At 67.3% G+C, this 54,950-nt stretch carries 61 protein-coding genes (1 of these 61 running past the window's edge); 22 read left to right on the forward strand and 39 right to left on the reverse strand.

The genetic code is table 11. The annotated features are described in order from the left end of the window. Nucleotides 1-276 precede the first annotated feature (276 nt). From A5646_RS15190 to A5646_RS15205, 4 genes are all read left to right on the forward strand, one after another. Nucleotides 277-918 (forward strand): TetR/AcrR family transcriptional regulator, encoded by a 642-nt coding sequence (locus tag A5646_RS15190; protein ID WP_066870086.1) that lies wholly within the window; start codon nucleotides 277-279, stop codon nucleotides 916-918. After that, complete coding sequence (locus tag A5646_RS15195; RefSeq protein WP_066870083.1) at nucleotides 915-2,126, forward strand: acyl-CoA dehydrogenase family protein; 1,212 nt, start codon at nucleotides 915-917, stop codon at nucleotides 2,124-2,126. The genes A5646_RS15190 and A5646_RS15195 overlap by 4 nt, the downstream gene beginning before the upstream one ends. Nucleotides 2,127-2,187: 61 nt before the next feature. Next, nucleotides 2,188-2,607: a hypothetical protein gene (locus A5646_RS15200; RefSeq protein WP_067022392.1), complete on the forward strand. Its 420-nt coding sequence runs from the start codon at nucleotides 2,188-2,190 to the stop codon at nucleotides 2,605-2,607. Between the two features lie 28 nt (nucleotides 2,608-2,635). Beyond that, nucleotides 2,636-3,853 carry a GNAT family N-acetyltransferase gene (locus tag A5646_RS15205; RefSeq protein WP_067022394.1) on the forward strand — a complete coding sequence of 406 codons (1,218 nt, stop codon included), beginning with the start codon at nucleotides 2,636-2,638 and terminating at the stop codon, nucleotides 3,851-3,853. Nucleotides 3,854-3,857: 4 nt separating this feature from the next. Here the strand turns inward: A5646_RS15205 and A5646_RS15210 are convergent, their stop codons facing one another. The 10 genes from A5646_RS15210 to A5646_RS15255 form a co-directional block, all read right to left on the reverse strand. Beyond that, nucleotides 3,858-4,817, reverse strand: coding sequence for an alpha/beta fold hydrolase (locus A5646_RS15210; protein WP_197505206.1), 960 nt, complete (start codon nucleotides 4,815-4,817; stop codon nucleotides 3,858-3,860). A 270-nt stretch (nucleotides 4,818-5,087) separates the two neighbouring features. Next, nucleotides 5,088-5,789, reverse strand: coding sequence for an ABC transporter permease (locus A5646_RS15215; RefSeq protein WP_067022510.1), 702 nt, complete (start codon nucleotides 5,787-5,789; stop codon nucleotides 5,088-5,090). Nucleotides 5,790-5,860: 71 nt separating this feature from the next. Then, nucleotides 5,861-6,829, reverse strand: a complete 969-nt coding sequence (locus tag A5646_RS15220) for an aliphatic sulfonate ABC transporter substrate-binding protein (protein WP_067022399.1) — start codon at nucleotides 6,827-6,829, stop codon at nucleotides 5,861-5,863. Next, nucleotides 6,826-7,611, reverse strand: coding sequence for an ABC transporter ATP-binding protein (locus A5646_RS15225; RefSeq protein WP_082984756.1), 786 nt, complete (start codon nucleotides 7,609-7,611; stop codon nucleotides 6,826-6,828). Before A5646_RS15225 ends, A5646_RS15220 begins: the two co-directional genes overlap by 4 nt. 95 nt (nucleotides 7,612-7,706) lie before the next feature. After that, complete coding sequence (locus tag A5646_RS15230) at nucleotides 7,707-8,783, reverse strand: ABC transporter substrate-binding protein (RefSeq protein ID WP_231998337.1); 1,077 nt, start codon at nucleotides 8,781-8,783, stop codon at nucleotides 7,707-7,709. 55 nt (nucleotides 8,784-8,838) lie between these two features. Next, nucleotides 8,839-9,627, reverse strand: coding sequence for an ABC transporter ATP-binding protein (locus tag A5646_RS15235; RefSeq protein WP_231998338.1), 789 nt, complete (start codon nucleotides 9,625-9,627; stop codon nucleotides 8,839-8,841). After that, complete coding sequence (locus A5646_RS15240; RefSeq protein ID WP_067022408.1) at nucleotides 9,624-10,448, reverse strand: ABC transporter permease; 825 nt, start codon at nucleotides 10,446-10,448, stop codon at nucleotides 9,624-9,626. The genes A5646_RS15235 and A5646_RS15240 overlap by 4 nt, the downstream gene beginning before the upstream one ends. Next, nucleotides 10,445-11,272, reverse strand: coding sequence for an ABC transporter ATP-binding protein (locus tag A5646_RS15245; protein ID WP_067022410.1), 828 nt, complete (start codon nucleotides 11,270-11,272; stop codon nucleotides 10,445-10,447). Before A5646_RS15245 ends, A5646_RS15240 begins: the two co-directional genes overlap by 4 nt. After that, the gene (locus A5646_RS15250) at nucleotides 11,269-12,138 is read right to left on the reverse strand and encodes an ABC transporter permease (RefSeq protein WP_082984757.1); all 870 of its coding nucleotides are present in this window, start codon (nucleotides 12,136-12,138) and stop codon (nucleotides 11,269-11,271) included. The genes A5646_RS15245 and A5646_RS15250 overlap by 4 nt, the downstream gene beginning before the upstream one ends. Before the next feature lie 244 nt (nucleotides 12,139-12,382). Then, complete coding sequence (locus A5646_RS15255; protein WP_066867409.1) at nucleotides 12,383-12,664, reverse strand: hypothetical protein; 282 nt, start codon at nucleotides 12,662-12,664, stop codon at nucleotides 12,383-12,385. Between the two features lie 235 nt (nucleotides 12,665-12,899). Here A5646_RS15255 and A5646_RS15260 point away from each other — a divergent pair, with 235 nt between their 5' ends. Next, complete coding sequence (locus A5646_RS15260; RefSeq protein ID WP_067022412.1) at nucleotides 12,900-14,126, forward strand: MFS transporter; 1,227 nt, start codon at nucleotides 12,900-12,902, stop codon at nucleotides 14,124-14,126. A gap of 23 nt (nucleotides 14,127-14,149) precedes the next feature. On the opposite strand, the gene A5646_RS15265 is transcribed toward A5646_RS15260, so the two are convergent. Then, nucleotides 14,150-15,187 (reverse strand): LLM class F420-dependent oxidoreductase, encoded by a 1,038-nt coding sequence (locus tag A5646_RS15265; RefSeq protein ID WP_067022513.1) that lies wholly within the window; start codon nucleotides 15,185-15,187, stop codon nucleotides 14,150-14,152. Between the two features lie 10 nt (nucleotides 15,188-15,197). Continuing rightward, nucleotides 15,198-15,620: a nuclear transport factor 2 family protein gene (locus A5646_RS15270; protein ID WP_067022414.1), complete on the reverse strand. Its 423-nt coding sequence runs from the start codon at nucleotides 15,618-15,620 to the stop codon at nucleotides 15,198-15,200. Nucleotides 15,621-15,743: 123 nt separating this feature from the next. Between A5646_RS15270 and A5646_RS15275 the strand changes: the two genes are divergently transcribed. Next, nucleotides 15,744-16,310, forward strand: coding sequence for a PadR family transcriptional regulator (locus A5646_RS15275; protein WP_067022415.1), 567 nt, complete (start codon nucleotides 15,744-15,746; stop codon nucleotides 16,308-16,310). A gap of 6 nt (nucleotides 16,311-16,316) precedes the next feature. Here A5646_RS15275 and A5646_RS15280 read toward each other — a convergent pair whose 3' ends face one another. Further along, nucleotides 16,317-17,207, reverse strand: a complete 891-nt coding sequence (locus A5646_RS15280) for an SAM-dependent methyltransferase (RefSeq protein ID WP_067022418.1) — start codon at nucleotides 17,205-17,207, stop codon at nucleotides 16,317-16,319. Nucleotides 17,208-17,302: 95 nt separating this feature from the next. Continuing rightward, the gene (locus tag A5646_RS15285; RefSeq protein WP_067022420.1) at nucleotides 17,303-18,349 is read right to left on the reverse strand and encodes a ketopantoate reductase family protein; all 1,047 of its coding nucleotides are present in this window, start codon (nucleotides 18,347-18,349) and stop codon (nucleotides 17,303-17,305) included. Nucleotides 18,350-18,440: 91 nt separating this feature from the next. Between A5646_RS15285 and A5646_RS15290 the strand changes: the two genes are divergently transcribed. Both A5646_RS15290 and A5646_RS15295 read left to right on the forward strand, forming a co-directional pair. Beyond that, on the forward strand, nucleotides 18,441-19,196 hold the full coding sequence (locus tag A5646_RS15290; RefSeq protein ID WP_067022422.1) for a haloacid dehalogenase type II: 756 nt from the start codon (nucleotides 18,441-18,443) through the stop codon (nucleotides 19,194-19,196). 234 nt (nucleotides 19,197-19,430) lie between these two features. Further along, a complete protein-coding gene (locus A5646_RS15295) occupies nucleotides 19,431-20,501 on the forward strand; it encodes an LLM class flavin-dependent oxidoreductase (RefSeq protein WP_067022424.1) in 1,071 nt (356 codons plus the stop codon). Here A5646_RS15295 and A5646_RS15300 read toward each other — a convergent pair whose 3' ends face one another. Beyond that, nucleotides 20,502-21,221, reverse strand: coding sequence for a CoA pyrophosphatase (locus A5646_RS15300; protein ID WP_066861239.1), 720 nt, complete (start codon nucleotides 21,219-21,221; stop codon nucleotides 20,502-20,504). It abuts the gene before it with no gap. Nucleotides 21,222-21,302: 81 nt separating this feature from the next. Here A5646_RS15300 and A5646_RS15305 point away from each other — a divergent pair, with 81 nt between their 5' ends. Both A5646_RS15305 and A5646_RS15310 read left to right on the forward strand, forming a co-directional pair. Continuing rightward, nucleotides 21,303-22,196, forward strand: coding sequence for a hypothetical protein (locus tag A5646_RS15305; RefSeq protein WP_066876459.1), 894 nt, complete (start codon nucleotides 21,303-21,305; stop codon nucleotides 22,194-22,196). Continuing rightward, entirely contained in the window at nucleotides 22,193-22,459 is a 267-nt protein-coding gene (locus A5646_RS15310; RefSeq protein WP_066861233.1) for a YdeI/OmpD-associated family protein, read from the forward strand. The genes A5646_RS15305 and A5646_RS15310 overlap by 4 nt, the downstream gene beginning before the upstream one ends. A 31-nt stretch (nucleotides 22,460-22,490) precedes the next feature. Here A5646_RS15310 and A5646_RS15315 read toward each other — a convergent pair whose 3' ends face one another. From A5646_RS15315 to A5646_RS15335, 5 genes are all read right to left on the reverse strand, one after another. Continuing rightward, complete coding sequence (locus tag A5646_RS15315) at nucleotides 22,491-22,844, reverse strand: VOC family protein (RefSeq protein ID WP_067022426.1); 354 nt, start codon at nucleotides 22,842-22,844, stop codon at nucleotides 22,491-22,493. Between the two features lie 47 nt (nucleotides 22,845-22,891). Continuing rightward, nucleotides 22,892-23,407 carry a hypothetical protein gene (locus A5646_RS15320; RefSeq protein ID WP_231998339.1) on the reverse strand — a complete coding sequence of 172 codons (516 nt, stop codon included), beginning with the start codon at nucleotides 23,405-23,407 and terminating at the stop codon, nucleotides 22,892-22,894. 120 nt (nucleotides 23,408-23,527) lie between these two features. Further along, nucleotides 23,528-24,574, reverse strand: coding sequence for a zinc-binding dehydrogenase (locus tag A5646_RS15325; protein WP_067022515.1), 1,047 nt, complete (start codon nucleotides 24,572-24,574; stop codon nucleotides 23,528-23,530). An 8-nt stretch (nucleotides 24,575-24,582) separates the two neighbouring features. Then, nucleotides 24,583-25,290, reverse strand: a complete 708-nt coding sequence (locus A5646_RS15330; protein WP_066861224.1) for a phosphonatase-like hydrolase — start codon at nucleotides 25,288-25,290, stop codon at nucleotides 24,583-24,585. After that, nucleotides 25,287-26,051: a GntR family transcriptional regulator gene (locus A5646_RS15335; protein ID WP_067022427.1), complete on the reverse strand. Its 765-nt coding sequence runs from the start codon at nucleotides 26,049-26,051 to the stop codon at nucleotides 25,287-25,289. Before A5646_RS15335 ends, A5646_RS15330 begins: the two co-directional genes overlap by 4 nt. A gap of 140 nt (nucleotides 26,052-26,191) precedes the next feature. On the opposite strand from A5646_RS15335, the gene A5646_RS15340 reads away from it, so the two are divergent. After that, nucleotides 26,192-27,646 (forward strand): MFS transporter, encoded by a 1,455-nt coding sequence (locus tag A5646_RS15340; RefSeq protein WP_067022428.1) that lies wholly within the window; start codon nucleotides 26,192-26,194, stop codon nucleotides 27,644-27,646. Nucleotides 27,647-27,661: 15 nt separating this feature from the next. On the opposite strand, the gene A5646_RS15345 is transcribed toward A5646_RS15340, so the two are convergent. Continuing rightward, entirely contained in the window at nucleotides 27,662-28,546 is an 885-nt protein-coding gene (locus A5646_RS15345; RefSeq protein ID WP_067022429.1) for a cyclopropane mycolic acid synthase family methyltransferase, read from the reverse strand. Between the two features lie 349 nt (nucleotides 28,547-28,895). On the opposite strand from A5646_RS15345, the gene A5646_RS15350 reads away from it, so the two are divergent. The 3 genes from A5646_RS15350 (at nucleotide 28,896) to phoU (ending at nucleotide 31,798) form a co-directional block, all read left to right on the forward strand. After that, nucleotides 28,896-29,471, forward strand: coding sequence for a hemerythrin domain-containing protein (locus A5646_RS15350; protein ID WP_066861212.1), 576 nt, complete (start codon nucleotides 28,896-28,898; stop codon nucleotides 29,469-29,471). A gap of 286 nt (nucleotides 29,472-29,757) precedes the next feature. Continuing rightward, complete coding sequence (locus A5646_RS15355; protein ID WP_067022430.1) at nucleotides 29,758-31,089, forward strand: MFS transporter; 1,332 nt, start codon at nucleotides 29,758-29,760, stop codon at nucleotides 31,087-31,089. A 73-nt stretch (nucleotides 31,090-31,162) separates the two neighbouring features. Continuing rightward, entirely contained in the window at nucleotides 31,163-31,798 is a 636-nt protein-coding gene (gene phoU, locus A5646_RS15360; RefSeq protein ID WP_067022517.1) for a phosphate signaling complex protein PhoU, read from the forward strand. A 52-nt stretch (nucleotides 31,799-31,850) separates the two neighbouring features. On the opposite strand, the gene A5646_RS15365 is transcribed toward phoU, so the two are convergent. Beyond that, nucleotides 31,851-32,606, reverse strand: a complete 756-nt coding sequence (locus tag A5646_RS15365) for a class I SAM-dependent methyltransferase (RefSeq protein ID WP_066861206.1) — start codon at nucleotides 32,604-32,606, stop codon at nucleotides 31,851-31,853. After that, complete coding sequence (locus A5646_RS15370; protein WP_067022520.1) at nucleotides 32,603-33,589, reverse strand: methylenetetrahydrofolate reductase; 987 nt, start codon at nucleotides 33,587-33,589, stop codon at nucleotides 32,603-32,605. The genes A5646_RS15365 and A5646_RS15370 overlap by 4 nt, the downstream gene beginning before the upstream one ends. A 162-nt stretch (nucleotides 33,590-33,751) precedes the next feature. On the opposite strand from A5646_RS15370, the gene A5646_RS15375 reads away from it, so the two are divergent. After that, nucleotides 33,752-35,110 (forward strand): wax ester/triacylglycerol synthase family O-acyltransferase, encoded by a 1,359-nt coding sequence (locus A5646_RS15375; RefSeq protein WP_067022431.1) that lies wholly within the window; start codon nucleotides 33,752-33,754, stop codon nucleotides 35,108-35,110. A 35-nt stretch (nucleotides 35,111-35,145) separates the two neighbouring features. Here A5646_RS15375 and A5646_RS15380 read toward each other — a convergent pair whose 3' ends face one another. Continuing rightward, nucleotides 35,146-35,973, reverse strand: coding sequence for a formate/nitrite transporter family protein (locus A5646_RS15380; RefSeq protein WP_066861200.1), 828 nt, complete (start codon nucleotides 35,971-35,973; stop codon nucleotides 35,146-35,148). A gap of 214 nt (nucleotides 35,974-36,187) precedes the next feature. Between A5646_RS15380 and A5646_RS15385 the strand changes: the two genes are divergently transcribed. Then, the gene (locus tag A5646_RS15385) at nucleotides 36,188-37,405 is read left to right on the forward strand and encodes a cytochrome P450 (RefSeq protein WP_067022432.1); all 1,218 of its coding nucleotides are present in this window, start codon (nucleotides 36,188-36,190) and stop codon (nucleotides 37,403-37,405) included. Nucleotides 37,406-37,426: 21 nt separating this feature from the next. On the opposite strand, the gene A5646_RS15390 is transcribed toward A5646_RS15385, so the two are convergent. Beyond that, nucleotides 37,427-37,849: an ATP-binding protein gene (locus A5646_RS15390; RefSeq protein WP_197505207.1), complete on the reverse strand. Its 423-nt coding sequence runs from the start codon at nucleotides 37,847-37,849 to the stop codon at nucleotides 37,427-37,429. Nucleotides 37,850-37,991: 142 nt separating this feature from the next. Next, entirely contained in the window at nucleotides 37,992-38,915 is a 924-nt protein-coding gene (locus A5646_RS15395; RefSeq protein ID WP_369806948.1) for a 2-hydroxyacid dehydrogenase, read from the reverse strand. A gap of 285 nt (nucleotides 38,916-39,200) precedes the next feature. Here A5646_RS15395 and A5646_RS15400 point away from each other — a divergent pair, with 285 nt between their 5' ends. Then, entirely contained in the window at nucleotides 39,201-40,058 is an 858-nt protein-coding gene (locus tag A5646_RS15400) for an LLM class F420-dependent oxidoreductase (RefSeq protein ID WP_067022436.1), read from the forward strand. Nucleotides 40,059-40,068: 10 nt separating this feature from the next. On the opposite strand, the gene A5646_RS15405 is transcribed toward A5646_RS15400, so the two are convergent. Further along, nucleotides 40,069-41,577 (reverse strand): SulP family inorganic anion transporter, encoded by a 1,509-nt coding sequence (locus A5646_RS15405; protein WP_067022525.1) that lies wholly within the window; start codon nucleotides 41,575-41,577, stop codon nucleotides 40,069-40,071. Between the two features lie 323 nt (nucleotides 41,578-41,900). Beyond that, entirely contained in the window at nucleotides 41,901-42,323 is a 423-nt protein-coding gene (locus tag A5646_RS15410; RefSeq protein WP_067022438.1) for a nitroreductase family deazaflavin-dependent oxidoreductase, read from the reverse strand. A 120-nt stretch (nucleotides 42,324-42,443) separates the two neighbouring features. On the opposite strand from A5646_RS15410, the gene A5646_RS15415 reads away from it, so the two are divergent. Continuing rightward, a complete protein-coding gene (locus tag A5646_RS15415; protein ID WP_067022528.1) occupies nucleotides 42,444-43,343 on the forward strand; it encodes a class I SAM-dependent methyltransferase in 900 nt (299 codons plus the stop codon). Nucleotides 43,344-43,489: 146 nt separating this feature from the next. Beyond that, entirely contained in the window at nucleotides 43,490-44,176 is a 687-nt protein-coding gene (locus A5646_RS15420; protein WP_067022440.1) for a class I SAM-dependent methyltransferase, read from the forward strand. A gap of 20 nt (nucleotides 44,177-44,196) precedes the next feature. Here the strand turns inward: A5646_RS15420 and A5646_RS15425 are convergent, their stop codons facing one another. The 3 genes from A5646_RS15425 to A5646_RS15435 are packed head-to-tail and all read right to left on the reverse strand — an operon-like array spanning nucleotide 44,197 to nucleotide 46,690. After that, the gene (locus A5646_RS15425) at nucleotides 44,197-45,810 is read right to left on the reverse strand and encodes a PPE family protein (protein ID WP_369806946.1); all 1,614 of its coding nucleotides are present in this window, start codon (nucleotides 45,808-45,810) and stop codon (nucleotides 44,197-44,199) included. Nucleotides 45,811-45,812: 2 nt separating this feature from the next. After that, entirely contained in the window at nucleotides 45,813-46,118 is a 306-nt protein-coding gene (locus A5646_RS15430) for a PE family protein (RefSeq protein WP_067022442.1), read from the reverse strand. Next, nucleotides 46,115-46,690, reverse strand: a complete 576-nt coding sequence (locus A5646_RS15435) for a hypothetical protein (protein WP_067022533.1) — start codon at nucleotides 46,688-46,690, stop codon at nucleotides 46,115-46,117. The genes A5646_RS15430 and A5646_RS15435 overlap by 4 nt, the downstream gene beginning before the upstream one ends. A gap of 71 nt (nucleotides 46,691-46,761) precedes the next feature. Between A5646_RS15435 and A5646_RS15440 the strand changes: the two genes are divergently transcribed. The 3 genes from A5646_RS15440 to A5646_RS29485 all read left to right on the forward strand — a co-directional run bounded on the left by A5646_RS15440 (nucleotide 46,762) and on the right by A5646_RS29485 (nucleotide 48,257). Then, the gene (locus A5646_RS15440; protein WP_067022444.1) at nucleotides 46,762-47,181 is read left to right on the forward strand and encodes a hypothetical protein; all 420 of its coding nucleotides are present in this window, start codon (nucleotides 46,762-46,764) and stop codon (nucleotides 47,179-47,181) included. Then, nucleotides 47,178-47,966 (forward strand): hypothetical protein, encoded by a 789-nt coding sequence (locus A5646_RS15445; protein WP_067022446.1) that lies wholly within the window; start codon nucleotides 47,178-47,180, stop codon nucleotides 47,964-47,966. The genes A5646_RS15440 and A5646_RS15445 overlap by 4 nt, the downstream gene beginning before the upstream one ends. Before the next feature lie 123 nt (nucleotides 47,967-48,089). Continuing rightward, nucleotides 48,090-48,257: a hypothetical protein gene (locus tag A5646_RS29485; protein ID WP_197499442.1), complete on the forward strand. Its 168-nt coding sequence runs from the start codon at nucleotides 48,090-48,092 to the stop codon at nucleotides 48,255-48,257. Nucleotides 48,258-48,287: 30 nt separating this feature from the next. Here A5646_RS29485 and A5646_RS15450 read toward each other — a convergent pair whose 3' ends face one another. The 8 genes from A5646_RS15450 to A5646_RS15485 form a co-directional block, all read right to left on the reverse strand. Further along, the gene (locus tag A5646_RS15450; RefSeq protein WP_067022448.1) at nucleotides 48,288-48,635 is read right to left on the reverse strand and encodes a hypothetical protein; all 348 of its coding nucleotides are present in this window, start codon (nucleotides 48,633-48,635) and stop codon (nucleotides 48,288-48,290) included. A gap of 9 nt (nucleotides 48,636-48,644) precedes the next feature. Continuing rightward, nucleotides 48,645-48,869, reverse strand: coding sequence for a hypothetical protein (locus A5646_RS15455; protein WP_066861264.1), 225 nt, complete (start codon nucleotides 48,867-48,869; stop codon nucleotides 48,645-48,647). Between the two features lie 283 nt (nucleotides 48,870-49,152). Next, nucleotides 49,153-50,415: a TetR/AcrR family transcriptional regulator gene (locus A5646_RS15460; RefSeq protein ID WP_067022450.1), complete on the reverse strand. Its 1,263-nt coding sequence runs from the start codon at nucleotides 50,413-50,415 to the stop codon at nucleotides 49,153-49,155. Between the two features lie 129 nt (nucleotides 50,416-50,544). Further along, the gene (locus A5646_RS15465) at nucleotides 50,545-51,330 is read right to left on the reverse strand and encodes a mannan-binding family protein (RefSeq protein ID WP_067022452.1); all 786 of its coding nucleotides are present in this window, start codon (nucleotides 51,328-51,330) and stop codon (nucleotides 50,545-50,547) included. Between the two features lie 12 nt (nucleotides 51,331-51,342). Continuing rightward, nucleotides 51,343-51,939, reverse strand: coding sequence for an Mce protein (locus A5646_RS15470; protein WP_067022454.1), 597 nt, complete (start codon nucleotides 51,937-51,939; stop codon nucleotides 51,343-51,345). A 37-nt stretch (nucleotides 51,940-51,976) separates the two neighbouring features. Beyond that, a complete protein-coding gene (locus A5646_RS15475; RefSeq protein ID WP_067022536.1) occupies nucleotides 51,977-53,227 on the reverse strand; it encodes an MlaD family protein in 1,251 nt (416 codons plus the stop codon). After that, entirely contained in the window at nucleotides 53,224-54,453 is a 1,230-nt protein-coding gene (locus tag A5646_RS15480) for an MlaD family protein (protein WP_066861157.1), read from the reverse strand. Before A5646_RS15480 ends, A5646_RS15475 begins: the two co-directional genes overlap by 4 nt. Before the next feature lie 2 nt (nucleotides 54,454-54,455). Then, on the reverse strand, nucleotides 54,456-54,950 hold the end of the coding sequence (locus A5646_RS15485; protein WP_066861154.1) for an MCE family protein. 621 nt of this gene lie beyond the right edge of the window; 495 of the gene's 1,116 nt are visible here — the last part of the coding sequence; its start codon lies off the right edge, out of view; its stop codon occupies nucleotides 54,456-54,458.

Below are 54,950 nucleotides of genomic sequence, written 5' to 3' on the forward strand. Positions count from 1 at the left end.
CCGATATGGCGGCGACGATGACGATGGTGCGCAGCGACAGCACCCGCATCGGCAGCTGTACACGCGGTAGGACGCGAATGTCAGGCTCCTTCGGTGGGTTCGCCAATCCTTCTCGACAAACCTTGAGTACAACCCTCACAGCAGTACCGGTTCGGCGCGATCAAGCGCAGTGGCGTTTCGCAAGAATTTAACGCTAACCGCATCGCGCGCTCCCTCGTCACGTGCCAAAACCGGGCGGATTTTGCCCTGACCAGGGTGAGTGAGTACTCTCTCACCATGCTCGCGTCCGGACGTGACCGGCTGCTGTCCGCGGCCCTGCGGCTTTTTGCCGCCAAGGGCTATGCGGCGACGTCGGTGGCCGACATTCAGCGGGAATCCGGCCTGGCGCCGGGGTCCGGGGCCCTCTACAAGCACTTCGGCTCCAAGCGCGAACTCCTCGAGGCCGCGGTCGCGCACCGGATCGACAGCATCGTGGCCGCGCGCGAGCAATACGACGCGGGGCAACCGGGCAGCGTCGAGCGGGCGGTGCGCATCGCCGGCCAGCTCATCTGGAGCAACCTCAAGCAGAGCGAGGACCTGCTCAAGGTCATGCTGCGCGAGCCCGACGAGCTCGGCGATCTCGATGAGAAGACGTGGCAGGTGATCACCGACAACGCCTACCAACGCTTCGCCGACGAGCTGGCCGCGTCGAATCGGTCCGGCCGCACCAGCATTCCCGACCCCGAAGCGGCCGCGGCCGTCGCCATCGGCTCGCTGTCCTACGCGGCGACGCTGCAAGCGCTGACCGGTCGCCTGCCGGGCAACACCGACGAAGAACGCTACTTCGAGGCGTGGGTCAACCAAACGGTCAGCGTCCTCGCCCAGTACACAAACCCCCGAAAACCCTTGAACACCAATGATTCAGGAGCACAGCTGTGACATTCTCCATGCAACTGTCCGACGACGTGATCGAAGTGCGCGACTGGGTGCACAAGTTCGCGGCCGACATCATCCGTCCGGCCGCGGCCGAATGGGACGAACGGGAGGAAACGCCGTGGCCGGTGATTCAGGAGGCCGCGAAGGTGGGGCTCTACTCCCCCGACTTCTTCGCGCAGCAGGCCGCCGAAGAGACCGGGCTGGGGATGCTGACCGCGTTCGAGGAGATGTTCTGGGGTGACGCCGGGATTGCGCTGTCCATCATGGGCACCGGGCTGGCCGCGGCGGCGCTGGCCGGCAACGGCACCCCCGAGCAGCTGGGCCGCTGGCTGCCCGAAATGTTCGGCACCGCGGACGAACCCAAGCTGGGAGCCTTCTGCTCGTCGGAGCCCGACGCGGGGTCCGACGTCGGCGGCATCCGCACCCGGGCGCGCTACGACGAGGCGGCCAATGAGTGGGTGCTCAACGGCACCAAGACCTGGGCCACCAACGGTGGCATCGCCAACGTGCACATCGTGGTGGCCTCGGTCTATCCCGAGCTCGGCACCCGCGGCCAGGCCAGCTTCGTAATCGGTCCGGACACCAAAGGTTTGGCGCAAGGCCAGAAGTTCAAAAAGCACGGGATCCGCGCATCGCACACCGCCGAGGTGGTCCTCGACAACGTCCGCCTGCCCGAGGACGCCATCCTGGGCGGCCGGGAGAAATTCGAGGCCCGGATCGCCCGGGTCAAGTCGGGTGCCTCCACGGGTGGCCAGGCGGCGATGAAGACCTTCGAGCGCACCCGGCCCACGGTCGGAGCGATGGCCGTCGGCGTAGCACGGGCCGCCTACGAGTATGCCCTCGAATACGCCAGTCAGCGCGAGCAATTCGGTCGCAAGATCGGCGAATTCCAGGCCGTGGCGTTCAAGCTCGCGGATATGAAGAGCCGCATCGACGCGGCCCGGCTGCTGGTGTGGCGGGCCGGCTGGATGGCGCGCAACAACCAGAACTTCGACTCGGCCGAGGGTTCGATGGCCAAGCTTGTCGCGAGCGAGGCCGCGGTCTACGTCACCGACGAGGCCATCCAGATCTTGGGCGGCAACGGATACACCCGCGACTACCCGGTGGAGCGGATGCACCGCGACGCGAAGATCTTCACCATCTTCGAAGGCACCAGCGAGATCCAGCGTCTGGTGATCTCGCGGGCGCTGACCGGGCTGCCTATCCGCTAGCGGCCCTGCGGCGCGGCGGCGTCTGATAGCTTCTGCGGCACACCAACCGTTAGGAGCTGACGTGAAGCGTGCGGTCATCGCGGCACTCGGGATCGTCCTGGTTGGCTGCTGTGTCGGCGCGCCCCGGGCGACCGCGGACAACCCCGCGTGCACGGCGTCGACGTGTGCGTTTTTGTCCCCGTCCCGCAACATCAGTTGCGAGATCGACTACCAGCGCGATCCCGGCATCCCCGACGAGGCCTACTGCCAAACGAACGAGCCGCCCGCGTCCGTGCGCCTGTCCACCACCGGCGCGGTGACGAACTGCACGGGCATGTCGTGTCTGGGCAACGCCGGCATCGGCACGCCGGTTCTGGCCTACGACCACACCGCCGGAGTGGGTCCGTTCAGTTGCACCTCCAAGCCCGACGGAGTCACCTGCACGGTGTCCTCGGGCCGCGGCTTCACGATCTCCAACGCGGGGATCGCACCCGTCGGGTGACCTTGTGCGCCATACACATGATGACCGAATGAGCACCGAGATCCGGGTTCTCGACACCGAGGACGACCTCGTCGCCGCGGCCAGATTGTTTCGCACCGCGATGGTGGGTCTGCCGCCGCTGTCGAACCTGCCGCCCGGCCAGATCACCAAGCTGCTCGACCCCGGCCGCACCATCGGCGCGTTCGTCGACGGACAACTCGTCGGGACCGCGGACGCCGTGACGAGCACGCTGACCCTTCCCGGCGGGGCCAGGGTGAACCACGCCGCCGTGACCCACATCGGCGTGCTGCCGTCCTTCACCCGGCGCGGCATCGCCACCGCATTGGTCGGCCACCAGCTGCACGACGTCGCCACGCGCGGCGAGGTGGTCGCATCGTTGCGGGCCTCGGAGGCCACCATCTATGGCCGGTACGGCTACGGGGTGGCCAGTTCCTTTCAGAGCGTGGAAATCACGACCGCGCGGGCGGCGTTTCGGCCCGAAGTCGGGTCGGGCGGTCCGGTGCGCCTGCTGGACGCCGCCGAGGTCTGGGAACTCCTGCCCCGCATCTACGACACCAATCGACCGTCGCGGCCCGGCACCATCGACCGTCCCGGCGTGTGGTGGGAAAGCGCCCGGCTTCGCACCGAATCGTCTTCGGGGGCCTGGTATGTCGCGGTGCACGGCGACCGGGGCGCCGAATCGGGTTTCGTCCGCTACCGGCCGATCAATACCGAGAATTGGTTCGTCAGCGAGCAGCGCACCGTGGTGGTCGAAGACTTCTTCGCACCCACCGCCGACGCGTATCTCGGGTTGCTGCGTTTCCTGCTAGGCCTGGATCTGGTTGACCGCGTGCTGTTTTGGATGCTTCCCCTCGACGACACGCTGCCCTGGCTGTTCCTCGACCGCCGGGCGGTGAAGGTCACCGCGGTGCACGACGAAACATGGCTGCGGGTCATCGACGCGCAGCGTGCGCTGGCGGCACGCTCCTATGTCGGCGACGGAATCGTGACGATCGCGGTGAATGACCCACTGCTGCCGGATAATTCGGCGAACTTCAGCATCACCGGTGACGGCGCCGAACCGACGACGCGCGGCGCCGACGTCCGCGTCGGGATCGAGGGACTGGGCGCCGCGCTGCTCGGTGGCACAACCTGGCGCAGCCTCGCCGAAGCCGGCCTGGCCCGCGCCGACGATCCGGTGGCGCTGGATGTGGCCGATCGGCTGTTCGCGGTCCCCGAGGCACCGCACGCCGGGACGTTCTTCTGACCGGTCAGCGGTTCGGGTCCGACCGCTGCACCGCCAGGCGTATCCCGGCCGCGACCACATCGGGCTGGTGAACCTGGATGAAGTGGTCACTGCCGGTGGCGATCAGGTGCGGGGTCTGGGGCCGCAGCGCGATCAGATCCGCGGAGGCGTCTCGCCACGCCTGTTCCAGCTTCGCGCCCTCCTCGGGTGCAACGGTGCCCGGGATCGCGAACGGCTCGGTCCTTGTCAGCACGACGGTCGGGACCGGCGGGAAAGCCGGGGCCGCGCCGACTTGTTCGACGCTCTTGTCGATGTCGATCTCCTCGAACGTCGGCGAATTCGCGAACTGGGGCAACGGCTGGTCCAACGCTTGGCGATACGTCGGCCAGTCCGGTCCGAGCAGACTCGGTATCTCGACCGGGAACGCGTCGACGAACGCCAGGGCCCGCACCTGAGCCGGGTACGTCTGGGCATACAACCGGATGAACAGCCCGCCGAGCGAGTGACCGACCAGAACGTACGGGCCCGGAAGGTGGGCGGCGGCCAGTAACGCATGCAGATCTTGGACCACGTCCCGCGCGGTGCGCGGCATCGGAACCGGTGAGCTGCGGTCGGTGATGCTGGGCGGATCGGGATAACGCAGCGTGCCGGGCCGGTCGTAGGCGCAGACTCGGTGATCAGCGGCCAGGGCCGTCAATACGGCCGGGCCGATGGCCGGTGCGGTGGCGTCGGAGTTACTCCACGGATCCGATGAGTTGTGATAGCCGGACTCCAAAATTATTGTCGGGCCGCCTTTTCCGCGGCACGTGAGATAGAGGTGCCGCCCATTGCCGATCTCGACCGGGCCCGCGAAATCACCGCCAGATCGGGGTGCGCCGCGCTCCGCCGCGTCGCCGCACCCCGCCAGCGCGATCAGCAACGCGAGGGTCAGCAGGCATCGGCGAACACCCGCATTGATTCTTCGGACCTCTCGCATCGCACGCATCGCGCTATTGTGCGGGTAAGCCGGCCCCACGTGAAGCATGGCCACCAGGATGCAACGAGCGAACGCGGCCGGCGCACCGGCTTCGAGCCCGGCTATAGCTACGCGCGCAACTACATCGGTCTATTCCCCGCGGGCTCACCTGATGCAGCGGGCGTTTCACTCGCCGGGCATCCTGATCCTCGCCGGAGGACCGCTGATGACGGGTGGGCTCGACAACGCAAGCGCCCGTACCCTTTTGGGTGTTGCCTTACTGCTCACTGCTGACGCGGACTACCCGCGTCGCCGCACGATCCGGGTCTCCACCGCGCCCAAGGCGCCGTCGGTGAGCTTGCCCAGGCCGGCCAACAGCACGATGGCCAGCAGCATGACGTCGGTGCGGCCGGTGTTCTGGCTGTCGATGAGCAGGAACCCGAGTCCCTTCGAGGACGCGATCAGTTCGGCTGCGACCACGAACAGCCACGCGTTGGCCAACCCCAGCCGCAGTCCGTTCACCAGCTCGGGGGCCGCGGCGGGCAGCATCACCGCCGTCAACAGCGAGGCACCGTGGCGCCCGTAGGCTCGCCCGACCTCCAGCAGGTGGGGGTCGATGTGGGCGAGCGCCGATGCCGTCGTCGTATACACCGGAAAGAATGCACCGATGGCGACCATCAGGATTTTCGGCGTCTCGTCGATGCCAAACCACAAGAGCAGCAACGGCACCCACGCCAAGGACGGCACGGTCCGGAAGGCGGCCAGCGTGGGCGCCAGCAGCCTGCGCACGGTGACCGACAACCCCACCAGTGAGCCCAACGCGAGCGCCACGCCGGCCCCGGCCAGGTAGCCGATCAGCACCCGCGAACCGCTGGCCTCCAGATGGGTCCATAGCTCGCCGTGCCGAAGCAACCCACCGAGTGCGGACACCACGTCGCCGGGAGGCGGCAGCTGGCTGGGAGCGAAGAACCCGGTGACCGCCGTGGCAAGCTGCCAGATCACCAGCAGCAATACCGGAACGATCAGGCCGACCAGCGCCACCGGCAATTTCGCCAGCCGCCCGGCCTTCGGCGTCAGTGCGCCTGCTGGGCGAACTTCGGCTCGAACAGTGTGTTCAGTGCGCTGCGGCCGGCGTCCTCGGATTTGATGTCGCCGTCCGCCACGGCCAGCGGCACCACCCTGGTCAGCACCGCGCGCAGCGAATCGTCCGGCACCGGCGAGATGTCCAACGCCGTTCGGCCCAGCTCCTCTTGCGCCACGCTCAGCGGTACTTTCGCCTGCGAGGCCAGCAATGCCGCCAGCTCGGCCGGGTGCTTCGTCGCCCACTTGCGGGCCTCCTCGTAGGTATTGACCACCAACTGGACGGAATCGGGATGCACCGAGACGAAGTCCTCACGCACGTTCAAGACACCGCCGGAGTTGAAATCGGGGTTGCGGTAGATGATGCGGGAACCCTGCTGCTGAATCGTCTCGGCCATGAACGGGTCCAATCCGGACCACGCGTCGACGTCGCCGCGCTCCAGAGCGGTTTTGCCGTCGGCATGCTGCAGGTTGACGACCTCGATGTCGGCGGGCGAAAGCCCCGCCGTGGCAAGCGATTGCAACAGGAAGAAGTACGGGTCGGTCCCCTTCGTGACCGCGACCTTCTTGCCCTTCAGGTCGGCCACGGAGTTGATGGGTGAGTTCTTGGCGACAACGAGCGCCGTCCACTCCCCTTTGGCGTACACGTCGACGGTCTTGATCGGTGTGCCATTGGCCCGCGCCAACAGGGCGGGCGAACCGCCGGTGGAGCCGAAGTCCAGGGCCTTCGACCGTAGCCCCTCGTTGGCCTTGTTACTGCCCTGCGACAACACCCAGGTGACGTTATAACCCTGCTTTTCGAGCAGGTGCTGATCGCGGATGACCAGGCTCAGCGGGTTGTAGTAGGCGTAGTCCAGGTGCAGGTCCTTCGCCGTCGCCGTGCCATTGCTCGAACCGCAGGCCGACGCCGCGGCAACTGTTACGGCCGCCATCGCCATCGTCGTCAGATACCGCCGTTTCACGACGTTTTCGCCTCCTCATCGATCGCGGACGACGCGGTTGCACCACTGCGTCGGGGCACGCCGAGTTCGTCCAGTAGCTGATCACGCAGCGCGGTGATGCGCGGGTAGCCGCGGTCGCGTGGTTTGGGAATCGGGATGTCGAATTCCGCGACGATCCCGGCGCCGCCGGTCGCATCGGCGCGCAGGATCAGAACCCGGTCGGCGAGAATCACCGCCTCGTCCACGTCGTGCGTCACCAGCACCGTGGTGGTGCCGGCCTCTTGTTGCACCGTGTCCAGGAGGTCCTGCATGCGCAGGCGGGTCAACGCATCGAGGGCGGCCAGCGGCTCGTCGAGCAGCAGGACGCTGGGGCGCCGGGCCAGAGCCCGGGCCAGGCCAGCGCGTTGCGCCATACCGCCGGACACCTGCCGCGGGTAGTGATCGCGAAACTTGGTCAGGCCGACGACGTCCAGCCAGTGCTGCACTGCGGCAAGGCCTTTCGACCGCCCAGCACCCGGCGTCAGGCCGAACTCGACGTTGGCCGACAGCGACCGCCAGGGCAGCAGGCGGGGTTCCTGGAACACCACGGCGCAGCGCGGGTCGATCCCCCGGACGGATTCGCCGTCGATCTCGATCCGTCCGGCGGTGGGCAGGTCCAGGCCGGCGATCAGTCGCAGCAGCGTCGATTTGCCGCTGCCCGACGCCCCCAGCAAGGCGACGACCTCGCCCGGTTCGATTTCGACGTCGACGTCGTGCAGCACGGTGTGCGTGCCGAACGTGCGGTTGACGCCGCGAAGTGACACACGCGCCGGTGCCGGATTGCTCGTCGTCACCCGGGCAGCCTAGGGACGTCCCCGGCCGGCCGCCAGGTTTGCATTGATCATGATTCGAATGTGGCCTATTGCGCCCGAACGAATCCCGCGCCGACGGCCGGATTGAGCCCGGCGTCGCGCAGCACCGCGGTGGCGGTATCCGGCTGGACCGCACCGTCGGGCAGCGTGGCCGCCGGTATCGCCTTGATGCGGTAGAGGAAGTCGGTAGCCGTCTTGATCAGGTCGGCGCTCTCACCGGTGGGCGCGAACGGAAGGCGCAGCCGGATGCCCTCGGTGCTGCCGCCTTGGTCGGCGGGCCATTTGCGGTAGAGCGAGTCGCGCAGGTCGGCCGCGGAATAGCCCTCCGTTTGGCTCTGGGCGAGGCGCACGATCTCGTCGGCATTGGCCGGATCGGCGAGGTAACGCTGGGCGTCGAGTTCCGCCTTCAGCCAGCTCTTGGCGATGTCGGGATGCCTGTCGGTGAACTCCTTGTCCATTACCAGGAATCCGCCGTCGTGCTGGCCGGTAAGCGCGCCGCTCGCAACGCGTTTGGCCAGTCCGGCGTTGATCAGTTTCGACGGCACCGGCTCCCAGACGATGGCGGCGTCGATGGTGTGGTTCTGGAAGCTCGACGTGATCACCTCGATGCTCTGGTTGAGATAGGCGGCCGGTTTGATGCCCAGGGCATCGAAGCTGGCCTGGGCGATACGGTCGGTGCAGCTGCCCTGTGGCGTGGCGACGGTCTTGCCGTTGAACCAGGCCAGCGCGTCGCGTTGGTTGGCGAAGTTGGGCGCGTCGGGCCGCACCAGGAACACGCCGCATTGGTCTTCTGAAAGCCCCAGTGTGGCAACGATTCGCAAGTCTCGGGTGCTGCGCTTGCTCACCCCGACGATGGACGGCATGTCGCCCACGTAGCCGATCTGCTGTTTGCCGGCCAGCAGCTGGCTCACCACGATCGAGCCCTGCAGGCCGACCTGGAAGTCCACCGTCGAGCCGCTCGGCAGGTACTTCTTCCAGAATTCCTTGCCCCGCATGACGACACCCGACCACGCCTCGGTGTAATACGGCTGGTAGCCGACGGTGAGGTGCACCGCCCCGCCGCCAGAGACGATGTCTTTGCCGCCGATATTGCCGACAGCCGCGCAGCCGACGGCGGTCTGCATCGTTATCAGGGCAACGGCGAGGGTGTGTTTCAGTCGCATCGGCGTCTTTCTGTCGTCAGCGGTGCGCAGCTGTCGGGGCTCGCAACAGCTCCATGGCACGGTGTTTGATGTCTTGCAGGCGGTCGTCGTTCAGTAGATCGATCCGCTGGCGGGGGCGGGCCAGCTCGATGGCGAACTCCTCGCGCACCCGGGCGGGACGCCCCGTCATCACCAGCAGCCGGTCCGCAAGCAGCAGCGCCTCGTCGAGATCCGTGGTGATGAACAGGACCGTCCGGCCTTGCTCGGCAAGGAGTTCGGCCGTGTACTCCTGCATCAGCTCGCGGGTCATCGCGTCGAGTCCCCGGAAGGGCTCGTCGAGGATCAGCACCGCGGGCTCGTTGATCAGCGCGCGAGCCAACTCGGCGCGGCGCCGCATGCCGCCGGAAAGCTCTGCGGGATAACGGTTGGCGAATTCGGCGAGTCCCACCCGAGCCAGGACGGCATCCGCGCGCTGCCGCGCCGCCACCCTGTCCGCGCCGCGCGCACGCGGTCCGAACATGACGTTTTCGGCGGTCGTCAGCCACGGCATCAGCGCGTTCTCTTGAAACAGCAGCAGGCGGTCGGCTGAGGGTCCGCGGGCCTCTTTGCCGTCGACGGCGATCAGGCCGCTGCTGGGCCGGTGATAACCAGCCAGCAGGTATCCGATGGTCGTCTTGCCACCGCCCGAGGGTCCGATCATCGCGACGATCTCGCCGGGTTCGATGCGCAGCGAGCAGTCGTCGACGACGTGGACGTCCTCCCGTCCCTTACGGACGTGGAAGGACACGCGATCGAAAAGGACCGCGCCGGTCCGGTTTCCGGTCATGCCGCCACGCGCCGCCATGGCATGAGGCGGTTTCCCAGCGCGCGCACGAGGCCGCTCGACAGGTAGCCCGCGATGCCCAGGCTGATCATCGCCACGACGACCCGCGGTAAGTTGTTGCCCTCGTAGGCGTTCCACACCAGAAAGCCCAGCCCGCCGTCACCGGACTGCTGGCCGCCGCCGGAAATGAGCTCGGCGGCCACCACCACCTCCCACGTGATGCCCATGCCGACGGCCGCCCCGGTGACCAATGACGGCAGCAGCGCGGGCAGCAGCACCCGTCGAAAGACGTATGAGCGGCTTGCGCCCATCGACCGCGCGGCCAGCACGTGCCTGCGGTCGATTTGTTCGGCACCGCCGACCGTGTTGAGCACGATCGGAAAGAGTGCACCCAGGAAGGTCACGAAGGTGATGGACAGCTCCTGAGTCGGCCAGAAGATGATCGCGATCGGCACCCACGCCAATGGCGGTACCGGCCGCAGCGATTCGAATACCGGGAACACCACGCGTTTGAACCAGGGACGGGTCGCCATCAGCAGGCCTAGCGTGCCGCCCACCAGTAGCGCCACGGCGAAGCCGGCCAGCACTCGCTGAAACGACAGCGACCAGCTGTTCCAATAGCCCGGCCTGGCAAGGAGTTTCAGGAAGTCGACGATCACCGCGGAGGGCGCCGGTAGCTGCCCCACCACGGGCACGCTGACACCGATCCAGTTGCCGAGCCGGGTGGCCAGCTCCCAGCCGGCGGCGAAGACGACGATGCCGATCGCGCCGCGCCTCAGCGCCGATGCGTCCGCGTGGTCGGCGCGCCGGAACAGCGTCGTCACTGCGCCATCTCCCGCTCGCCCGCGTCGAAGGCACGCTTGGCTTCGTCGCGAACCGCCTCGGAGACCTCGCCGACGAGTTCACGAAAGTAGGGTGCGGTGATCAGGTCGCGGTCGCGCGGGCGGTCGAGGTCGACCTCGATCGTGGTCTTGGCCCGGCCGGGCCGGGTCGTCATCACGGTGACACGACTGCCCAGGTAGACGGCTTCCTCGATGTCGTGGGTGATGAAAAGCACTGTGACGGCGGACTTGTCGTAGATCTGCAGCAGCGCATCGTGCATCGCGGAGCGCGAGATCGCGTCCATCCCCCGAAACGGCTCATCGAGCAGCAGCACGGTCGGCTCCATGACCAGCGCGCGCAGAATCTCGACGCGGCGTTGCACGCCGCTGGACAGTTCGCCCGGGTAACTGCGCGCCACCTCGCCCAGGCCGACGTTGTGCAGGCGCTCGACGGCGATCTCGGCCGCGTCCCGGCGGCTCAGTCGCCGCTGGGCCACCAGGCCGTAGCTCACGTTCTCGGCGACCGTGAACCACGGGAACAAGGTGCTGTCCTGGAAGACCACTACCCGGTCCGGGCCGATCGTCGCGGTGGGACGACCTGGGCCGCAGAGCAATTCGCCGTCCAGTTGGATTCGGCCCGAGGTGATGTCGGTGAATCCGGCGACGGCTCCCAGCAGCGTGCTCTTTCCGCATCCCGACGGTCCGACGATGACGTGCAGTTCGCCCGCGGCGATGTCGAGGCTGAAATCCTCCACCGCCACCACCGGGGTGCCCGTCGTCCGGTACGCCTTGCCGACACCGCTCAGGACGAGGTTTCCCCCGCTCATGACCCGATGCTCCGGGCCCGGTAGGCCATCAGCCGGTCACCGAGCAGTCGGATCAAAGCGCTGCTGGCGAAACCGATCACACCGAGGGTGATCATCGCGATCACGATCGTCGGGTAGCGGGTGGTCGTGTACGAGGCGTTGATCAGATAACCGAGGCCGAACTGGCCGGCGATCATCTCCCCCGCGACCAACGAGAACCATGCGACGCCCATGCCGATCTGCAGGCCGGTGAAGATGTAGGGCAGCGATCCCGGAATCACCACGGTGCGCAGCACCTCGCGCGGGCCGGCGCCCAGACACTGCGCCGCCCGAATCAGGTTCTGGTCGATCGACTGGACCCCGAGCAACGTGTTCAACGTGACCGCGTAGAACGCTGCCAGGTACGTCAGGAAAATGACCGAGCCCTCCCTGCTGTGAAACATCAGCATTGCCAAGGGAACCCACGCGAGGATGGGGATGGGTCGGATCAACTCGAAGATGGGAAAGGTGTACTGACGAAATCGCGATGACCACCCCAGCAGCAGGCCGAGCGGGATTCCGGTGACCAGCGCCGCCGCGAAGGCCAGGGCTACGCGCCGAACGCTCGCCCAGATGTGCTCGTAATACGACGCCGTGAAAATGGATGTGCCGTAGGCCGGGTTCGGGCTGAGCCACTCCCGGATCACCTCGGTCGGACCGGGAAGGCCGCGAAATCGCGGCAGCGCCAGCACGTCGACGCTCAGATACCAGCCGCCGAGGAACAGGACGAAGCCGAGCAATGCCAACGGCAATGTGGGCGACAGGATCCGGCGGCGGCCGGGCCGCGGCGCGGCCACGGTGCCGTGCGGGACCGTCAGGGGAATCGGCTCGGTAGAAAGGGCGCTCACGAGCTACCTTTCTAGGAGGACGGCGGCCCCGCGGCGCGAGTCGTCAGCGAGCGACTCGGTCAGGCCGCAGCGGCATGCTGGGACAAATCGGTGTCATCATTTCCGCACCGATGCCCTGGTGCAAGAATATGGATCGCCTTGACCCGAACTGCGTCGGCGCGGCGGCGGTGCCCGATGCCCCCGGAACGCAGACAGCCGGCTCCCGAGCGAGCGGGAACCGGCTGTGTGCCGTGGTCAGCTGGCGTCAGCCGTGCGGCGCCTCGGAGATCTTGGTGTCCGGCTTGCCGAGCGTCTGGCAGTAGGTCGTCACCGACAGGCGCGTGGCGGAAATCTCCACATTGGTCGGGTCGTTACCGCTCTTGTCTTTGAGCATCTTGCTCACTTCGTCGTTCTGCTTCTTCTCGTCCTGCGTGGTGAAGTCCTTGCACTTGGTGTCCCCGCCGGTGTTGATGACCTGAGAGGCCGAACACGCGCTGGACAGCAGGACGGAGATCGCGATCGCAGCTGCCGCAATATACTTCATCATTTGCCTTCCTGGGTGCGAGTAGTGGTATCAGTACACCAAATCGCCTGATTTCAAACCCCGAATGGCGGCCCGGACCGATGACCGCCGTGTTTGCAGGGACGGCGTGGCAGCGGCCACATCGCGGCGCCGCCGCGTCCGGTTGCGCGCAGTGGGAATAACCGCCCGGGTGACCTCGCGTTCTACCATCGGCGGTCGGCCGCGTATGCGCATCAGGTCTGAAAGGGGAGGAAGCTCAGTGACCTCGTCGAATGTGCGCAGCGGCCGCGGCGGCGTCACCGGAGCCGGGCGCGAGGCGGCGGGTACGGGGGCGCTGTTCGTCAGCGTGCTGGCGCTGCTGCTGGCAACGGGATGGGTCGCCAACCACTTCGTCGGGCTGATGCCGGTGATCAGCGACCGGGCCCACCTCAGCACGACCACCCTCGACGGGATCTTCGGCATCTACGCGCTGGGATTGCTTCCCGGGTTGCTCGTGGGCGGGCGCGCGTCGGACACGCTCGGGCGCCGGCCGGTGGCGCTGACCGGATCGGTGGCCGCGCTGACGGGAACGGCGGTCATGCTGCTGTCCCAGCACGCGGGCGCGCTGCTGCTGGGTCGCCTGATCGTCGGGATCGGTGTGGGCCTCGCGATCAGTTCGTGCACCGCGTGGGCCTCGGATCTGCGCGGCCCCGCCGGCGCCGCGACCGCCGGGGCGGTACTCACGGCGGGTTTCGCCGTCGGACCGTTCGTCGGTGGGTTCATCGCGTGGGCCGGACGATCCGGCATCCGGGTGTCGTTCGCCGTCGCCGCTGCCATCGTGGTGCTGGCAACGTGCGCCGTCATCGGTGCGGCCCGCCGCGCCGAGGAGGCGCGCCCGGCCGCCGGGTACGACTCGGGGCGGGTAGCCCCGGCCGCCCCGGCCGCGCGGGGAGTCAGCCGGGCCCTGAGTTGGGCCATACCGCTGGCGCCATGGGTGTACGCCTCGGCGACACTGGGATTCGTCACCATCCCCACCCGGCTGCACACCGCGCTCGCGGCTCCCCTGGCGGCCGGCACGGCCACCCTGATCGTCAACGGTGTCAGCGGCGTCGTACAGGTTCTGGCCCGCGCGCTTCGGTGGGGTCCGCAGTCTGGCACCGTCGGTGCGGTGCTGGCGGCGCTCGGCTACACGGTAGCCGCACTGGCGCCCCCGGCGCTGACCCCGACGTTGGGTCTCCCGCTGTTTGTGGTTCTCGGCTGCGCCTCGGGCCTGTGCCTGCGTGAAGGCCTGATCGACCTCGAGGCCGCCGCGCCGCCACGCCTGCGCGGGGCTCTGACCGGAGTGTTCTACGTCGTCACGTACGTCGGCTTTGCCCTGCCGCTGATCCTGGCCACCGTCGGCTCGGCGGTTTCGGTGGTGATCCTGTCCGTGATGGCCGTGCTGGCCACCGTAACGGCGGTCGCCCGGGCGGTGCGGTTACGCCGAGACAGCCACCGCCAGGACTGATTCCTCGCGGCCCGCGCCGGCGATCAAACCAGTTGGCGCAGCGTCTCGATCAGCTTGATTCGCTCCGCCGTGGTCGACGCGATGGGCGCCACGTTGAGGGTGGTGACCCCCGCCTCACGGAACGCCGCCAGCCGCTCCTTGACGAATTCGCGGGTGCCGATCAGGTTGACGTCGCGCACCAGATCGTCGGGCACCACCTTGGCGGCGCCGTCCTTGTCGCCGGCCAGGTAAAGCTCCTGGATCCGGTCGGCCTGCGGGCCGTAGCCGTATTTGGTGGCCAGGGCGTGATAGAAGTTCTTGCCCTTGGCTCCCATCCCGCCGATGTAGAGGGCCAGGTGCGGTTTGACGAATTCCCTTAGCGGCTCGACGTTTTCGCCGATGGCCAGGACGGGACCGGCGTAGATGTCGAGGTCACCAAGCTCGGGGTCGCGCTTGGCCCGGCCGGCGGCCAGGGAGTCCCCCCACACGTCCTGCGCCTTTTCGGGCAGATAGAAGATCGGTTGCCAGCCCTCGGCGATCTCGGCGGCCAGTTCGACGTTCTTGGGTCCCAGCGCGGCCACCAGTATCGGAATACGCTCCCGGACAGGGGAATTGATCAGCTTGAGCGGTTTGCCGAGGCCGGTGCCCTGGTCGGCGGGCAGCGGGATCGTGTAGTGCTTGCCCTGGTGTTGCACGGTCTCGCGTCGCCACACCTGCCGGCAGATCTCGATGACTTCGCGAGTCCGGCCGATCGGGGCGTCGTAGGGAACACCGTGAAATCCCTCGATGACCTGCGGACCGGAAGCGCCCAGGCCCAGGGTGAAACGCCCGTCGGAGACGTAGTCCAGGCCGGCGGCGGTCATCGCGGTGAGGGTCGGGGTTCGGGTGTAGAGCTGCAGGATGCCCGAGGCCAGCCCGACCCGTTCGGTGCTGGCGGCCAGGTAACCCAGCGCGCTCACCGCATCGAACGAATATGCCTCGGGCACAAAGACAATGTCCAGCCCGGCGCGTTCCAGGTCGGCCACCTCGGCGGCGACGTCCTTGAATCCGCCCGCATAGTTGATGCTCAGTCCAATCCGCATGGTCATACTTCTACGCGGTGCCGGATTGATTGGCCAATTCCAGCGCCTCCTGCTGGATGCGACCGAATTGGGCGCCCATCGCCTCGGACAAGGCCGTCGCGCCCGACAGCGGGCGCACCATCACCATGAAGTCGTCGATGCGTCCGTCGTCGTCGAAGTGCAGGAAGTCGCATCCGGTGATCTTCACCCCGGGAGCCCCGGCTATGCCGGTCTCGAACACGAAAGCGTGGTCGCGCCCGCCGGGGTCGTGAATCTCGCGGACGTAGCGGAAGTCCTCGAAGATCCGCAACACCCCGCGCAGGATGGCGGCGGTGATCGGCTTGCCGACGTAGGGCTTGAACGCCACCGGGCTGGTGAAGACCACGGTGTCGGCGAGCATCGCCCGGATGGCCTCCTCGCCGCGCTCTTCGACGGCTTTGCGGAACGGGTGCATGAGCGACCTCGCATAGTCAACTAGTTGAGTACGTGCGGGATCGACGCTAGGGCGCCCGCCGCGCGATGTCCAGAGTGCGATTAGTCACTTTGTTGAGTAGTCGCGTCGTTGTAGCATCGACCGATGTCGCTGCGTGACGCGGTGTTGGCCGCCCTTCTCGAGGGCGAATCGTCCGGATACGACCTGGCCAAAGACTTCGATGCTTCCGTCGCAAACTTCTGGCCGGCGACCCCGCAGCAGCTGTATCGCGAACTCGACCGGCTCGCTGAGCAAGGGCTCATCCAGGCCCGGCTCGTGCAGCAAGAACGCCGGCCCAACAAGCGCATGTTCTCCCTGACCGAAGCCGGCCGGGACGCGATCCGCCAGTTCACGACCAAGGCGCCGAAACCTTCGGTGATCCGTGACGAGCTACTGGTCAAGGTTCAAGCCGCCGACGCCGGTGACATCGAGGCCGTCCGCGAGTTCATCCGCGACCGGCTGCACTGGGCGAGCGCCAAAGTGCAACGTTACGAACGTTTGCGGGCGCGCATGCTGGACGGCCACAGCGAAGAGGAATACCTGGCCCGAACCGAACGAATTGGCCCCTATTTGACGCTGAGCCGGGGAATCTCGTTCGAACAGGAGAACATTCGGTGGGCCGAACGCGCGCTGAGCATTCTCGACCGCCGCGTGCCGGCCACTCGCCGGTGATGCGGCTCAGCGTTCGCGGACCGCGGTGAAGAACTTGGTGCGCAGCAACCGATCGAACACTACCGGCAGATCCTGGAAGGGCCGTCCGTATTCGGTGGCGGCCTTGTCGACCAGGTCCACGCCGGTGACCCGCCAATGATGTTGGGCAAGAAACGCTTTGGTGTCGGTGCGCGGATCGTCGTACCACAGCTCGGCGACCGGCGGGTGGTCGGTGTCCTGGCTGATGGTGGGGACGTTGTCGGCGAATTCCTGCACTTCGCCGGGGGCCGGCCCGAGCTCGGCGGCTAGGTGGCTACCGGCGGCCGACAACTCGTGCAGCTTGTCGAAGAGCGCGTCCTGCGCGGCCCCGGGCAGATAGGGCAGCAACCCCTCGAGCGCCCACGCCGTCGGTTGGCCGGGGTCGAAGCCGGCCGCAATCAGCTCACCCGCCCAATCGTCACGCAGATCGGTGGCGACGGTGACGCGCCGCGTCGACGGGACGGCCCCCCGCTGGTCGAGGACCCGCTGTTTGAATTCGAGCACCCGCGGCTGATCGACTTCGTACACCGTATGGCCGGCGGGCCACTGCAGCCGGTAGGCGCGAGAATCCAACCCGGCGGCCAGTATGACGGCCTGGCGGGTGCCGGACCGACTGGCCTCGGCGAAAAACTCGTCGAAGAATCGCGTGCGCACCCCCACCCACTGTGCATTGAAGGCCGCCGCGCTGGTCATGTCCGTCTTGTCCACTGCCGCAATAAGGTTCGGCTCACCGGCGGCGGCCACGAAGCCGGCGGCGAAGTCGTCGTTCGCCAGCGGCGGCCGCAGCCCGGCGTCGAGGGCACGCGCCGCGCACACGGCCAACGCGGTGAAGCCGACACTCGTCACGATGTCCCAGGTATCGCCGGCACTTCGGGCCACAACAGCCTCCCATCAAGTCATCAACCAGGCGCGGCACGATTCGTTCGCACAACTAACGATATCGTACGCCGGCCGGTTGAGTGCCCCGATCGGTCCTACGACGAGGCGCCCGCCGCTGCCCCGAGCAGTTCGCTCAACTGCGAGACGGAGTAGCACCCCGGACCCGCGCCATCGCGCACCGCCATGCGCACCGCGCGGGCTACGGCGGCATTCAGCGGGGCCCTGGTGCCGTGCCGGTGCGCGATCCGGGCGATCTCGCCGTTGAAGAAATCCGTCTCGACGTTGCCGGTGTTACGGCTGAACGACTGCCAGGTCGAGTTGCTCGGCCCACCGTCCCATCCGGGGACGGGGCGGATGACCGGACCGTCCGCTCGCACCGCCCGCGACGTTTCGAACGGCACGAATTCGATTCCCGCAGAGCACAAGACATTTTCACCCTCGGCCCGCAGCGCGTCGAGTATCTCGCCGGCGTCGGTCGCGCCGGCGGTCAGCGCCCCCACCCCGTTTCCGAGGTTGCTCAGCAACTTGTTGTACTTCCACGGGGCGACGTCGGGTGTGATTCGGGTGCGGATGCCCGCCTCGCTCCAGGCCTCGGCGAGGCCGGTCAGCAGGTCGGCATCGGCCGCCTCGCCCGCTCCCGCGGGCCACCGTGCGATGTGAAACTGGCCGGCCACCGGCCACGACCGCACGATCACCTCCCCGGGTTCGACGTGCACGGCAGGCAACCACACACAGACGCCGAACACGCGAGCAAAGTAGCGCAGCGCCTTCTCCTCGGCGGCAACACCGTTGAGCGCGGTCATCGCCGGCAGCAATTCGCCTGCGGTGCCCCGCGTTCCGCGCACCGGGCGGTCGACCCACTCCTGCAAGGCCGCGTCGAGTTGCTGGGTTTTCGTCGTGAAGACCAGCACGTCGCGCTCGGTCAGTTGCACCTGGTCGGGCCGCGACGCGACGGTGACCGGTGTGCGCCACGTGCCGTCCGGCGTCCGCAGCGTCAAGCCATCGGCCGCCAGCACCTCGGCATGCCGGCCGCGGGCAACCAAGACGGTGGAAGTTTCTGCCCTCGCCAGCAATCCGCCCAGCGTGCCGCCGATGGCTCCGGCACCGATGATCACGTATCGGCGATCGTCCCGCTCCGCCATCGCCCCGCCCCCTCCTGAAGTCGCCATCCTCCACGGCGAGATTACGTGCCGGTGCGCGGCTGCGCCGCCGGCCGCGGCGCTAGCCTGAGGAATGACCGAATACCGCTCGCCCTCGACCGGCCGGGCCGTACGCGCCGTTTTCTTCGATACCTTCGGAACAGTCGTCGATTGGCGATCCGGAATCACCGCCACGGTACGACAATTCGCCCGACGCCACGACGTCAGCCTCGACCCGGACGCGTTCGCAATCGACTGGCGGAGCCGATACCTGCCCTCGATGGCCGAAATCCGTTCGGGCCGCCGGGAATTCGTGTCACTGGATATCCTGCATCGAGAGAACCTCCTCGCATCGCTCGAGCAGTTCGGCGTCGCTGTCGGCGGGCTGCCCGGCGACGAGGTCGACGCACTCGCCCGCTCGTGGCGCTGGCTGCCGCCGTGGCCGGACAGCGTCGACGGTATCGCGGCCATGAAGCGACACGTGATCGTCGGGCCGCTGTCCAACGGCAACACCGGGCTGCTGGTCGAGATGGCCAAGTACGCCGGCCTGCCGTGGGACGTCGTGCTCGGTTCCGATGTCGAAAAGGCCTACAAGCCCGACCCGCGCGCCTACCACACTCCCGCACGTTTCCTTGGCCTGGAACCGGGTGAGGTGATGCTCATCGCGGCGCACCCCTCCGACCTGGACGCCGCCCAAAACGCCGGCCTGGCGACCGGTTACGTCGCGCGGCCCGACGAATACGGCCCGGGGCGGGAATCACCGGTCGAGTCCACCGGCGCGTGGGACGTCTCGGGCACGTCGCTGGGCGAATTGGCCGGCTCGCTGTTCGGTGCGCCGGATCCACGATAATGCGGCGCCGCCGCATGGTTTCGATCCGACTGCGCCGATGCGGCCGCTACCGCATCACACCCGAGGCCGTAGCGGGCGCAGGCGCCGGGCGGCGTAACGGGCCGCCGCTGCGTTCGGGAATGGGAGGCTCCGCGACGGCGTTTACCCCGTGGTGGCGAGACCCGCGCGCCGGCGCGGCCGGTCATCGGCCGAGTCGATCGCGGTTGGGCGCTGAGGATTCCGAGAGGGCCGGACGTGAGATTTCTGCTGATCACACTCATCACCCATGTTCCGGACCCGGTCTCCGGGCTGAAGTCGAGCCCGGCCGATCGGCTGCGTGATGTCCTCGACAAAGCCGTGCTCGCCGAGGAACTCGGGTTCGACGGCTTCGCTGTCGGTGAGCGTCACGAAGACCCGTTCATCTCGTCCTCCCCACCGGTGGTGCTCAGCAACATCGCGGCGCGCACCTCGAAGATCGCCTTGTTCACCGGGGTTACCACGCTGAGCCTGCTTGATCCGGTGCGCGCCTTCGAGGATTACTCGACGCTGGACAATCTGTCCGGTGGGCGGCTCGAACTGATCATCGGAAAGGGCAACGGAGCGGCGCAGGCCGAACTGTTCCACGTGACCCCCGAGGATCAGTGGGACCGCAATCGCGAAGGCTACGAGCTGTTTCGCCTGCTGTGGGACAGTGAGAACGTGACGTGGTCAGGGCGGTTCCGTCCGCCACTCGTCAACGCCAAGGCACTTCCCCGCCCGTTGCAGCGCCGCATCCGGATCTGGCACGGCAGCGCGACGAGCAAGGATTCCGTCGATCTCGCGGCGCGCCACGGCGATCCGATCTTCTCCGCCAATGTCAGCAATCCCATCGAGCCGTACGCCGAGCTGGTTCGTCACTACCGGCAGCGGTGGGAGTTCTACGGCCACCGGCCCGAGGACGCCCTCGTCGGCGCGGGAACCGCCGGGTTCTACATCACCCGGAACTCACAGGACGCCGTGGCGACCTACCGGCCGATGTTCGAGGCGCGTCTGGCGTTCGCGCGCCGCACCGGCCTTCCCGTGGTGTTCGAGTCGATCGAAGACTTCGTCGAGCGAAGCTCGGCGTTGGTGGGCAGTCCCGCGCAGGTGATCGACAAGGTCGGGCGCTACCACCGGGAACTCGGGCACGAGGTGATGCATCTGTCCGCCGATGCCGACGGGGTGACGCGCGACCAACAGCGCCGCAGCCTCGAGCTGTTCCAGTCCGAAGTGGCCCCCGTTCTCCGCGAGAGCATCCCGAGCCGGCCGCTCATCGCCCAGGCGCCTCTCGAAGAGGTTGCGCTGTAACTACTTCCACGCAAACACCGGTTGTTCCAACCCGTCGACCGGATCACCCCGCCCCTCCAGGCCCAGCCACCGCAGCTGCAGCAGCACGGCGCCCGTCGGTGCGTGGATGAGGTCGTTGCCCAGCGGGATCTGCACGACCGGCCGTGGGCTCTCCGGGATGGTGATGAACCGCGGCGAGTCGTCGCGCTGCAGTTGGTGCAACCCCACCCGGTAGACCGCCACCACCTCGTCGGGTGCGGGATGTAGCTCGAGCCGCCCGCCTCCCCAGAGCACCACCGGCGTGATCACGTATCCGGATCGGGTGGGGTAGTCGTCGAGCAGGCCCAGGACCGTCGAATCGGACAGCTCGACGCCGACCTCCTCGCGCAGTTCGCGCAGCGCCGCGTCGACCACGGTCTCGCCAGGGTCGAGGCGGCCGCCGGGCAGAGCCCACTGTGCCGCGTGCGTGCTGAGACGAGAGGCCCTGCGGCACAGCAGAAAAGCGGCGCCGCCGGAGACATCGACCATGCGGCCGTCCAGGTGGGCCGCGGGCAACGGGCGACCGGCATTCCAATCGTCCACCGCCACCGGGTCCACCCGGTCCTCCCCCACCTCGGAGTCGACGAGCACCACCGCGACGGCCGCGTGCCGCTTCGTCGGGTCGGTCACCGCGCGGCGGCTATGGCCGGCCAGATTGTTCCGGATCCGCTCGCGCAGGGGCCGGTCGTAGGGGATGGTCACGCCTCGAGCCTAGGCTGAGGCGTTTTCACGCCGCGCAGATCCGTGCTTGGTCGGGGCCGGCGCCAGTGGTTAACTGCGAGCATGCGGAGACAACCGGTGCTGGCCCGACGCTTCTTCGATCGCTACGAACCGGTGCACGCGGTGACGTATTTCGCGCCCGAAGCGCGGGCGGCGTTGGACGCGCTCGGTTATCGGGGTTTTTGGATGGGCTATTTCGCGGCCCGCTCGGCGCCGCTGGGCGCCGCGACCCGGGAGTTGGTCACGGCGATCTTCTACAATTTCGCCCCCGAACGGGTCGCCAAGGCACTGCCGGCGGCGTGGGAGATCGCGGGCCCGCAGGCCGCGTTGCAGGCCAGGCACGAATCCGCGGTGGCGGCGTTACGCCGCTACGGACTCGGCGCCGACGAAAAGGTCCGCGTCGCAGCCGAACTGGCGGGCAAGGCGGCCCGCCACGCGCCCCTGGATGGGCGTCCCCTGTTCGCGGCGAATCTGGCATTGCCCTGGCCGGACGATCCATTGTCGGCGCTGTGGCACGCCACCACGCTGTTGCGCGAGCACCGCGGCGACGCCCACGTGGCCGTGCTCGCCGCGGCCGGCATCTCCGGGCGCGAATCGAACGTCCTACATGCCGCGGCCGGCAACGTGTCTCGCGACTACCTCGCCCGCACCCGTGACTACGACGAGGCATCCTGGCGTCACCACGAGCAACGACTCGCCGAGCGGGGGCTGCTCGACGACGGCGGAGCGCTGACCCCGGCCGGGCGTCAACTGAAGGACCACATCGAATTGATGACCGACACGCTGGCCCTGTCCGCGCTCGACCCGCTCAGCGACGACGAGGTGGAGACGCTGTTCTCAGCGCTCACCCCGATCACCCGCGCCGTGGTCGCGGGCGGCGACGTTCCCGCCATCACCCCGATGACGTTGCGCCGCGACGAATTAAACGATGACAGCGCGCATTTGGCGGATCGATGAGCGGCCAGCGGGTGCCCGGCGGGGTGGTGCACAAATTGCCCGCGGATCTGCGCGACGCGTTGATCGGCAACGCCACCGCGCTTGGCGCCTGGCGCGACATCACGCCGTTGGCCCGAAACGAGTTCATCTGTTGGGTCGAGGATGCCAAGCAGCAGGCAACTCGGGAGCGCCGCATCCGCCGGACCCAGGAGGAGCTGGAGGAGGGCAAGCGCCGGCCGTGCTGCTGGCCGGGCTGCAAGCACCGCGAACGCACCGGAAAGTAGTGCCGCAGAGGCACTCTCGGCAAAAGCGCGGCTACTTGGTCAGTGGTTTGTAGAAGACCAGGCCGTTGCCCTTGTTGTCATAGACCACGGCCCGTCGTTCGTGGGCGTCGTCGTAGGGGCCGTGCACGATGCCGCCACCGCTGGCCTCGACGGCCTTGGCCGCGGCGTCGACGTCCGCGGTCTTGATGCCGACCACGACCTGCCCGGGGATGGGATGGTCCACCGCGGTCGCCAGCGCCAGCGTGACCGGGCCCGCGTCGAGGGCCGCGAAGTGCGCGCCGTCGCGAAACTTCAGCGGCATGCCAAGGGTTTCGCTGTAGAACCGAATCGACGCGTCGAGGTCGTCAGTCGACAAGATGATCATCTTCGCTTGGTGCCCGCTCACGGCGCCTCCTATGTCCGGGTCGCCACCAGACTAGCGCCGCGGTGTGATCAGGCGGCGCCGGACGGAAGCGCTTGGCCGTCACCGTAATCCATCGGCGGGGCCTCGCCATGCCCTGCACCGCGGTAGGCCACGGCGGTGGCCAGGGCCTTGCCTCCCTCGATTGTCCCGACCACAACGACTTTGTCGTTGACCGTGAAACGCGGTGCGGCCGTGATGGGTTGGCGGTTACCGTGATTGACGACGGTGGTGTTCGGGGTGAAGCCATACGTCTGCACGTGCCCGTCGGCGCCGCGCATGGTCACCGAGTCCGCCGACACGGCCACCACGGTTCCTTCCTGGCTCACCGGCTGCGAGACGGCCGGCGGCTCGAGATTGGCGGCAACGGCGCGCTTCTCGGGGTGGCCTGCGTTGAGCACCAGCGCCATCAGGCACGCGGCGCCCAACAGCGAAGTGGAGACGATTTCGCACATCGTCGCGGCGCCGGAAAGCCCGCGTCGCCGACCACGGTCGGTCGGCGTCGGCTTTTGCTCCGGTGGCTCCGGCATGCGGTGTTTGGCGCTCACGGTCAGTCCTTCCAGCGGCGCTGCACCAAAGGACATCGGCGCCCACCGAATCAGGTTGTTGCCGGGGAAATTACCCGCGGCTGTGGTGCGGTAAACCCGGCTGTGCTGCCACCGGCGGTGTTACGGGGCTATCGCATACCGCGGCGCAGGTCCCGCGGGTGCGGTCAACAACGCGCCGACCTCGGCAAGCGACCCCGGGCCGGCGACCAATTCGGGCCACGGGAAACGCTCGCGCGTGCGCTGCAAGAAGCTCAGCGCCGCGGTCAGGTGCCGCGGTTCGTAGTTGTGCACACCCAGGATGGACAGTTGGCGGCGCACCACCGATTCGGCGTCCACCGCCACGGGCGCGTTCGGCGCGACCGAACCCGCCAGCACGGCTATCCCTTGGACGTCGAGAGCGGCCAACCCGCCTTCCAGCGCTGCCGGCAAGCCGGCCAAGTCCAGCAACACGTCGCACGTGCCGGCTCCGGATGCCGAACCTCGCGCATCGCCGGCGCCGAATCTGCGCGCCAGTTGCCTTCTGACCACGTCCGGATCGACGGCGGTCACCGCCGCGGCGCCACCGATTCCGGCCGCGGCGACCGCGGTCAGACCGAGCATGCCGGCGCCGAGCACGAGCACCCGTCGCCCGTTCAGGTCTCCCGCGCGTTCGATCACGGACATGACCGTGGCCGTCGCACAGGCCGCCGGTGCGGCGACCGCGTCGATGAGGTCGTCGTCGACCACCGCGATGGGCAAACCGCGGGGAAGGAAAACGTGCTGGGCGTAGCCGCCGGACAGTCCCCATTCGGAGTCCAGTGCCTCATGGCCGGCCTTGCGCACGACGCGGCACTTCGCCGTGACGCCCGCGCGACACCGGTCGCAGGTGCCGCAGGGCAGCGTCACGCACCAGATGACGCGTTGACCAACGCGCAAAGCCCGGCCGTCTACGGCCGCGGGCCGGCCGCCGCCCAGCGCCACGATCTCACCGACGGCCTCGTGACCCAGGATCGACGGGCACGGCTGGCGGCGCCGCCCACCCACGGTGTGCCTGTCGCTGCCGCACACCGTGGCGAGCCGGACTCGCACCAACACATCGCCCGGCCGCAACGGCGGAACGGGCACCGATTCCACCGAGACGTCGGGACCGCCACGCCACACGGCCGCCAGCGTGTGCGCGACCGGCATCGGCTGCGTCACGAGGGGCCGGCCGCCAGGTTGCTGGCCTCGAGGAGCGCGGGCAGGTCGGCCACGGACGCGAGCAGATGGGTGTGTCGATACCTGCCGAGCTCGACGGCGTCGTCGGCCCCCGACAGGACGCCGACGACAAGCGCCGCACCCGAGTTGGTTCCGGCTTGTAGGTCGCGCGGGGTGTCGCCGGCGACGAGTACCCGGGACACGTCGGTGACACCGAGCTTCTCCATGGCCCGAAAGATCATGAAGGGCGCTGGGCGTCCGGCCGCGACGTCACTGCCACACACGACCGCGTCCACGGTCGACTCGCCTTCCCAGCCCAGAGCGGCTAACAACGAATCGACGATGTCACGGTCGAACCCGGTGGTGAGAGCGATCCGGATACCTTCGGATCGCAGCGCGGCCATCGCGTCGGTGATGCCGGGCAGCGGGCGCGGCGGAGAGGCCGCGTAGGCGGACGTCAGCCGGGCACGGAAGTCAGCGACGACGGCGTCCAGCAGGTCCGCGTTCGGCGGGGCGCCACCTGATGGGGTGAGCAGCGCCCGCAGCGCCTCGTGCTTTGCCGCCCCGTGCCAGCGTGCGATGTCGGCCTCGGACGGCGACGCTCCGTAGGCGTTCGCCGTTTCGGCGAGGACCCGGTAGACCTGCTGGCCCTCGTCGATGGTGGTGCCGGCCATGTCCAACACGGCCAGTTCGACCCGGGTGGTCATCGGGCGTCGACCTCCGTTCCCGGCCTGGCGTTTCGGCTCAGGGCGCAGCGCGCGTCCAAGGTGTTCTCCAGCGTGAAACTGACCATGCCCGGCAGATAGCGGTCGTCGTGGTACTCGATGACCTCACCATCGGCGCCCCGGGTACTCCGTTGCTGCCGCAGTAGCGGATCGCCCTGCGCCACAGCGAGATACGTCGCATCGATCCGGTCGGCCGCGACCGCGTCGATGACGTGCGAGGCGGTCGAGAACCGCACTCCCTGCGACAGCAGGTAGGCCCACAGCGACCCCGAGTCGCAATCGAAGTCGAACAACCGGCGACCGACGTGCTCGACGAAGGTCGCTCGTTCCAGCATCGCGGGCTCGCCGTCGAGGTAGCGCAACCGCAACATCTGCACGACCGGGGCTCCCTCGTCGAGATGCAGTACCGAGGCCGCGTGTTCGTCGGCTCGGCGCCAAGCCAATTCGAGCGTGCGCTGTCCGGGCGTGCGCCCAATCGAATGGGCCCACGCGGAATAGGACAGCAGCGTGTCGAACGGCTGGCCGACCGACGCCGTACAGACGACGGGCCGTTTCCCGCGGCCGCCGGCGATGACGCCCTCGGCACGCAAGGCGGCCAGCGCCTGGCGGACAGGTCCGCGTGACGCTTTCCAGCGGTCACAGAGTTGGGATTCCGACGGAAGCTCGGAACCCACGGGCAGGTCTCCGACCCGGATCTGCTCCCGCAGGCTGTCGGCGATCATCTCGTGCAGCGCCATTGCCATGTACTTGACTATACATGTCGCCGGAACGGCGCTCGACCCGCTGGCCACTGAATATCCTTGAGGTTACTAATCATTGAACATCAACATAAATGGCGGTACGTCGTTGACTTGCGTCTAGCGTGTGGTGGACGGTACTTATCATGACAAGTCCCGGACCGCGGCGCGACGCCATGCCCTCCGCATCGGCCCATGCCGGCGTCGCCAAGTCGATCGACGACGCGAAGCTCGACATATTCCACTTCAAGGCCGCGGCGACCGCGGGAGCCGGATTCTTCACGGACTCATACGATCTCAACGTGATCGGCACGGTCACCCTGCTGGCCACCCCGCAGTTCCACCTCACCGGCGGGCAGATTTCGATGCTGACGAGTTCGACACTGCTCGCAGTCGCGTTGGGCGCCATAGCCTTCGGTCGCCTCGGCGACATGCTCGGCCGCCGCCGCGTCTACGGCTTGGAAGCGGTCCTGATGATCATCGGGGCGCTGCTCTCCGCGTTCGCTCCCAACTTCACCATCCTGCTCGTCGCGCGGCTGATACTCGGAATCGGCATCGGGGGCGACTATCCCGCCAGCGGCGTCATCATGGCCGAATACGCCAATCGGCGAAACCGCGGTCAGCTGGTCGGCCTGACCTTCATCTTCTACGTGTTCGGCCAAGTCGCGGCATATCTTGTCAGCCTGCTCGTGCTGGCCATCGGCGTGCCCGACCACATCGCCTGGCGACTGATACTGGGGATCGGCGTCATCCCGTCCCTGCTGGTGCTGTATCAGCGTCGCCACATGCCCGAGTCACCGCGCTGGACGGCCGAGCGTGGCGACGAGCAGCAGGCGCTGAAAGACTTTGCGGCGTTTGCTCAATCGCGCGCGACATTCGCCTCACCTGCCGTCGGCGCGACGCCCGCCGCCAAGATCGGACTGTCCAACCGCAAGCTCCTCACGGTCCTGTTGGGCACCGCGGGTAGCTGGTTCTTCTTCAACGTCGCCGTCTATGGCAGCTACGTCAGCCAACCACTGCTCATCAAGCACATCACGCCCCACGGCAGTGTGCTGTCCAACATCGCCCTGAACGCGGTGCTCGTCATCTGTTTCGGCCTCGGCGGCGCGATCGCGGGCCTGCTGGTGCTCGACCGGGTGCCACGACGCACGTTGCAAGGGCTCGGGTTTGGCATCTGCGCGCTGGCAATGCTGCTGATAACGGCCTTCCCGATCATCAGCGCCTCGGTAGTGCCGTTCGCGATCGTGTTCGGCATGTCGTTGTTCGGGGTCGCCTTCGGACCCAACTACACCACCATGCTTCTCGCCGCGGAGTCCTATCCCACCGCGGTGCGCAGCACGTTCCACGGCCTTTCCTCCGCCATCGCGAAGGTCGGGGCGTTCCTGGGTGCGCTGTTCGTGCCGCTCCTGCTCAGCGGAGCCGGGTTACGAGCGGTGACCCTGTTGGGGTTTTGCTGCTACGCGGCGGGTATCGCCACCACCGTCTTGGTACGCGAACCCGCGGGACTCGCGCTCGACGACGTCAGCGATGGCCTTCGCCGCCACGGCGCACGCACCGGCGTGACGACCGAAACCCCTGCGCCGGAACGGCTTTCGGCCTGATGGTCAGGTGCGAAGTCAGCTCTTGGTGAGGGTGAACTGCGCTACGTCGGTGTACCCCTCGCGGAACAGGTCCGCGCATCCGGTCAGGTACTTCATGTACCGGTCGTAGACCTCTTCGGACTGGATCGCGATGGCCTCGTCCCTGCGCTCCTCCAGGGCGGCCGACCAGGTGTCGAGCGTGCGGGCGTAGTGCAGGCGCAGCGGCTGGTAACGGTCGAGGCTGAAGCCGGCGCGCTCGGCGTGCTCGACGACGCCCTTGGCCTGGGGCAGGTCACCGCCCGGGAAGATCTCGTCCATGATGAATTTCATGAACCGGATCTTGGTCATGGTGATGGGCAACCCGCGCTCGGCGAATTCCTCGTCGCTGGGCTTGATGATGGTGTGCAGCATCATCACCCCATCGGCCGGCAGCGCCTCATAGGCCATCTTGAAGAAGTCGGGGTACCGGTCCCGGCCGAAGTGTTCGAATGCGCCGATCGACACGATGCGGTCGACCTTCTCGTCGAACTGCTCCCAGCCCTGCAGCAGCACCCGCTTGGACCGCGTCGAGGGGTGGCTGTCCAGACGGCGCTGCACGTGCGCCTGCTGGTTGCGGCTCAGCGTCAGGCCGACCACGTTGACGTCGTAACGCTCGAGCGCCCGGACGATCGTGGTGCCCCACCCGCACCCGATGTCGAGCAGCGTCATGCCGGGCTGCAGGCCGAGCTTGCCGAGCGAGAGGTCGACCTTGGCGTACTGCGCCTCTTCCAGCGACATGTCCTCGCGCTCGAAATAGGCGCAGCTATAGGTCCGCGTCGGGTCCAGGAAGAGCGCGAAGAATTCGTCGGACAGGTCGTAGTGCGCTTGTACGTCCTCGAAGTGCGGTTCCAAGCTGACGGCATCGCCGGGTTTTTCGGACAAGGCACAACCTCTGACTGGTTCTTATTGTTTTACCGGGTGCGATCGAAGCAGATCGCCTGACTGACGCCCCAGTGTATCCGCCCGGATGTCCGCGCCTGCCCGGCGAGTTGCTGTTCAAGGCGCCGAGCCTGCGGACGGGGGGGCCGACGCTGTTGCCCGCACCGCGACGTCACCGGATGACTGACGCGGGCGTCAAATTGGTATCGAGCTGCGGGGCAGGTGAACTCGACGAAGGCGTACGATCCGGCTGGCTGGACGCGGTTGACGGATCCCGCGCCGGGTTGTTATCTCAGCTGATGAACGGGGTAAGCCCCGGGCTGACCGGTGTTCAGAGAGGCGGAACTCTCCGATGGCTGACATCACCATGTTGATCCTTGCCGACCATGAGTGGTTCCGCGAGCAGTTCGCGCTGCTGGACGACCTGCAGGCGCACAGTCCCGACGACCGGGCGGCGCTCAAGCGGGTATGGCGTCCGCTCGCCGACAAGCTGGACGTGCACGCCTACATCGAAGAAAAGATCTTCTACCCGCAGTTGCTCAAACGCGGGGGCGAGGACGCCGAAGGCGAGACCCTCGACGCGATCGGTGATCACAACGACATCCGCGACGGCGTGCGCGAGGCCAACGCCGCCCCGCTCGGCAGTGACCAGTGGTGGGCGGCGGTCGGGCGAACCCGGGTGGCCAACGACGATCACATGGGTGAAGAGGAACGAGAAGGGCTGTCGGATTTTCGCCGCAACGCCCCCATCGGGCTTCGCGATGCGCTCGGGCGCCAGTACAGCGAGTTCATGGCCGAGCACCCCACCACCGAGGGGCTGCCGATCGAGGATCGCGACCCGCGTCGCTATGTCGAGCAGTTCGAGGAGACGTCCCAGACCAAACCCACCGACTTCTCGCTGCGCATCGGGAGCCTCAAAGGCCAGTGAGGCGTCCGCGACCGCCGGGACGTGACGCGAATAACCAATCCGGCGCCGGCGTTGCCGTCGCACCGTCGTCGTCGCCGCTCGCGAGGCGGGTCTAGCTGGCATTTGCCGGACGCGACCGCGCCCGCGCATGCGTTCGCCGGACCGTCGCGCCAGCCCGCCGACACGCGCGATTACCCGACCCCGCTGGTTCGTCCCGGGAATGTTTCGGGTAAGCCATCAGTCGATGGGTACTCGACGCCGCCGGAGGAAATGGGCACGTAAAGACATCAGGGTCGCCGATCCGGCGATGCGGCAGACCATCATGGGCACCGCGATCGGCAACTTCATGGAGTGGTACGACTTCGGCGTCTACGGCTATATCGCGACCACGATCGCGCAGGTGTTCTATCCCGGCAAGAGCGTCAGCGGCGTCCACCTGATCGCCACCTTCGGCACGCTGGCGGCGGCCTTCGTGGTGCGGCCGCTCGGCGGCTTCATCTTCGGTCCGCTGGGCGACCGCATCGGCCGGCACCGGGTGCTGGTGGTGACCATCCTCATGATGACGATCAGCACGACCATGACCGGGCTGCTGCCCACCTACAGCACCATCGGGATCTGGGCGCCGATCCTGCTCGTCATCGCCCGAATATTTCAGGGCCTGTCCACCGGCGGTGAGTACGTCGGCGCGATGACCTACCTGGTCGAACAGGCCCCCGACCACAAACGCGGCATGATGGTCGGGTTCTTGCCGATGGGCAACCTGGTCGGCTTCGTCCTCGCCGGGATGCTGGTGACGGGGCTGCAGACCTGGCTGCCGGACGACGACATGCTGGCGTACGGCTGGCGGATTCCGCTGCTGCTGGGCCTGCCCTTCGGCCTGGTCGCCCTGTTCTTACGGCTCCGGCTCAAGGAGTCCTCCGCCTACCAGAGCGCGCACGACGATGCGCCCTCGGCGGACGACCAAGGCGGGCAGCAGATTCGGCGGACGATCGCGGCCCAGTGGCGTCCGATGCTGATCTGCGCGGCGCTGGTGCTGACCTCCCAGGTCGCCGACTTCATGCTCACCGGGTATCTGCCGACGTATCTGCGGCTGTTCGTGCGCGTCGGGCACACCGCCGGGCTGGTGATGATCGTCTCGACGCTGGCGATCTTGATGGTCACCGTGGTGCTCGTCGCCAGCTTGTCTGACCGCATCGGCGTCAAACCCATCATGTGGACCGGCTGCGGGCTGCTGATCGTGGCCTCGATCCCGGCGTTCTGGCTGATCCGCTTCGGCGGCCTGTACCCGGTGATCTTCATCGGCGTCCTGCTGATCGGCCTGATGGAGCTGTGCTTCGACAGCACCGGTCCGGCCATGTTGCCCGCACTGTTTCCCACCAACGTGCGCTACGGGGCACTGGCCATCTCGTACAACATCTCGATTTCACTGGTCGGCGGCGTTACGCCGCTGATCGCCCAAGCGCTGGTCTCCGGCACCGGCAACGTGATGGTGCCGGCTTACATGCTGATCTTCGGCGGCGTGGTGGGCGCCATCACGTTGCTGTTCACCCCGGAAGTCGCCGGCAAGCCGTTGCTCGGCTCCGGGCCTGCCGTCGAAACCGAGCGCGAGGCTCGCGAGCTCGCCGAGGACGTCAGGTAGCGGACAACCGGCGCAGTTTCTTCTGTTTTTGCTCGTGGGCGTTTATTTGGCCGTGGCGGGCTATCCGGTGAAGATGAGGACCGGTTTCCACCAGCGGCTGCGCACGCTGACCGAACAGCTCGCCCAGATGTGCGCGATGGCCGCTGAGGCGATCCAGCAGGCGAGCGAGGCGCTGCTGGAGGCCGACCTGACGACGGCCGAATCCGTCATCGCGCGCCATCGCAGCATCCTCGCGATGGACGCGCACGTCGAGGAGACCGCATTCGCGCTGTTGGCCTTGCAGGCGCCGGTGGCCACCGACCTGCGCGCGGTGGTCAGCGCCCTGCGGATCGCCGCGGACGCGCGACGGATGGTCGAGCTCGCGGTCCACATCGCCGAGATCGCCCGTCGCCGGCACCCGTATCCGGCCGTCTCGGCCGAGGTGCGGCCATACATCGCCGCCATGGGCGAGGCGGCCGAAGCGCTGGCGCTGGGGGCGCGCGAGGTGCTGGTGTCTCAGGATCCGCGCAGGGCAGCTCAGATTCGCCGCGACGACGACACGATGGACGACCTGCACCGGCGCCTGCTGGCGGTGCTGAAGGATCCCGCGTGGACGGAGGGCGTCGCCGCCGCGGTGGACGCCACCCTGTTGGGCCGCTTCTACGAACGCTTCGCCGACCATGCGGTGCAGATCGCGCGGCGCGTCATCTTTCAGGCCACCGGGCGCTAGCCGATGCGCTTCGGCGCGGTGACAACGTGCCGCGAACGAGGCGGCTCAGCGGTCAAGCGTGACGCAGCACCAACAACTCGCCGGTCAAAGTTCCATCCTCAAGCAACCGACCGATCGTCGAACTCTGACGTTCGGCCAACTGCCAGGTCTCCGTATCCCCATGCCGGTCGGCGAGGACACGCTCCACGGTGTCGACCCGCTCATTCCATGCGTCCTCGATCGGCGGAAGGTCCTGCGTGCCGAGTTGCCGCTCGACGTCGAGCGCGGCCCTGGTCAGCAGCTCTCGCAAGGCATCGGGTGTCGGAAAGTGGTTGCCCTCCAGCGCATTTGGCGGTATGTCGCGATGCGCGACGAAAACGAGCAACCCGACGCGCCCACCCGGCCGTACCACGCGGCGCAGCTCGGTGAGCAACGCGAGTTGATCGGGGGTGGTACACAGCACGCCCAGTGCCCAGGCGGCGGTGAAACTCGCGTCCCTCATCGGTAGGGCCGATCCCATCGCGCACACCACCGGAAAGCCGAAGAGTTTCTGTGCCGCACGGCACGCGCCGGTCTCCGGCTCCACGAGAACGGGCCGAACCGCAGTCGATCGAGCGGCGTATGCCGCGGGGCCCCCGACGCCGGCGCCGGCGTCCAACAGTGTGGCTTCGGGCGCCAGTTTCATGTGTTCGACGAGCCAGTCGAGGGCCGCCGGGCTGCCGCTTCCCCGGCAGCCGGCAGGGAGGTGGTAGTCCGGCCCGAGCTCGGCCGCCACCTGCGCGGTCCATTCGGCGACGGCGTCGAACTCGGCCTCCATGGGGTCCGTCATGGCGCCCCTCCTCCCTGCTCCCGGATGCGCCGGCCCACTTCTGCCTTGATCTCCGCACCGATGCGAGGTCCCGATGCCGAGGCCAGCCCCGAGACGTTCACCCCCTCGACGCCCTCGATCGACAGCAGCGCTCGCGCCTCGTCCACCGCCGCCGCGATCCCGGCCTCCACCGGATCCGACGCGCCCAGAACCCGTTGCGTCACAGTGGGATCGAGCTCGAGTCCCGGCAGCCCTTCCAGTACCGCCGCCGAGACGGTGTCGGTGAATACCGCTACCGCCGCGATCACCGGGATCGCCAACCCGGCCGCCCGTGCCGACTTCATGAAATCGGCGACCATGTCGGGAAAGGGCACGTGGTTGAGGACCGCCAGACTCGCTCCGGCTCGCTGCTTCTCGACCAACCGCGCGGGCCGGCGCTGTACGGGCGGGGCGGTAGGCGTTTCTGGTACCGCGGCGACGATGCCGACCGAAGCGGCCAGCGAAACCAGGCGAGGCCCGTCGAGGTCGAAGGTCTGCGAAACATCCGGGCGCACGTCATATCCGCGCCCATCGCCGGTGACGCACAGCACCGTTTCGACATCGATGCTGCGCAGTCCTCTCAACTCCTGCTCGAGCACCACGCGGTTACGGTCCCGGCAGGACAACGTGATCCACGGCGTCACACCGGCGTCGAGCAACAGCGACGCCATCAACGTGGGCGGGAAGTCGGGTTTGTTCTGGTGTTCGCCCACGAGGACGGCGTCGCATCCGGGCGCCAGGACCGTCGCCGTCGCCGCGATGTCGTCAGGATCGAACGGGGTGGCGCTGAAGTCGGTCAGCACCCGCGGAGCCCGCGCGGGTCGGGGGGCCGGGCTATGACCCGACCACGGCACCACGTCGTCGAAGACGCACGGACCCGGGCGCATCTCGCACTGTCCGTCCGGCCGCACGCCGCCGCACGGCCCGAACTCCATCCGCTTCGGACAACCCGAATCCGCCGGCATCCGCACCCCCTCGATCGTCAATACCCAAACGATCGCGCCCACAAGCGTCCCGGCGACCGCGCGATGTCGGGAGGTCATTCGCGATTAGCAATCGTTCGCTGCGGCTAATACGAAAGGGGCATGTGCTGGATGGACGGCACAGCGGACGGAATGGGAACGCCAATGGAACCGATATCACCGATGGACGCGTTGTTCCTCATCGGCGAGTCACGCGAACACCCGATGCACGTGGGCTCACTACAACTCTTCGAGCCCCCGGAGGATGCCGATCCCCATTTCGTGCGCGAGGCGTATCAGGCGATGCTGGAGTGCACGGACGTGCAGCCGGCGTTCCGTAAGCATCCGGCCTTCTTCGGCGGCATCACCAACGTCGCGTGGTCCTTCGACAAGGACGTCGAACTCGACTACCACCTTCGCCGGTCCGCGTTGCCCGAGCCGGGACGAGTCCGCGACTTGCTCGAGTTGGCCTCCCGGCTGCACGGCAGCCTGCTCGACCGGCATCGCCCGATGTGGGAGGCGCACCTGGTGGAAGGCCTGCAGGACGGGCGGTATGCGGTCTACACGAAGTATCACCACTCCCTCATGGACGGCGTCTCGGCGCTACGCCTGGTGCAGCGCGCCTTCACCCCCGACCCCGACGACGACGAGGTGCGGGTGCCGTGGAGCCTGGGTCCGCGTAAGCGCAGCGGGCGGCGCGAACAGTCGTCGCTCTTCGACCGGGTGGGCCGCACCGCGGGGTCGGCGCTCGCCCTGGCGCCCTCCACACTCAAGCTGGCGCGCGCCGCGCTACTCGAACAGCAACTGACCCTGCCGTTCCGGGCGCCTCGCTCGATGTTCAACGTCCGGATCGGCGGCGCCAGACGGGTAGCGGCACAGTCGTACTCGTTCGAGCGCATCAACGCCGTCAAATCCGCCACCGGTACCACCGTCAACGACGTCGTGCTCGCCATGTGCGCCGGGGCCCTGCGCGCCTACCTCCTCGATCAGAACGCCCTGCCAGACGCGCCGCTGACCGCCATGGTCCCGGTGAATCTGCGCAAGGACGACGACGACCGCGGGGGCAACAACGTCGGGACCTTCCTGTGCAATCTCGCAACGGATCTCGACGACCCGGCCAAGCGGCTGGAGATCATCAGCGCCTCCATCCGCGACACCAAGGAGGTGTTCTGGCAGCTGCCGCCGGTTCAGCAATTGGCCTTGTCCGCCTTCAACATCGGCGGCTTGTTCTTCGGGCTGATCCCCGGTTATCTCTCCGCGGGCTCGCCGCCGTTCAACATCGTCATCTCGAACGTGTCGACCGGCAACTCAGACCAATTGTATTGGCGCGGAGCGCGATTGGACGGAAACTATCCGCTGTCGATCCCGCTCGACGGGCAGGCGGTCAACATCACCGTGACCAACAACGCGGACAACCTCGACTTCGGTCTGGTCGGATGCCGCCGCAGCGTCCCGCACCTGCAGCGAATGCTCGGTCATCTCGAGGCGTCCCTGAAGGATCTGGAGCTGGTGGCGGGCGTCTGAGACACGTTGCGGCGCTGGTAAATCGCTGCCGCCGCTCACGAGGCAACGGTGTCGGTGGCGTCGGCGCGCTCTTCCTCCAGCCGGTCCTTGCTGCGCAGCAATCGCAGCAGCGTGACGAACAGGAGGCCGCCCACCAGGTTGCCGACGACGGTGTAGCCGAACCAGCCCAGCCAATCGAGGTAGCCGAACGGCGCCTTGCCGGTGATGAGCGCGCCGAAGATGAGCAGCGAATCCAGAATCGAATGGAACAACCGCAGCCCGGCGAGGAGGAACGCCGCCGCCACGGCCGCGGCGATCTTGGCGGGCACCGAGTCGGTGCCGTGTTGCATCCGGGTCATCAGCGTGATCACCATGCCGCCGAGCACGGCCAGACAGAAGCTCTGGGCCGACAGCGGCGCGGTGGCGAAGTGGGTCGCGGATTCGACCGTCTGAGAGTGCAACTCGGGAAAGCCGGTCATGATCAGCCACATGATCACCCAACCGCCGACGAGGTTGGCAAACATCGTCCCGGCCCATAGTTTGAGCAGTTGCGTCAGGCCGGCGCGCTTGGCCGCCACGGTGACGACGGGGATGATGAAGCCCTCGGTAAACAGCTCGCTGCGACCGAGCAGCAGCGCCAAAAAGCCGATGGAGAACGCCAATCCGGCCAGCAGCGGGCGGTGGGTGGCGTCCAGGACCGACAGATAGGCGAGCACGCCGAGCGCCACTTCGGTGCCCCCGAAAAACCCGGTGACCAGCACACCGCGCCAGCTCCGGTGCAGTCGCTGGGTACCCTCGCTCAGCATTCTGCTGAAGGCGTCTTCGAGCTCGTCCTCGATTGGACTGTCGGTTTTGCCGAGCTGTCGTCGGATGTTCTGGCCCATAATGAAGTCCTCGCAGTTGAACGGCCGAAGAAACGGTCATATACCCATTTCCCTGGTCGTCCTGCGGCCGTGACGCGTTAGCTATCCCACATGCGCCATGCGCCGTGGCGGCCGCCGATTTGCGCAACCGCGGCCACAATCCTTTGTGTGGAATACCACAGCGCCTACTGTAAGGTCCACGGTAAGTCAGCGCAGGCGGGGAGAAGGGTGAACCATGCCAAGCACCACTGATACGCGCAGCCAGCTGCGGCCCGACGTCGATCTGACCGACGGCGCCTTCTACGCGGGCGACTCGCGACCGGTCTACCGATGGATGCGCGAGAACGAGCCGGTCTTCCGGGACCGCAACGGCCTGGCGGCCGCGGCGACCTACCAGGCGGTGATCGACGCCGAGCGGGCACCGGAGTTGTTCTCCAACGCCGGCGGTATCCGGCCGGACCAGGACGCACCGCCCATGATGATCGCAATGGACGACCCCGCCCACCTGCTGCGGCGCAAGCTGGTCAACGCCGGCTTCACCCGTAAACGCGTCAAGGACAGGGAGTACTCGATCGGCGCGCTGTGCGACGCGCTGATCGACAACGTCTGTGAACGGGGCGAGTGCGACTTCGTCTGGGACCTCGCGGCTCCCCTTCCCATGGCAGTGATCGGCGACATGCTCGGGGTGCTTCCGGAGGAACGCCAGATGTTCCTTCGCTGGTCCGACGACATGGTGACGTTGCTCAGCAGCACGACCGCACAAGAGGATTTTCAGGTCTCGGTGGACGCATTCGCCGCCTACACCGAATACATGACGGGCATGATCGCGGCGCGCAAGGCCGAGCCCACCGATGACTTGGTCAGCGTGCTGGTACATGCGGAGGTGGACGGCCAGAAGCTGGCCGACCATGAGATCGTCACCGAGGTGTTGTTGCTGCTCATCGGCGGCGACGAGACCACCCGGCACACGCTGTCCGGCGGCACCGCGCAGATACTCCGTCACCCGCAACAGCACCGGCGAATGGTCGACGACGTGGCCCTGCTACCCAACGCGATCGAGGAAATGCTGCGCTGGACCGCCCCGGTCAAGAACATGGCCCGCACCATGACCGCGGACGTCGACTTCCACGGCACGCAACTCCATCAGGGCGAGAAGATCATCTTGCTGTTCGAATCGGCGAACTTCGACGAGGCGGTGTTCGGCGACCCGGAGAGCTTCCGGATAGACCGGTACCCCAACAACCATCTGGCATTCGGCTTCGGCACCCACTTCTGCCTGGGCAATCAGCTGGCGCGCCTGGAACTGTCGATGATGCTCGAGCGGCTGCTGAAACGCCTCCCGGACATGCGGCTGGCCTCGGCGGACCCGCTACCGCTGCGGCCGGCCAACTTCGTCAGCGGTCTGGAACGCATGCCGGTCGAATTCACGCCCACGGCAAGGTCGGGCGCCTGATCAGGGACTGGGTCCGAGGCCTCACCGCTGCTGGCCGGCGAGCTCCGCGTCGGTCGCGTAATCCAGGTAAACGCTGGTGCCGTTGGGCCGGGCGTGGATGGTGCAGTGGTCGGACAGGCGGTGCATCAGCATGATGCCGCGCGAGGCGTGCGGATCGTTCGACTGCCTCGATGAGGGCTTGCGCCAGCTTCCTCGGTCACTGACACAGACCCGGATCGACTCGGCCTGCGGGTCGTAGCTGGCCTGGAGTTTCATGACGCCAACCTGCTGATGCGAGCGATAAGCGTGCTCAACGCAATTCGCCAGCGCTTCGTTGACTCCGAGGACGACGTCCTCGCGGATTGCCTCCGGCGCGCGCACCTCTTGCGCCAGCCACCGTTGCAGCGCACGGCGCCACGCCGCCACCGTGTCGGGGCGGGCTGTGCCGGCGAGCGTCAGCCGCACCGGCGTGGCTGTCTCCGGCAGTAGTGGACTCATGAAAGCCGCATACCCAGTTGCAGTTGGAGCAATAACCTTCTGCGAGTATCGCTTCGGCCACAGATCGATAGCCGCGCAGAATCACCAGGTCACGGCGTCGCGGCGGGTGCTAGCGGTGCGGCGACAGGACGGGTGTGACCAGTTCGCCCGTGCTGAGGTAGCTGTCGAGATTGCGGATCGCCAGCAGGGCCATGGCCCGCCGGGTCCGCGCGGTGGCGCTGCCGATATGGGGCAGCAGCACAACGTTGTCCAGGCCGATCAATTCGGCCGGTACGTGTGGCTCTTCGGCGAAGACGTCCAGGCCCGCTCCCGCCAATTCGCCCGCGGCCAGCAATTCCACCAGCGCGTCCTCGTCGACCACGCTGCCCCTGGCGATGTTGATGAGGTAACCCTCGGGGCCCAGAGCCCGCAGCACCGCGCGGTCGACCAACTTGTGCGCATTGCGGTCACCCGTGGTGGCGATGACCAGGACGTCCACCGACTCGGCCAGCTCCACGGGCGAATCGGCATAGCGGAACGGTGATCCCTCGATGCGGTGGCGGTTGTGATAGGCAATGGCACAGTCGAATCCGAGCAACCTGGTCGCGATCGCCGAACCGATCCGGCCCAGTCCCAAGATGCCGACCTGCAGGCCGCTGACGTCCCTGGCGTAAGGAAACGCGCCCTCGCGCGCCCATCGGCCAGCGCGCACGTAGCGGTCGGCGGCGCCGAAACGGCGCAGCGTCATCAGGATCAGCCCCACCGCGGTGTCGGCGACTGTGTCCGACAACACATCGGGCGTATTGCTCACGCCGATGCCGCGGCGTTTGGCCGCCTCCAGATCGATGAGATCCACGCCGGCCCCGTTGTTGACGATGACCTCCAGATTGGGCAACGCCGCCATGGTGTCCGCATCGACGCCGGGCGATCCCGACGTCACCAGCACGCGCACACCGGCTCCGTGCACGGTCAAAAACCGCGTGCGGTCGGGGCCGCCGGGCAGCTGCGGAATCTCATACCGGGCGGAGAGCTCCGCTGCGAACGTCGGCTCCATCTCGCCGACCCTGAGCACCCCGCTGACTTTCTTCGCCGTCACGACTTCATCATCCTCGACGGCGGCACGGGGCCGGCCGGCCGGCGGTGGAATATCCCGACGACGACTGTGGTTGATCAGCGCGGCGGTGTCGGCCATTCCCCCGGGGACCACACCAGAACCGTCGCTGCGAGCGACCACTTGCGCCAGAGGCGAGAAGCCGGCACCGCCCCCAAACCCCTGGCCCGCGGGCTCGCGGGAGTTTCGTCTGGGAAGCAATCCCGCTATCGCGCGGTTGCACAGCGAATGCGTATCGGAGTCGTCTTTCCGCAAACCGAGCTCGGCTCGGACCCCGCCGTCGTGCGCTTGTACGGTCAGCGCGTCGAGGAACTGGGGTTCACCCACATCCTGGCCTACGACCACGTCGTCGGCGCGGACCCGACGGTGCATCACGGCTTTCAGGGCCCCTACGACATCGACTCGACGTTTCACGAGCCGTTCGTCATGTTCGGCTACCTGGCTGCTGTCACCTCGTTGGAACTCGTCACCGGTGTCATCATCTTGCCGCAACGCCAATCGGTGCTGGTGGCCAAACAGGCCGCCGAGGTGGATGTGCTCAGCGGTGGCCGTTTCCGGCTCGGCATCGGATTGGGTTGGAACGCAGTCGAATTCGAGGCGCTTGGCGAGTCGTTCATCAACCGCGGCAAGCGTTCCGAGGAACAGGTCGAGGTCATGCGCAGGCTGTGGACCGAACGGTCGGTCACGTTCAACGGCCGGTACCACACCGTGACGGGGGCCGGCCTGGCCCCGCTGCCCACCCAGCGGCCGATACCGGTGTGGTTCGGCGCCGCGTCGGATCGTGCATACGAACGTGCCGGTCGGCTCGGCGACGGTTGGTTCCCCATGGTCGAGCCCGGACCCGGGCTCGACCACGCGCTCGAGCAGGTGGGCCGCGCGGCCGAATCCGCGGGCCGCGACCCGAAGAGCCTCGGCATGGAAGGCCGGGTCAGCTGGACCGAAGACCGCGATAAGCTCGCCGCCGCCATCGCCGCCTGGAAGGCCGCCGGGGCCAGCCACCTGTCGGTGAACACCATGAAGGCCGGCTTCGCGAACGTCGACGAACACCTCGCCGCCCTCGAGCAGGTTGCCGACGACCTCATATAGCACCGCGGCTTTACCGGCTTCCCGCCGCGGACAACTCCTCGACCAAACTCAGGTGCGCGTTGCGGCGGCCGGCTTTCGATCGCTTTGGCGCGGGCTCAGTCGGCTCGACCGTGTCGCGGACATGGACCTGCCCGCCCGTAGCGCAGTGGCGGCGCTGCCAGTCGCTGATCGCTTGGTGCGCCGCGTGATCGAGATAGCTGGTCAGCAGGTGGATGGTGACCGACGTGCGTTCGGGGACCGACGCCAGGACGCCGGTCAACCGGGGCAGCGCCAGGAAGGTGCAAGCGCCTTCGACGACGACGTGCCATCCGTCACCAACGGGCTTGGCCTCGATCCTGGCGCGCACCACCCGCCATCCGGTGACGGCGACGGCCAGCGCGAGCCCGATCATCACGCCGTGCAGCAGATTGAGGAACACGACGCTGCCCACGGTCACCAGGTAGACGGCGAGATCGCCGTTGCGCAAGGCGGTTTCGATATGCGCCGGTTTCAGCAGCTCGATGCCGATGACGATGAGCAGGCCGGCAAGTGCCGCCGTGGGAATCTTTTCGACGAGCCCCGCGAACGGCACCGCGAAGAGCAATATCCAAATGCCATGCAGGATGGTCGATGCACGCGTCTTCGCCCCGGCATTCACGTTGGCCGCGCTGCGCACGATGACACCGGCGATGGGAAGCCCGCCGATGGCGCCCGACGCGATGTTGGCCGCGCCCTGCCCGATCAGCTCACGGTTGAAGTCGGTTCGCGCCCCGGTGTGCATCCGGTCGATCGACACCGCGGTCAGCAGACTCTGCACGCTGGTGATCAATGTGACCGTGATGACGGCGATGACGACGGCTGCCCAATTGCCGTGCGGCAGCGACGGCAACCGCAGTGCCTCGAGGACGGAGCCCTCCAAGACGATCCGGGACACGTGGAACGGGAAGATCATCGAGATGGCGGTGACGGTCACGATCGCCACCAGTGGACCCGGAACACTGGCCACCCGCGCCGGAACCCAGCGCCAGGCCACCAGAATGGCGATCACCAGCAATCCCAGCACGACTCCCGGGCGGTGTGCGCTCAGAATCTGGGCGGGCAATCCGGTGACGTTGCTCCACGCCGAGCTTTTCGAAGCGCCGCCCAGTAGCACATGAACTTGCTGCAGGGCGATCGTAATTCCGATGCCGGCCAGCATGGCGTGCACCACGACCGGCGAGATCGCCAGTGCGGCCCGGGCAATCTTGCTGAACCCCAACAGGACCTGCAGAATCCCTGCGATCACGGTGATGAAACATGTGATCGCCCAGCCGAACTGGGCGACCAGATCGGCGACAACCACGGTAAGCCCTGCGGCCGGACCGCTCACCTGCAGTGGTGAGCCGCCGAGCCACCCGGCGACCACTCCTCCGACGATCGCCGCGATCAAGCCCGCGAGAACCGGTGCGTCCGAAGCGATCGCGATACCTAGTGACAGCGGAAGCGCCACCAGAAAAACCACCAACGAGGCCGGCAGATCGTACCGGAGCGTCTCTCGCATCCGATCGAGCCGGGACGGAGCCACCGCCTCCAGGTCATGTCGACCTGGCTTTTCCAGCTTGTGCACCGGCCCTCCCCGAATTGGTCTTTAGCGGTGGGCTTTCAGCTATCCGCCCGGTCACGGCAGGATGATCACTCGTAAAGCCGTGCGGCGCAGGCGGTTACAGATACCACGAACGTCGATGTTCGGCTGGAGATGCCTGGCCTATGCGTTCGAAGGTAAGTGGACGGAGATAAAGGGGTCAACCGGACGGGCCGGGCGCATATCGAATGCAAATTTTTCGGCGGCCATTGCAAGCAGCGCAGCCAGCCGAGGGAAAATGGTTACTCCAGAACGAAAACCGGGATTTGCCGTGCCGTTTTCGTCTTGTAATCCGCGTAGGGCGGAAAGGCCTCAACGGCCCGCTGCCACCACTCCTCGCGCTCGGCGCCGTCGAGCTCGCGCGCTGTCAACCTGAGCACCTTGTCGCCATCCTGCAATGTCACGGCCGGATTCGCCTTCAGGTTGAAGTACCACAGCGGATGCTCGGGGGCGCCGCCGTGCGACGCGACAATGACATAGCGGCCGTCCTTCTCGACCCGCATCAACGGCACGTAGCGCTGCTTGCCGGACTTCGCCCCGGTGACGGTCAGCAGCACGATCGGCCGGTCGAAAACCTCGACTCCGTCGGTGGTGCCCTGACTCAGGATCTGTTCGGTCTGGTCGCGCACCCAGCCCCTGGGGCTCAACTCGATTTCGTCAGCCATACCTAGACCGAACACCCCGGATCCGCGACTCCATTCCCCGGGTCCAACTAAGGCGTACAGTCGAGTCGTCAACTTATATGAGCTAACTAATCGCGTCGCAGTCGCGGAGAGGAGATGGGTGTGGCCCGCACCGAGAACGACACCTGGGACCTGGCCTCCAGCGTCGGAGCCACGGCAACCGCGGTCGCCGCGCAGCGAGCGATCGCCTCCAGCCCACCGGATGCTTCGTTGAATGACCCGTGGGCCGACCCCCTCGTCCGCGCAGTCGGCATCGACAGCTTCATCAAGCTGCTCGACAATCAGCTCGACCGCAGCGACGATCCGCTGCTGAACCGTCAGGCGGTCAAAGAGCAGATCACGGTGCGGACCCGGTTCTTCGATGACTTCTTCGTTCAAGCGACCGAATCGGGCATCAAGCAAGCGGTGATCTTGGCTTCCGGGCTGGACACCCGGGCGTATCGGCTGCCCTGGCCGGCGGGCACCGTCGTGTACGAGATCGACCAACCTGAGGTGATCGAGTTCAAGACGCGGACGCTGGGCGAACTGGGCGCCACCCCCAGCGCGGAGCGCCGCACGGTGTCGATCGACCTGCGCGAAGACTGGCCGTCCGCCCTCACCGCCGCCGGATTCGATCCTGCACAGCCGACCGCGTGGAGCGCCGAGGGACTGCTGGTCTACCTGCCGCCCGAGGCGCAGGACCGCTTGTTCGACAACATCGCGGCCGTTTCGGCGCCGGGCAGCCGGATCGCCACCGAACACCTGGACCTGCGCAGCATCCCCTCGGACTGGGCGCAGAAACTGACCGAGCGGTCCCGGCGCATCAGCTCCAGCATCAATCTGGCCGAGCTGTTCTACACCGGCGAGCGCAACACCGCCGCCGAATACCTGGGCGCCCGTGGCTGGGACGTCGATATACGGACAACCGAGGAGGCGTTTGCCGCACACGGGTTCGCGGTGCCCGACGACGAATTGGCCTCATTCGGCGACGCTTCCGGCTACCTGACGGCGACGCTCAAGTAGTTGAGCCCCCGACGGCCTCGGTTGCTGCGCAGCTGGGGTCGGTCGGTGCGCCAGTTCCCCAATCAATCCCTCCGTCGCCGTGCCACCGCACGCCCCCTATATCAGCGTCATTGACATATATCAGTGCCGTTGATATAAACGGTGGCATGACCCAACCGACGCAAGAGATGTTCGAATCCGCCTACCGGGGCGAGGCTCCCGAAATGGGCGAGGGCAACCGGCCGCCGTGGAGCATCGGCGAGCCGCAGCCGGAGATCGCGGCCCTCATCAACGATGGCAAATTCCACGGCGACGTGCTCGACGCCGGTTGCGGCGAGGCGGCCGTGTCGCTGTACCTCGCCGAGCGAGGCTTCACCACCGTGGGCCTGGACCAATCCCCCACCGCCATTGCGTTGGCAACCGAGAAAGCCGCCCGCCGGGGCCTCACCAGCGCCACCTTCGAGGTCGCGGACATCAGCGCCTTCACCGGCTACGACGGGCGCTTCGGAACCATCGTCGACAGCACGCTCTTCCACTCGATGCCGGTCGAACTGCGTGAGGGCTACCAGCAGTCGATCGCGCGGGCCGCAGCGCCGGGCGCCTCCTACTTTGTGCTCGTCTTCGACCGCGCCGCGATGCCTGCCAACGGGCCGGTCAATGCGGTGACCGAAGATGAGCTGCGCGAGGTGGTCTCGAAGTACTGGGTGATCGACGAGATCCGGCCGGCCCGCATCCACGCCAACGTGCCCGAAAGCTTCCTGTCCGGCTTCCAGGACTTCGCCGCCGACATTCGCGATGAGGACAACGGTCGCAAGTCCGTGGGCGCCTGGTTACTGTCCGCGCACCTCGGCTGACGCGGACCGGGCCGCGCGGCCTACGGGCCGTCCCACCCCTCCGGCAGCATCGGCGTGCGCGCGCCGTCGCCGGAGTCGTTGTCGCCCAACGTAATCAGGCCGGCTGCCCGCAGGTCAGGCCGAGGTAGCGTCCCGGCGAAGCCCCGTGCCGAGGCGCCGGATTCCGAGGGCAGGTGCCGAGCGGACGACGCCGGTGCAGCCGCGGCGGCCGTCTCGTCATCGGCCTCGATGAATTCGTAGCGGTATCCGGGGTCGACGACCGAGCGCGGGCGCCGGCGTGAGCGTCCATGGTGCTGCTCCGCCGCGGCCACCCCGGCGGCCGACGCCGCGTTCTGCGTGGCGGGCGCCGCGTTGTGGGCCCGGGTCTGCGCCGTCGATTCCATACCGAGCCCAACGTTGCCCACCAGGTAACCGAAGCCCTCGGATCCGGTCACCGGGGCGGGTGGTGTGGGTGGAGCCGCGGGCGGCACAGCCGCCGAAGCCGTGGGCGCCGGGGTCGACGCCATCGACGTCGCCGTTGCTACCGGGCCGGCCGGGGCCATGGGCGCCGTCACCGCAGCGGCCGATACCGCCGGCGGTTGCACGCCCATCACCGCGGGCTGCGGCACGGCAGGAGCGGGAGCGCCGGCCGGCGCGGCCAGCCCGGCCAGGCCCGCCAAGCCCGCCAGGCCGGCCAGGCCTCCCAGGCTGGTGATCGACAGGCTCAAACCGACCTGCAGCAGCAGCGGCAGTTCCTGGAGAATGAAGCGCAGTGTCCGGATCGTCCAGTTGATGATCCGGTAGGTCTGCCACGCGATGAAATAGTTGATCAGAGCCGGGAATTGGGACGGGTTGAGCAGGCCGGAAAGGTTCTGCTGTAGCCAGGCCACCGCCTGGGCGTTGCCGTTGAAGAAGTTGCCCAGGTTCTGCAGGTACTCCGATGGACTCCAGTTGGGTTGGCCCTGCCCGGGGATCTGCTCACCGTCGGGCCCGAACAGCATTTCCCAGATCTCTTCGGGCGTGGGCAATTGGAAGGAACCCGTGCCGCCGCCTCCACCGCCGCCGGTCCCAGTGCCGGTGCCGCTTCCCGTTCCGGTTCCGGTGCCCGTGCCGGAGCCGCTGCCCGCCTTACCCCCGGTGCCCGCTCCGGCGGCGCTGCTCATCTGCACCGCCGCGGTCGTCGCCTGGTAGGTGGTCATGGTGGTGGCCGCCTGGGTCCACATCCGCGCGTAGTCGGCCTCGTTGAGCGCAATCGGAATGGTGTTGACGCCAAAGAAATTCGTCGCCACCAAGGCCGTGTGCGTCGCATGGTTGGCGGCCAACTCCGGCAGCGTGGGCATCGCGGCCAACGCGGCGGTGTATGCGGTGGCCACCCCCTGGTGTTGAGCGGCCGCCTCGGCGCTCAGCGCGCCGGCCAGCTGCAGCCACGCCAAATACGGCATGTGCGCGGCGACGTAGCTGTCGGCCGTCGGGCCCTCCCACACCGGAACCGAGCCGGTCAATACGGAAGTCAACTCCGTTGCCGCCGAATCATATTGGGCGCTCAACGCCGTCCACGTCGCTGCGGCCGCCAGCAAGGGGCCCGGCCCCGGTCCGTTGCTCAACAGCGCAGAATGCACCTCCGGCGGAAGGGCCATCCACACCGGCGCGGTCATCGTCAGCCTGCGCCCAGATAGGTTGACGCACCCGCCGCGTCGCCGGCGGCGTAACCGACGCCGGCCAGACTCACGCCCAACCCGGCTCGACCCAACACCTCGACGCCCTTGGCCGCCGCGGCCGAGTGGTGGCTTCCCCGCTCGCTGAACACGGCGGCGGCCGCCAGCGACACGGGATCGGCCGCCGGTGGGACCACCAGCGAGACCACCGGCGCCGCCGCCGCGTGCGCGGCCGCCAGCGCAGCGGTGATCGCGTCGACCGCCGCGCTCGTCGCGGCCAGGCCCTCGGGGATAACTCGCAGCGTCATAGCGGCCGCTCCTTGTGTCGTTTTGTCGCCGAACCGGCGCCGGCCGCCCTGGCCGCAGGCGGCCAACCCACACCCAGGGCCACCACCCAGGCGAGCACACCGGCTACGAATCCGAAGATCAGGTGCCACGCCGCCCGCTCGAGCATTCCGGTCGATACCCACGCCGACATGGCGCGCCCTGAGGCGACCGAACTGGCAAGCGCGACAAGGTGAATGGGCGCGGCGGCCAGCGCCAGTAACCACCGATGTAACCGCACCACCGGAACGAAACCCACCGTAAACAGCAACGCCGCCGCGGCCCCATAGCGACTGCTCCACAGTGGATCGCTCAATCCATGGATCGGCAGCGCCGTAATCGATGACGCCGCGCCGACCGCCAGCACCGTCTCGCGTCGCGCCGTCACCAGCGCGACCGCCACCAGCAGGGTCAGCCAGATCAGCCCGCGGTGACCGGGCAGCCCCAGGGGTATCCGGATGTCGGTCGACGCGACGATGGCGGCGACCGCAACCAGCGGAAATGCCACCTCGCGGACGGCGGTGGATCCGGCCGTTGGGCGCATCAGCACGGTCATGCGCAGATCATAAGCCGCGAGCATCTACACTAATCCTCATTTACGGCGAATTCACAGGATAGGACCCGTAAATGCGCAGCAATACGCTTCTGACTCGGGCGGTTGCGGTTTTCGCCCTGGCTGCGGGACTCGTGGCGTGCGGCGCGTCGGAGACCGAGGTCCAGCTCGTCGTGCAGAACAACCACCGGGTGCTCGACCGATTCACCCTGTCGCGACTCGAGCAGCTGCCCCAGGTTCGGGTCGCGACGCCGCAATCACACCGCGTGCAGCAGGGACCCAGCGTGCGTTCGATCCTCGACGCCGCGGGCGCTACCGGGGTCATCAGCGTGCGGGTGGAAGGGCGCGACCCGGCCCAGACCCTGACGGCCGGCGAGCTCGACGATCGGACCATCCTCGGCTTCACCAAACGCCACACACTCAAGCTCACCGGCGCAAAGCTCAGCCGCGATCAGTGGGTTCGCGACGTCACCGACCTGGTGGTCAACCCGTGATCGCCGGTACCGCGTTGGCCGGTGTCGACCTGCTGATCGGCATCGATGACACCGACAACCCGTACACCCCCGGCACCGGCCGGCGGGCCCGCGCGCTGCTGCGTGAGCTACAGGCGGCCGGACTCGGCTCACCCGCGGGCGCCACGAGACATCAGCTGCTGGTCGATGATCGGATCCCGTACACGTCCCATAACTCGAGCGCGTGTCTGGCCTGGCGCAGCCCCGGCGGTGATCCGCACGCGGTGCGCACCGGGATCATCGAGTTCGCCGGACACTTCCTGGAAACGGTGTGCCCGCCCGATGCGGATCCGGGGCTCGCCGCCGTCGTTCCGGGTGAACTCGCCGGCAGCGCGGCGCGGCTGGTCGACTTCGGTCTCCGCGCCAAACGGGAAGTACTGTGCGCCAACGAGGCTCGCGAACTCGCCAGGACACTCGGCATCCACCTGTCCGGCCACGGCGGCACCCGGGAGGGGACGACCGGCGCGCTCGCTGCCGTCGGCCTGCACCTGTCGGGCAACGACGGACTGTTCATCACGTTGCCCGGAATCCGCAAGCTGCCCGACCGGGCCACCATCGAGACCGTATTCGACGTGACCCCGATCGACCTCGCGCGCGACGACGCTTTCCGCCAACCGCGGCCGGGCGAGATGATCGACCTGGGCGACTGGGTACGGCCGGTGTTGCTCGACGGGCTGGCCGTGTTGCTACTCGAACCGCCCCGACCGCAGGGCGACGGAGCCAGGTCGTGGCGAACGGCACCGCGCGCGGTGGTCAAACAATATTGATTCCCCGCTCGATCCCGTGCACGTGAGCTGCGCGATCGGCGTCGGCGGCCGCGCGCGGGTTTCAACGGCCGTCATTCGGGCGAACCTGACGAAAGGCATTTCAGACGTTCAGAGGAGATCTCGGTGGATCAGCAAGTCAACTTCGACCCGCCCGCGGCGCCCGAGGACGCCCGAAAGGCAACCGAGGAACAGCGCAAGCTGCAGGAGCAGCTAGAGCACCAGGACGAGGATCCGAACGGCCCCGGATTGCACCAATCCCGGCACGACCTACCGGACGAGAGCACCCGCTAGTTGCCTCAACCTTGGCTCGGCGAAAGCCCGTTAGAGGCAAGGTAGTTCAGTTTGCCGGACCGCCGGTGTGGACCGCCGGTAGTCGTGGGCAAGCGCCACGCCCGCCTGCCACGTCAGCGTCAACCCGCCCAGCGCCGCCGCGGGAATCGCCCATAACCGCCGGATCAGGAGCGCGTGATCGCACTGGTCGACATACTTGCCGCCCACGCCGACCGCGCTGGACGCCTGGGCCAGATCGGTGACAAAGCCGCTGCCGCACTTGACTTGCCAGCCGAACTGATCGTAGGCGTCGATGAAAACCGGCAGGTACAGCGCGAAGAACCCCCCGGCCAGCAACACCACGGCAGCGGAGACGACCAGCGGCCCGCGGTTGGTCATGCGCCCCCCTTAGGTCATGCAGACGTTGGCGAAAAGCAGCACCGGCCAAGAGACGATCGAGCCGAGGAATGAGACCACCAGGTCGACGCCGTGCATGTCGTGCAGATGCTGGGTGTGGGTGCTCGACCAGATCACGCCGACGATCAGGTACGGCGTCCCCAGCAGGATCCCCAGGCCCAGCAGCTCGGCGATGGTCAGTTGGTACTCCAGGACTGAGCGGATCCTGCTGAGCATGGGCATGCCTTTCGCGCGGGTGCTGCCGGGTTCGAAGCCGACCTACACCGAAGTGCTAAGGACCCACCGCGTCCCGGCGTGCGGACTAGACCCATACATGTTAATGCCCATTCGTGCGATTCGGTAGTGCTGCGCTCGATTCGGCGGCGCAGTCACGCAGCAGCCGAACGCTCAGATATGGTGGCGCAAAGGGGCGTTCGGCTCGCGCTCGATGCATCGCAGCGGTTTGTTTCCAAGAAGCAAGTGCGGGAAGATTCTTTGCCGGGGCTTCCGCAACGGCATGTCAGCGGCGCTGCCGGCCACCGCGTGGCGCGCTCCGAGGCGCTGCGACCGGTCGTCCCAGCAGCGTGACCTCCATCAGGCGGCGCACCGTGAGTCCGGCGGCCGCGCTGGCGTCGGGGTAGACGAGTCGGCCGGTGTCCACCGCGAGGGCGAACGCGGCGTGGACGGCGTATCGCGCGCGGCCGAGCGTGAGCTCCGGCCTGGCCGCGACGGCGAGGCTGGCCCAGGATTCGACGGTGGAACGCTGAATGTTGTACAGCAGTACCGCGTCGGTGTCGGGCAGGTTGTGCCGCTCGGTGTAGTAGACGCAGGCTAATTCGGGGTTGGCGAACGAGCGGCTGACGTAGGCCTCGATGAGTTGTGCGAGCGCCTGTTCCGGGTCGGCGCTGGTGGCCAAGATGCTGGACAGGTCGCCGGAGAGTTGGTCGGCAGCACGCCGGTAATAGACGGCCAGAATGTTGGCCTTGCCCGGAAAGTACTGATAGATGCTGGCAACCGGGATGCCCACCGCCGCCGCGATGTCTTCCATCCCGGTCTCGCGATAGCCGCGTTCGTTGAACAGACGCATCGATTCGTGCAACAGAAGTTCATAGGTTCCGGCTGCGCTGGTCAGCGTCGCCGTGCGCGGCTGCTCGGATCCGCGACCGCGCTGGGTTGGCAAGTCGGCCCGCAACACCGCGGCCGAGATGTCCGCCAGCGCCGCGCGGATCTCGGAATTGCCCAGCCGCGACCGATGGTCGGTGATGCTGCCGATCACGCTCAGGGTGGCCGCCGACAGGATCCAGCGTTGCCGCGACGTGAGTTTCGGGCGAAGCCTCATCAGTGGACGCTGCAGGCGCCGGTTGATCAGTTTGATCTGTTCGGCCAGGGCGTGTTGATCGTCGCCACGTAAGTAGCGGCCCTCCCAGCGATACAGTCCGCCGGCGGTGCGGTTGACGATCGTGGAGTCGATCAGCGCACTGACCAGCGCGCTGAGCTGCTCTTCGGGATCGCCATCGGCGGGCAGGTCATCAGCGAACGCAGTGGCGTCGACCAGTTGCTGTCCCAGCGCCAAGAAGACTTCGCGGAACAGGTCGTACTTGCCCTGCGAGTGGCGGTACAGCGCGGCCGCGGAGATCCCGACCCGCGCCGCGATGTTTTCCATGCTGACCGCGTGATAGCCCAACTCGCTGAATGCATCGGTGGCGGCGCGGGCGATTTGGATCTTGCGGTCCTTCGGGCGCCGCTTTACTTGATCTGCGGAGGAGCGGCTAGCCGATGGCATACAGATCACCGTAGCCGCAGCAGCGGCCGTCGGGGCGATCGGTCGACAAGCGGTATCGCGGAGCCGGCAAGCCTCCCGCGCGCCGCTGGGCGCGGCGTCCTACCCGAGGTCATCAGACGTCTATCCCCGCTACGCCCCGCCGAATTCCGGGCGCAGGACCGAGCTCAGTGCGCTGAGCGGAATGTGTGGCTCGACGGCCCCTCCGTCCATGGACCATTGCTCCGATTGGCCGTACTGGATAGGCGAGTCGTGTCCCACCGGGTAGTCCGGCATGTACAGCACCAGCTCGTCGGGCGTGAGCGCCCAGGCTTTGTAGCCGCCCGAGAAGACCTTGTCCGGTGTCCACCGATCGAGGGTGAACGGATACGTTCCCGGATTGTGTTGCCGTGCGGCATGGTCGAGCGCGTCCTGGATGGACGGCTCGGCCAACGGTGGAATTGCGGTCAGCGGGTCGAGGCCCGGCTTGGTGATGTCGGCCAGCTGCAACCGCCTACCGCCGGCCATGTCGAAGGTGAACGTGCGATAGGCGTTGTTGAATGCCGGGCCGTCGGCGTGGTAGTCCTCGTGGAAGGCCACGCTGAGCGCGCGCCCATGGGTGAACACCTGATAGTTCTCCTCGCCCCAGCTGTCTTGGACCATTGATGCGCCCTTGGTGCGCCAGTTGTTCATCAAATTCCGCAGGTATTCACGGATGGGTGGACCACTGGTGGGGTTCTCGACCAGGTCGCCGGGCAACGCCATCTTGATGTCGCGGACCGCCTTTCGCTCGGACAACACCGACGTGTGGCAGTACTGCCCGTCCCAATCGCCGCCGAGCTCGCCGCAAAACGACTGCGCCGAGGCCGATGCCGCCGGTGCGCTCAACACCGCGGCGGCCACCAGCGCCGCACCGGCCGAGACTCGAATCAACCGCATGACCGAAACGCCCTAGGGTAGTTCGACTTTGCTGGCCAGCCAGCGGCCGCCGACGTTTTCCATCGTCATCTTCATCCGACTTCGGTCAACCCGACCGTCGGGCCGCACGGCGTTGCTGACGGTTTGGTCGACCATCAACAACACCACCACCTTGGTTTTGCTCTCCGATTGAATCGCCGAATCCACGACGGTGCCATGGGCTGCGGCCTTGTTGTCGATGAGCAGTTGCCGAAGCTGGGCGCTGGCTTTGGTGTACGTCTCCTTGAAATCGCCTGTGGCCCCGTTGAGTACGGCCGAGAAGTTCTGGTCGACCTGGCCGGAGTCGATACTGGTGAGCACCTGGGCGTAGTCGATCGCGGTCCGCTGGGCCGCCTGCCCGGCCTGGTCCACCGCGTGCTCGTCCCACAGCTTCCAGCCCAACCCACCGGCGAGGACGAACGCCCCGGCGTAGACGGCGGCGACAACCGCGATGCGGCCCCGATGTTTCCATCGCCAGGTGCGGCCTTTCGCGTCCTGCCCGTCGGCGTTCGCGGAGGCTTCCGGCTGGTCGTCAGGCGGGGTCTCGGTGTCTTCGCTCGTACTGCAGTCGTGGTCGGCGGTTAGTGTCACGGCGGTGTCTCCTTGCGGTGGTGAAGGGCTCGTGGGCTTAGTGGGGCGGTTCGATCGGCAGGGTCGGTCCGCCGTAGGGCGTGGGAATGGTGAAGCGTCCCTTGGGTGTTGGATCGGCGGTCTGGCCGAGGTCGGCGCCGGGGGGCGGCCCCGCGGTGTCGTCGCCGCCCGGTCGGGGCGCATTCTTGGCCCCCCGGATCAATACCTGGGGGTCGTCGTCTCGGCAGTAGGTGTACAGGAAGGGCTCGGGGTAGTCCGCCGATGACGACGGCCGCCGCGGGGTGCCGTAATCGCAGGTGTAACGCGGGTAGATGTCGGCGGTCGCCCACAGCCCATGCTCGTGCATGGTCGTCATCAGGGCCTCGAGTGTCGAGCCGCGATAGTCGGGGAAGACCGCGTTCAGCGCCGGCACGCGGAGATAGACGATCCGCGCGGTGGTGACCAGATTGGCCAGTAACCCGACCATGGTGTCGGAGTTGTCGTCGAACAGGTTGTCCACCGAGGACAGGGCGTGCGGGGTTCGATCGACGAATCTGCGGTAGCCGCCGTCCATCTTGTTCACGCCGGTCATGAGGTCCCCGATATTGCGGGACGTCGCACCCAACCCGGCGTTCTTGTCCGACAGTGTCGTCAGGACCACCCGGCTGGTCTTGAGCATGGTCACGGTCTGCGGCAGCACCGGGTCCATCGTCGACAGCAGGAAGGTGGCACCGTCGATGATGTCGGTGAGCTTCTGCGGCCCATCCTTGCTCAAACTCAGTTCGCGCTTGACGATTTCGAGCTTCTTCGGGTCGGTTTGGGCCAGCAGGCCGTCGGCGTCGGCGAGCACTTGCGACAGCGGAATCGGCGTGGTCGTGTGCTGTGGGCCGATCACGCTGCCGTTCGACAGGAACGGGCCGGCGTTGGATGCGGGCTCGAAATCGATGTACTGCTCGCCCGCAGGGGACAATCCGGAAACCCGGACCGGGCTGGCGGCGGGGATCCTGGTATTCGCATTGATATTCGCGATCACCTCGACGCCGGTGGGTACGGGCCGCAGCGATTGGATGCGCCCGACCCGGATCCCCCGGACCGCTACGTCTTGATTGGCCAGCAGCCCACCGGATTCGGGCAGCCGGATGGTGACTCGGTAGGTCGACTCGAAGGGGTTGATCCGCAGCGCCCCGATCGCCAGGTAGGTCACGCCGACGACGAGGGTCAGAGCCAGGGCAAGGCCGGACAGCCACGCGCGCCGCCGGTGTCCCGCTTTGACCGCGGCGACGATGAACCGGCCGAGGGTGTCGATCACCGCGGTGGTTCCGGAATCATGGGATCCGGCGGCGCTTGACCGGCGGGTGCCGGTGGAAGCGGCGGACCGACCGGCGTCCAAGGGCTTTGGCCCATCGGTGTCTGCGGGCCGCGGCCGACGACCCGTTCCTGTAGGCGCCACAGGACGTATTTGATGGACCCGATCATGTAGTTCCAGTCGCGGCGCATCGGTCCGTGGAACACGGGATCACCCTTGAATCCCCCCGTCTCCGCCCCGGTGCCCGGCCGCGAGCCCATCACCAGCCGGTCGAAGCTGCCGCGCACCGAAATCGCGTCGCTGGGCGTGGCTTTCACGAACGGCGGGATCAGCCTGTTGAGGCCGGCGAGGCTGGTATCGGGGCTCAACACGACGTCGTTCCATGCGGCGGCGATCGTGTTGGCGTCCTTTATTACGCTGCGGCCCGTCTTGTCGGTGCCCGCGATCGACGGGAATTTGGACAGCTGATGGGTCGTGGCGCCGAGTTCGTCTACCACGTCGGCGATTTCGTCGGCGTTGCTGGACAACACGTTGGTTGCCGGGCCGACGGCTTGCAGAATTTCGGAGAGCGCCTGGTTCTTCTGATCCAGCCGGTCGGCGAGTTCGGCCGTTTCGGTCACCGCCGCATCGATCTGCTCGGAGCGCGAATTGAGCTTGCTCAACAGCAGATTGGTCCGGTTGATCAAGTCGCCGAACGCGCGTCCCTGATCACCGGTCGCCTTGCCCGCGCCGTTGACGATGTTGGTGAAGTTGCGGACCGCGCCGCCGTTGACCAGCAGCGCGGCCGAGCTCAGCACGCTTTCCACGGTGGCGGCGGCACGGGTCGCAGGCAGCCCGATGGTGTCGCCGCTTTTCAGCAGCGGCGCGCGGGGATCCATCGGGGTCGGTGGCTTGATCGCGACGAACACGTCGCCGAGCGGTGTCGCCGACCGCAGTTCTGCGGTGCTGCCGGCCGGCACCCGCACGCCGTCCATGATGCGCAGGGTGGTGACCGCGGTGTAGTTGCGCGCGACCATCGATTCGAGTTGCCCGACGTCGGCGCCGGCGAGTTTGACTTTCGCATGGGCTGGAAGGTTCAGCGCGTTGGAGAAGACCGCGTTGAGCAGGTATCCGCCATTGCCGATCCCCGGCGCGGGCAGCGGCAGGCTGGATAGCCCGTTGGTGGCGCACCCGGAACTGACCATGGCTGCGCTGAGCGCCACTACCAATTTGTGCTTGACGACGTTCATCGCTACTGCCCCATCGCCGAGAGGCCGTCGAGAATGTAGGTCAGGCCGAAATCGGGTCCGTAGTCTTGCAGTGTGCCTGTGCTGCAACCGAGTTGACGCAAGTGCATGAGATTGCAGAGCTCCTTGGCGGACTGGCTGTCGGTGAGGGCCTTGTCCAGCAGCCCGTGCACGCGGATCGCGCCGTTGTTCCGATCGACGGTGTTGTAGAGGTTTTCCAGTGTCATCGGGAGCACGTCGAGCATCTCGGACACTCCGCGCTGGTCCTCGACGATCGTCTTGGCGACGGTGTCGCCGTTGCGGACCGCCTGCTTGAGGTTGTCCCGGTTCTGCTCGATCAGCGTGGTGACTTCCTCGAGGATGCGGTTGATGGTCCGTCCGGTGGCGCCGGTGCCGAACTTCTCGTCGGCGAGCATCTGGCTGAGTTGGCGTGTGGTCGAGCCGAATTGACGCACTTTGGTGTCGTTGCGGGCGGCGGCCTCGGTGATCGAGCTGAGGTC

The organism is Mycobacterium sp. 1245499.0 (assembly GCF_001673615.1).
In the GTDB taxonomy this organism is placed as follows: domain Bacteria; phylum Actinomycetota; class Actinomycetes; order Mycobacteriales; family Mycobacteriaceae; genus Mycobacterium; species Mycobacterium europaeum_A.

Bases quoted from the DNA above. Each gene is read 5' to 3' on its own strand.
- A5646_RS15305 (WP_066876459.1), top strand. From the start codon at position 21,303: ATGCGGAGACAACCGGTGCTGGCCCGACGCTTCTTCGATCGCTACGAA.
- A5646_RS15190 (WP_066870086.1), top strand. From the start codon at position 277: ATGCTCGCGTCCGGACGTGACCGGCTGCTGTCCGCGGCCCTGCGGCTT.
- A5646_RS15435 (WP_067022533.1), bottom strand. From the start codon at position 46,690: ATGACCGTGCTGATGCGCCCAACGGCCGGATCCACCGCCGTCCGCGAG.
- A5646_RS15380 (WP_066861200.1), bottom strand. From the start codon at position 35,973: ATGGGCCAGAACATCCGACGACAGCTCGGCAAAACCGACAGTCCAATC.
- A5646_RS15290 (WP_067022422.1), top strand. From the start codon at position 18,441: ATGACCGAATACCGCTCGCCCTCGACCGGCCGGGCCGTACGCGCCGTT.
- A5646_RS15370 (WP_067022520.1), bottom strand. From the start codon at position 33,589: ATGCCGGCGGATTCGGGTTGTCCGAAGCGGATGGAGTTCGGGCCGTGC.
- phoU (WP_067022517.1), top strand. From the start codon at position 31,163: ATGAGGACCGGTTTCCACCAGCGGCTGCGCACGCTGACCGAACAGCTC.
- A5646_RS15355 (WP_067022430.1), top strand. From the start codon at position 29,758: ATGCGGCAGACCATCATGGGCACCGCGATCGGCAACTTCATGGAGTGG.
- A5646_RS15230 (WP_231998337.1), bottom strand. From the start codon at position 8,783: ATGCAGACCGCCGTCGGCTGCGCGGCTGTCGGCAATATCGGCGGCAAA.
- A5646_RS15400 (WP_067022436.1), top strand. From the start codon at position 39,201: ATGCGTATCGGAGTCGTCTTTCCGCAAACCGAGCTCGGCTCGGACCCC.
- A5646_RS15425 (WP_369806946.1), bottom strand. From the start codon at position 45,810: ATGACCGCGCCGGTGTGGATGGCCCTTCCGCCGGAGGTGCATTCTGCG.
- A5646_RS15405 (WP_067022525.1), bottom strand. From the start codon at position 41,577: ATGCGAGAGACGCTCCGGTACGATCTGCCGGCCTCGTTGGTGGTTTTT.
- A5646_RS15440 (WP_067022444.1), top strand. From the start codon at position 46,762: ATGCGCAGCAATACGCTTCTGACTCGGGCGGTTGCGGTTTTCGCCCTG.
- A5646_RS15420 (WP_067022440.1), top strand. From the start codon at position 43,490: ATGACCCAACCGACGCAAGAGATGTTCGAATCCGCCTACCGGGGCGAG.
- A5646_RS15395 (WP_369806948.1), bottom strand. From the start codon at position 38,915: ATGGAGCCGACGTTCGCAGCGGAGCTCTCCGCCCGGTATGAGATTCCG.
- A5646_RS15465 (WP_067022452.1), bottom strand. From the start codon at position 51,330: ATGCGGTTGATTCGAGTCTCGGCCGGTGCGGCGCTGGTGGCCGCCGCG.
- A5646_RS15335 (WP_067022427.1), bottom strand. From the start codon at position 26,051: ATGGCAATGGCGCTGCACGAGATGATCGCCGACAGCCTGCGGGAGCAG.
- A5646_RS15245 (WP_067022410.1), bottom strand. From the start codon at position 11,272: ATGAGCGGGGGAAACCTCGTCCTGAGCGGTGTCGGCAAGGCGTACCGG.
- A5646_RS15255 (WP_066867409.1), bottom strand. From the start codon at position 12,664: ATGATGAAGTATATTGCGGCAGCTGCGATCGCGATCTCCGTCCTGCTG.
- A5646_RS15330 (WP_066861224.1), bottom strand. From the start codon at position 25,290: ATGACCACCCGGGTCGAACTGGCCGTGTTGGACATGGCCGGCACCACC.
- A5646_RS15460 (WP_067022450.1), bottom strand. From the start codon at position 50,415: ATGCCATCGGCTAGCCGCTCCTCCGCAGATCAAGTAAAGCGGCGCCCG.
- A5646_RS15235 (WP_231998338.1), bottom strand. From the start codon at position 9,627: ATGACCGGAAACCGGACCGGCGCGGTCCTTTTCGATCGCGTGTCCTTC.
- A5646_RS15205 (WP_067022394.1), top strand. From the start codon at position 2,636: ATGAGCACCGAGATCCGGGTTCTCGACACCGAGGACGACCTCGTCGCC.
- A5646_RS15340 (WP_067022428.1), top strand. From the start codon at position 26,192: ATGACAAGTCCCGGACCGCGGCGCGACGCCATGCCCTCCGCATCGGCC.
- A5646_RS15410 (WP_067022438.1), bottom strand. From the start codon at position 42,323: ATGGCTGACGAAATCGAGTTGAGCCCCAGGGGCTGGGTGCGCGACCAG.
- A5646_RS15455 (WP_066861264.1), bottom strand. From the start codon at position 48,869: ATGCTCAGCAGGATCCGCTCAGTCCTGGAGTACCAACTGACCATCGCC.
- A5646_RS15450 (WP_067022448.1), bottom strand. From the start codon at position 48,635: ATGACCAACCGCGGGCCGCTGGTCGTCTCCGCTGCCGTGGTGTTGCTG.
- A5646_RS15480 (WP_066861157.1), bottom strand. From the start codon at position 54,453: ATGAACGTCGTCAAGCACAAATTGGTAGTGGCGCTCAGCGCAGCCATG.
- A5646_RS15285 (WP_067022420.1), bottom strand. From the start codon at position 18,349: ATGGCGGAGCGGGACGATCGCCGATACGTGATCATCGGTGCCGGAGCC.
- A5646_RS15430 (WP_067022442.1), bottom strand. From the start codon at position 46,118: ATGACGCTGCGAGTTATCCCCGAGGGCCTGGCCGCGACGAGCGCGGCG.
- A5646_RS15365 (WP_066861206.1), bottom strand. From the start codon at position 32,606: ATGACGGACCCCATGGAGGCCGAGTTCGACGCCGTCGCCGAATGGACC.
- A5646_RS15270 (WP_067022414.1), bottom strand. From the start codon at position 15,620: ATGCACCCGTTCCGCAAAGCCGTCGAAGAGCGCGGCGAGGAGGCCATC.
- A5646_RS15325 (WP_067022515.1), bottom strand. From the start codon at position 24,574: ATGCCGGTCGCGCACACGCTGGCGGCCGTGTGGCGTGGCGGTCCCGAC.
- A5646_RS15265 (WP_067022513.1), bottom strand. From the start codon at position 15,187: ATGCGGATTGGACTGAGCATCAACTATGCGGGCGGATTCAAGGACGTC.
- A5646_RS15385 (WP_067022432.1), top strand. From the start codon at position 36,188: ATGCCAAGCACCACTGATACGCGCAGCCAGCTGCGGCCCGACGTCGAT.
- A5646_RS15210 (WP_197505206.1), bottom strand. From the start codon at position 4,817: ATGCGTGCGATGCGAGAGGTCCGAAGAATCAATGCGGGTGTTCGCCGA.
- A5646_RS15275 (WP_067022415.1), top strand. From the start codon at position 15,744: ATGTCGCTGCGTGACGCGGTGTTGGCCGCCCTTCTCGAGGGCGAATCG.
- A5646_RS15375 (WP_067022431.1), top strand. From the start codon at position 33,752: ATGGAACCGATATCACCGATGGACGCGTTGTTCCTCATCGGCGAGTCA.
- A5646_RS15310 (WP_066861233.1), top strand. From the start codon at position 22,193: ATGAGCGGCCAGCGGGTGCCCGGCGGGGTGGTGCACAAATTGCCCGCG.
- A5646_RS15350 (WP_066861212.1), top strand. From the start codon at position 28,896: ATGGCTGACATCACCATGTTGATCCTTGCCGACCATGAGTGGTTCCGC.